General features: G+C 61.6%; 53 protein-coding genes (2 of these 53 running past the window's edge). 27 read left to right on the forward strand and 26 right to left on the reverse strand.

Annotated features, from left to right (window positions below; translation table 11 throughout):
* From QTJ18_RS01945 to QTJ18_RS01990, 10 genes are all read right to left on the reverse strand, one after another.
* Positions 1–254: the 5' portion of a transporter substrate-binding domain-containing protein gene (locus QTJ18_RS01945; RefSeq protein WP_252752302.1), read on the reverse strand. Its footprint begins 580 nt before the window's first position; 254 of the gene's 834 nt are visible here — the first part of the coding sequence; it begins with the start codon at positions 252–254; its stop codon lies off the left edge, out of view.
* 17 nt (positions 255–271) lie between these two features.
* Positions 272–1,063, reverse strand: a complete 792-nt coding sequence (locus tag QTJ18_RS01950) for a GntR family transcriptional regulator (protein WP_252752301.1) — start codon at positions 1,061–1,063, stop codon at positions 272–274.
* Positions 1,064–1,186: 123 nt separating this feature from the next.
* Entirely contained in the window at positions 1,187–2,452 is a 1,266-nt protein-coding gene (locus tag QTJ18_RS01955; RefSeq protein ID WP_252752300.1) for a glycerate kinase type-2 family protein, read from the reverse strand.
* A gap of 130 nt (positions 2,453–2,582) precedes the next feature.
* On the reverse strand, positions 2,583–3,665 hold the full coding sequence (locus QTJ18_RS01960) for an ABC transporter ATP-binding protein (protein WP_252752299.1): 1,083 nt from the start codon (positions 3,663–3,665) through the stop codon (positions 2,583–2,585).
* A 31-nt stretch (positions 3,666–3,696) separates the two neighbouring features.
* Positions 3,697–4,524, reverse strand: coding sequence for a carbohydrate ABC transporter permease (locus QTJ18_RS01965; protein ID WP_252752298.1), 828 nt, complete (start codon positions 4,522–4,524; stop codon positions 3,697–3,699).
* A 3-nt stretch (positions 4,525–4,527) separates the two neighbouring features.
* Complete coding sequence (locus tag QTJ18_RS01970; protein ID WP_252752297.1) at positions 4,528–5,388, reverse strand: carbohydrate ABC transporter permease; 861 nt, start codon at positions 5,386–5,388, stop codon at positions 4,528–4,530.
* Between the two features lie 65 nt (positions 5,389–5,453).
* Positions 5,454–6,704 carry an ABC transporter substrate-binding protein gene (locus QTJ18_RS01975; protein WP_252752296.1) on the reverse strand — a complete coding sequence of 417 codons (1,251 nt, stop codon included), beginning with the start codon at positions 6,702–6,704 and terminating at the stop codon, positions 5,454–5,456.
* Positions 6,705–6,742: 38 nt separating this feature from the next.
* The gene (locus QTJ18_RS01980) at positions 6,743–7,876 is read right to left on the reverse strand and encodes a mannonate dehydratase (protein ID WP_252752295.1); all 1,134 of its coding nucleotides are present in this window, start codon (positions 7,874–7,876) and stop codon (positions 6,743–6,745) included.
* Positions 7,877–8,076: 200 nt separating this feature from the next.
* Positions 8,077–9,273, reverse strand: a complete 1,197-nt coding sequence (locus QTJ18_RS01985; protein ID WP_252752294.1) for a mandelate racemase/muconate lactonizing enzyme family protein — start codon at positions 9,271–9,273, stop codon at positions 8,077–8,079.
* Positions 9,274–9,308: 35 nt separating this feature from the next.
* Positions 9,309–10,097: an IclR family transcriptional regulator gene (locus QTJ18_RS01990; RefSeq protein ID WP_252752293.1), complete on the reverse strand. Its 789-nt coding sequence runs from the start codon at positions 10,095–10,097 to the stop codon at positions 9,309–9,311.
* Between the two features lie 340 nt (positions 10,098–10,437).
* On the opposite strand from QTJ18_RS01990, the gene QTJ18_RS01995 reads away from it, so the two are divergent.
* On the forward strand, positions 10,438–11,178 hold the full coding sequence (locus tag QTJ18_RS01995) for a ribonuclease activity regulator RraA (RefSeq protein WP_252752292.1): 741 nt from the start codon (positions 10,438–10,440) through the stop codon (positions 11,176–11,178).
* Positions 11,151–12,074 carry an SMP-30/gluconolactonase/LRE family protein gene (locus QTJ18_RS02000; RefSeq protein ID WP_252752291.1) on the forward strand — a complete coding sequence of 308 codons (924 nt, stop codon included), beginning with the start codon at positions 11,151–11,153 and terminating at the stop codon, positions 12,072–12,074. Before QTJ18_RS01995 ends, QTJ18_RS02000 begins: the two co-directional genes overlap by 28 nt.
* Before the next feature lie 54 nt (positions 12,075–12,128).
* On the opposite strand, the gene QTJ18_RS02005 is transcribed toward QTJ18_RS02000, so the two are convergent.
* Positions 12,129–13,109, reverse strand: a complete 981-nt coding sequence (locus QTJ18_RS02005) for an aldo/keto reductase (RefSeq protein ID WP_149149147.1) — start codon at positions 13,107–13,109, stop codon at positions 12,129–12,131.
* A 13-nt stretch (positions 13,110–13,122) separates the two neighbouring features.
* Positions 13,123–13,539, reverse strand: a complete 417-nt coding sequence (gene gloA / locus QTJ18_RS02010; protein WP_252752290.1) for a lactoylglutathione lyase — start codon at positions 13,537–13,539, stop codon at positions 13,123–13,125.
* A gap of 139 nt (positions 13,540–13,678) precedes the next feature.
* On the opposite strand from gloA, the gene QTJ18_RS02015 reads away from it, so the two are divergent.
* The gene (locus tag QTJ18_RS02015) at positions 13,679–14,461 is read left to right on the forward strand and encodes an SDR family oxidoreductase (protein ID WP_252752289.1); all 783 of its coding nucleotides are present in this window, start codon (positions 13,679–13,681) and stop codon (positions 14,459–14,461) included.
* 23 nt (positions 14,462–14,484) lie between these two features.
* Here the strand turns inward: QTJ18_RS02015 and QTJ18_RS02020 are convergent, their stop codons facing one another.
* From QTJ18_RS02020 to QTJ18_RS02040, 5 genes are all read right to left on the reverse strand, one after another.
* On the reverse strand, positions 14,485–15,570 hold the full coding sequence (locus QTJ18_RS02020) for an ABC transporter ATP-binding protein (RefSeq protein WP_252752288.1): 1,086 nt from the start codon (positions 15,568–15,570) through the stop codon (positions 14,485–14,487).
* 6 nt (positions 15,571–15,576) lie between these two features.
* Complete coding sequence (locus tag QTJ18_RS02025) at positions 15,577–16,473, reverse strand: carbohydrate ABC transporter permease (RefSeq protein ID WP_252752287.1); 897 nt, start codon at positions 16,471–16,473, stop codon at positions 15,577–15,579.
* A gap of 4 nt (positions 16,474–16,477) precedes the next feature.
* Positions 16,478–17,359 carry a carbohydrate ABC transporter permease gene (locus QTJ18_RS02030; protein ID WP_252752286.1) on the reverse strand — a complete coding sequence of 294 codons (882 nt, stop codon included), beginning with the start codon at positions 17,357–17,359 and terminating at the stop codon, positions 16,478–16,480.
* Positions 17,360–17,481: 122 nt separating this feature from the next.
* The gene (locus QTJ18_RS02035) at positions 17,482–18,723 is read right to left on the reverse strand and encodes an ABC transporter substrate-binding protein (protein WP_252752285.1); all 1,242 of its coding nucleotides are present in this window, start codon (positions 18,721–18,723) and stop codon (positions 17,482–17,484) included.
* Positions 18,724–19,028: 305 nt separating this feature from the next.
* Positions 19,029–20,057: a LacI family DNA-binding transcriptional regulator gene (locus tag QTJ18_RS02040; protein ID WP_252752284.1), complete on the reverse strand. Its 1,029-nt coding sequence runs from the start codon at positions 20,055–20,057 to the stop codon at positions 19,029–19,031.
* Positions 20,058–20,232: 175 nt separating this feature from the next.
* Between QTJ18_RS02040 and QTJ18_RS02045 the strand changes: the two genes are divergently transcribed.
* The 19 genes from QTJ18_RS02045 (at position 20,233) to QTJ18_RS02135 (ending at position 40,703) form a co-directional block, all read left to right on the forward strand.
* Entirely contained in the window at positions 20,233–20,643 is a 411-nt protein-coding gene (locus QTJ18_RS02045; protein WP_252752283.1) for a Rieske (2Fe-2S) protein, read from the forward strand.
* Between the two features lie 34 nt (positions 20,644–20,677).
* A complete protein-coding gene (locus QTJ18_RS02050; RefSeq protein WP_252752282.1) occupies positions 20,678–21,742 on the forward strand; it encodes an amidohydrolase family protein in 1,065 nt (354 codons plus the stop codon).
* Positions 21,739–22,851: an amidohydrolase family protein gene (locus QTJ18_RS02055; RefSeq protein ID WP_252752281.1), complete on the forward strand. Its 1,113-nt coding sequence runs from the start codon at positions 21,739–21,741 to the stop codon at positions 22,849–22,851. Before QTJ18_RS02050 ends, QTJ18_RS02055 begins: the two co-directional genes overlap by 4 nt.
* Before the next feature lie 11 nt (positions 22,852–22,862).
* Entirely contained in the window at positions 22,863–23,858 is a 996-nt protein-coding gene (locus QTJ18_RS02060; RefSeq protein ID WP_252752280.1) for a dihydroxyacetone kinase subunit DhaK, read from the forward strand.
* Positions 23,858–24,466 (forward strand): dihydroxyacetone kinase subunit L, encoded by a 609-nt coding sequence (locus tag QTJ18_RS02065; protein WP_252752279.1) that lies wholly within the window; start codon positions 23,858–23,860, stop codon positions 24,464–24,466. Before QTJ18_RS02060 ends, QTJ18_RS02065 begins: the two co-directional genes overlap by 1 nt.
* A 17-nt stretch (positions 24,467–24,483) precedes the next feature.
* Complete coding sequence (locus QTJ18_RS02070) at positions 24,484–25,431, forward strand: carbohydrate ABC transporter permease (protein ID WP_162700768.1); 948 nt, start codon at positions 24,484–24,486, stop codon at positions 25,429–25,431.
* A complete protein-coding gene (locus QTJ18_RS02075; RefSeq protein ID WP_187772320.1) occupies positions 25,431–26,276 on the forward strand; it encodes a carbohydrate ABC transporter permease in 846 nt (281 codons plus the stop codon). The genes QTJ18_RS02070 and QTJ18_RS02075 overlap by 1 nt, the downstream gene beginning before the upstream one ends.
* A 22-nt stretch (positions 26,277–26,298) precedes the next feature.
* Positions 26,299–27,651, forward strand: coding sequence for an ABC transporter substrate-binding protein (locus tag QTJ18_RS02080; protein ID WP_252752278.1), 1,353 nt, complete (start codon positions 26,299–26,301; stop codon positions 27,649–27,651).
* 72 nt (positions 27,652–27,723) lie between these two features.
* The gene (locus QTJ18_RS02085) at positions 27,724–28,785 is read left to right on the forward strand and encodes an ABC transporter ATP-binding protein (RefSeq protein ID WP_489672079.1); all 1,062 of its coding nucleotides are present in this window, start codon (positions 27,724–27,726) and stop codon (positions 28,783–28,785) included.
* Between the two features lie 54 nt (positions 28,786–28,839).
* Positions 28,840–30,183, forward strand: coding sequence for a mandelate racemase/muconate lactonizing enzyme family protein (locus QTJ18_RS02090; RefSeq protein ID WP_252752276.1), 1,344 nt, complete (start codon positions 28,840–28,842; stop codon positions 30,181–30,183).
* Between the two features lie 161 nt (positions 30,184–30,344).
* Entirely contained in the window at positions 30,345–31,271 is a 927-nt protein-coding gene (locus QTJ18_RS02095; RefSeq protein WP_252752275.1) for an ArsR/SmtB family transcription factor, read from the forward strand.
* A gap of 172 nt (positions 31,272–31,443) precedes the next feature.
* Complete coding sequence (arfA, locus tag QTJ18_RS02100) at positions 31,444–32,955, forward strand: arabinosylfuranosidase ArfA (RefSeq protein ID WP_252752274.1); 1,512 nt, start codon at positions 31,444–31,446, stop codon at positions 32,953–32,955.
* Positions 32,956–33,097: 142 nt separating this feature from the next.
* Positions 33,098–34,150: a Gfo/Idh/MocA family protein gene (locus QTJ18_RS02105; RefSeq protein ID WP_252752273.1), complete on the forward strand. Its 1,053-nt coding sequence runs from the start codon at positions 33,098–33,100 to the stop codon at positions 34,148–34,150.
* On the forward strand, positions 34,143–35,159 hold the full coding sequence (locus QTJ18_RS02110) for a Gfo/Idh/MocA family protein (RefSeq protein WP_252752272.1): 1,017 nt from the start codon (positions 34,143–34,145) through the stop codon (positions 35,157–35,159). The genes QTJ18_RS02105 and QTJ18_RS02110 overlap by 8 nt, the downstream gene beginning before the upstream one ends.
* On the forward strand, positions 35,156–36,229 hold the full coding sequence (locus QTJ18_RS02115) for a Gfo/Idh/MocA family protein (protein ID WP_252752271.1): 1,074 nt from the start codon (positions 35,156–35,158) through the stop codon (positions 36,227–36,229). The genes QTJ18_RS02110 and QTJ18_RS02115 overlap by 4 nt, the downstream gene beginning before the upstream one ends.
* A 27-nt stretch (positions 36,230–36,256) precedes the next feature.
* On the forward strand, positions 36,257–37,522 hold the full coding sequence (locus QTJ18_RS02120; RefSeq protein ID WP_252752270.1) for an ABC transporter substrate-binding protein: 1,266 nt from the start codon (positions 36,257–36,259) through the stop codon (positions 37,520–37,522).
* Between the two features lie 63 nt (positions 37,523–37,585).
* Positions 37,586–38,566 (forward strand): carbohydrate ABC transporter permease, encoded by a 981-nt coding sequence (locus QTJ18_RS02125; protein ID WP_252752269.1) that lies wholly within the window; start codon positions 37,586–37,588, stop codon positions 38,564–38,566.
* Positions 38,559–39,602, forward strand: coding sequence for a carbohydrate ABC transporter permease (locus tag QTJ18_RS02130; RefSeq protein WP_252752268.1), 1,044 nt, complete (start codon positions 38,559–38,561; stop codon positions 39,600–39,602). Before QTJ18_RS02125 ends, QTJ18_RS02130 begins: the two co-directional genes overlap by 8 nt.
* A gap of 21 nt (positions 39,603–39,623) precedes the next feature.
* On the forward strand, positions 39,624–40,703 hold the full coding sequence (locus QTJ18_RS02135; RefSeq protein ID WP_252752267.1) for an ABC transporter ATP-binding protein: 1,080 nt from the start codon (positions 39,624–39,626) through the stop codon (positions 40,701–40,703).
* Between the two features lie 67 nt (positions 40,704–40,770).
* Here the strand turns inward: QTJ18_RS02135 and QTJ18_RS02140 are convergent, their stop codons facing one another.
* On the reverse strand, positions 40,771–41,757 hold the full coding sequence (locus QTJ18_RS02140; RefSeq protein WP_252752266.1) for an MBL fold metallo-hydrolase: 987 nt from the start codon (positions 41,755–41,757) through the stop codon (positions 40,771–40,773).
* Between the two features lie 316 nt (positions 41,758–42,073).
* On the opposite strand from QTJ18_RS02140, the gene QTJ18_RS02145 reads away from it, so the two are divergent.
* Both QTJ18_RS02145 and QTJ18_RS02150 read left to right on the forward strand, forming a co-directional pair.
* On the forward strand, positions 42,074–43,972 hold the full coding sequence (locus QTJ18_RS02145; protein ID WP_354669064.1) for a PAS domain S-box protein: 1,899 nt from the start codon (positions 42,074–42,076) through the stop codon (positions 43,970–43,972).
* Positions 43,965–44,585, forward strand: coding sequence for a response regulator transcription factor (locus QTJ18_RS02150; RefSeq protein WP_252752265.1), 621 nt, complete (start codon positions 43,965–43,967; stop codon positions 44,583–44,585). The genes QTJ18_RS02145 and QTJ18_RS02150 overlap by 8 nt, the downstream gene beginning before the upstream one ends.
* Here the strand turns inward: QTJ18_RS02150 and QTJ18_RS02155 are convergent.
* The 6 genes from QTJ18_RS02155 to QTJ18_RS02180 are packed head-to-tail and all read right to left on the reverse strand — an operon-like array spanning position 44,560 to position 51,654.
* The gene (locus QTJ18_RS02155; RefSeq protein ID WP_252752264.1) at positions 44,560–46,560 is read right to left on the reverse strand and encodes a 3-hydroxyacyl-CoA dehydrogenase NAD-binding domain-containing protein; all 2,001 of its coding nucleotides are present in this window, start codon (positions 46,558–46,560) and stop codon (positions 44,560–44,562) included. The two genes, QTJ18_RS02150 and QTJ18_RS02155, sit on opposite strands and share 26 nt — an antisense overlap.
* The gene (locus QTJ18_RS02160) at positions 46,557–47,813 is read right to left on the reverse strand and encodes a CaiB/BaiF CoA transferase family protein (RefSeq protein WP_252752263.1); all 1,257 of its coding nucleotides are present in this window, start codon (positions 47,811–47,813) and stop codon (positions 46,557–46,559) included. Before QTJ18_RS02160 ends, QTJ18_RS02155 begins: the two co-directional genes overlap by 4 nt.
* A gap of 20 nt (positions 47,814–47,833) precedes the next feature.
* The gene (locus QTJ18_RS02165; RefSeq protein WP_252752262.1) at positions 47,834–48,841 is read right to left on the reverse strand and encodes an ABC transporter ATP-binding protein; all 1,008 of its coding nucleotides are present in this window, start codon (positions 48,839–48,841) and stop codon (positions 47,834–47,836) included.
* Positions 48,838–49,824, reverse strand: coding sequence for an ABC transporter ATP-binding protein (locus tag QTJ18_RS02170; protein WP_252752261.1), 987 nt, complete (start codon positions 49,822–49,824; stop codon positions 48,838–48,840). Before QTJ18_RS02170 ends, QTJ18_RS02165 begins: the two co-directional genes overlap by 4 nt.
* A gap of 8 nt (positions 49,825–49,832) precedes the next feature.
* Positions 49,833–50,669: an ABC transporter permease gene (locus QTJ18_RS02175; RefSeq protein ID WP_252752260.1), complete on the reverse strand. Its 837-nt coding sequence runs from the start codon at positions 50,667–50,669 to the stop codon at positions 49,833–49,835.
* 4 nt (positions 50,670–50,673) lie between these two features.
* The gene (locus tag QTJ18_RS02180) at positions 50,674–51,654 is read right to left on the reverse strand and encodes an ABC transporter permease (RefSeq protein ID WP_252752431.1); all 981 of its coding nucleotides are present in this window, start codon (positions 51,652–51,654) and stop codon (positions 50,674–50,676) included.
* Positions 51,655–51,866: 212 nt separating this feature from the next.
* Here QTJ18_RS02180 and QTJ18_RS02185 point away from each other — a divergent pair, with 212 nt between their 5' ends.
* Both QTJ18_RS02185 and QTJ18_RS02190 read left to right on the forward strand, forming a co-directional pair.
* Positions 51,867–52,718 (forward strand): IclR family transcriptional regulator, encoded by an 852-nt coding sequence (locus tag QTJ18_RS02185; RefSeq protein WP_252752259.1) that lies wholly within the window; start codon positions 51,867–51,869, stop codon positions 52,716–52,718.
* Between the two features lie 25 nt (positions 52,719–52,743).
* Positions 52,744–54,093, forward strand: a complete 1,350-nt coding sequence (locus tag QTJ18_RS02190; RefSeq protein WP_252752258.1) for an acetoin dehydrogenase dihydrolipoyllysine-residue acetyltransferase subunit — start codon at positions 52,744–52,746, stop codon at positions 54,091–54,093.
* Positions 54,094–54,103: 10 nt separating this feature from the next.
* On the opposite strand, the gene QTJ18_RS02195 is transcribed toward QTJ18_RS02190, so the two are convergent.
* The gene (locus tag QTJ18_RS02195; RefSeq protein ID WP_252752257.1) at positions 54,104–55,390 is read right to left on the reverse strand and encodes a four-carbon acid sugar kinase family protein; all 1,287 of its coding nucleotides are present in this window, start codon (positions 55,388–55,390) and stop codon (positions 54,104–54,106) included.
* An 8-nt stretch (positions 55,391–55,398) separates the two neighbouring features.
* Positions 55,399–56,538 (reverse strand): acyl-CoA dehydrogenase family protein, encoded by a 1,140-nt coding sequence (locus QTJ18_RS02200; RefSeq protein ID WP_252752256.1) that lies wholly within the window; start codon positions 56,536–56,538, stop codon positions 55,399–55,401.
* 162 nt (positions 56,539–56,700) lie between these two features.
* Here QTJ18_RS02200 and QTJ18_RS02205 point away from each other — a divergent pair, with 162 nt between their 5' ends.
* Positions 56,701–57,671 carry the beginning of an alpha-ketoacid dehydrogenase subunit alpha/beta gene (locus QTJ18_RS02205; protein ID WP_252752255.1) on the forward strand. Its footprint extends 1,204 nt past the window's final position, so only the first 971 of its 2,175 coding nucleotides appear in the window; the start codon lies at positions 56,701–56,703; its stop codon lies beyond the right edge, outside the window.

Here is a 57,671-nt window from a genome sequence, read left to right on the forward strand (position 1 = left end):
GTCGTCTCGACCGGCACAAGCGTCGCGCCGAGGTTGGCGGCCAGTTTCTCGCCCATGGCAACGCCGACACCGGTCCATTTTTCCGTCATCGGATCTTTGAAGAACCAGGGCTCTGCCGATGTCACGCCAATGCGGAGCTGCTTGTCTTGCTTGATACGGTCAAGCGTCGAGGCGTCCTGGGAGAAACTTGGCGCCGCAAGGCTCAGGAGTGCCAAAGTGGTTGCGGCCATGATTGTTCTGCGTGTCGTTTTCACGTGTTCTTCCTCTGAGCTTAACCTGATCTCGGCCTTTGCGGCTCTTGTTGTTTGATTGTCTGCGGGTTCTGGTTCCGTGCGCTGGCGGCATTCGTCGCGCTCGCTATGTCTGAGACCTTGGCCGCGCCGTCCTGTAGCGACAGAAGAAAGTCTTCCGTCTGCTGTCCGCCGCGCGCCATATGCGAGCGAATCTCGCTGCGCATGGCGTCCAGGCTCTCTCCCAGCGCATTGTCGACATAGCTGTCGTGCCCGTCCCGCCGGGGGCCGCGAATGCCATGCGCCCGGTGGTGCGAGGCCCAGTAAAGTTGCAGGCGACCCCGAATGCTCTCCCACATCTTCTGCAGGATCTTGTGGCCGGATACTTCGTAGACAAAGCCATGCAGGCGCAGTTCGGCATCGATGGAGGCGATGTCATCGCCAAGATCAATACAGCGCGTCAGGTTCGCCTGACAGGAGAGGAGGCCTTCCCTGAAGGCGCCATCCCGCCTTTCCCAGACCTGTTCGAAGGCGAAAATTTCGAGATTTACCCGCATGGAATAGATCTCGCGGACGTCTTCGACGGAGAGATCCACGACATGGGTCCCCGTATAGGGGATTGTCACGAGCAGGCCTTCGTCAATGAGCTGGCGCATGGCCTCCCGCAGCGGACCGCGGCTGACGCCGAACTGCTCGGCAAGGCTCTGCTCCGTGACCTGCGTGCCCGGCAGGATCTCCCCCTGGAGAATGGCGCTCCTCAAGCCTTCTGCGATATGGGCGCGGAAGGTCGCTTTCGGGATCCGCAGGAAGCCGCCTTTCGCCTGAACGCTCACAATCCGCTCCTGTCCATCATCGATTGTCAACAATCAATCATGTGACCGGGTGGTCGTCAAGCGGTTTGCGCTAGGACCTTCCGGTCGGTCGAGCCACTGCGATTAAGAAAAGCGGGCGAGTGATCAGGATACGAAAATGGCCCGGAAGTCGTTCACATTGGTCAGGGTCGGGCCTGTCCGGACGAGGTCGTCCAGCCGATCGAAGAGACTGTAGCTGTCATGCGCTGCCAGATAGGCCTGTGGATCGAGGCCGAGATCTAAGGATCGCTGCAATGTGTCAGGTGTGATGAAGGCGCCGGCGGCATCCTCGGTGCCGTCAATCCCGTCTGTATCGCCCGAAAAGCCCCAGATTCCGTCATGGCCCTTCAGAGCTAAGGCAAGGCTGAGGAGAAATTCCGTATTGCGCCCGCCGCGACCGGCGCGGCGACCAAGCGTGACGGTGGTTTCGCCGCCTGACAGGAGAACGGCTGGACCATTGACGGGAAGGCCATGCTTTCGTGCGGAGCGGGCAATGCCGCTCATGACGATACCCATCTCGCGCGCTTCGCCCTCCAGTGCATCTCCGAGGATCAGCGTGTTCACCCCGGCGGCGCGGGCGATGCGGGCCGCCGCAGCCAGTGCCAGGGACGGCGCCGCGACGATCCGTACCTCGGTTAAGATGTCGTCCGGTTTCGGCGTTTCCTTGCCCTCGTCAAGCACGGCTTCGGCGGACTTCGGCAAGCGGATATGCCGCCGCGCGATGATCTGCCGAACCATTTCGATCGTCGAGTGATCGGCAACCGTCGGACCGGATGCGATATCGGAAGGGTCGTCGCCCGGTACGTCCGAGATGACGAGTGAGACGAGCCGGGCGGGCCGTGCGGCCAATGCAAGCTGACCGCCTTTGAGCCGCGACAAATGCTTGCGGACTGCATTCATGTCGCGGATGGTCGCGCCGCTCTTTAAAAGTTGTTCATTGATGTCCTGCTTCTCGGCGAGGGTCATCGCGCCGGCAGGAAGCACCATGAGAGAAGAGCCGCCCCCGGAGATCATCGCAATGACCAGATCATCTTCCGTCAAGCCCTGAACCGCCTGCAGAATGCGACGTCCTGCCTCAAGGCTCCTGTCATCCGGCACCGGGTGAGCCGCCTCAATGATCTCGATGCGGCCGGCCGCCACGCCATGTCCGTAGCGGGTGACTACAACGCCGGAGACATCGACATCGGGCCATGCGGTGTCCAGCGCCGCGGCCATGGCAGCAGAGGCTTTTCCCGCTCCGATCACCACGCATCTGCCGATCGGCTTTTCCGGCAGATTGCGCAGCACTGCCGCGGAGGGTGCCGAACTCTGGATTGCGGCATCGAACATCTGGCGCAAGAGGCGGCGGACGGTCTCATCATTCCAATGCATTGCGAATAGTCTCGTTGGGTCGTCAAAGCAGTGATCTGCGGCGTCTGGACCTGCCTTGGCTTTGCATCGACGCCCGGTCTTTTCGATCTGGCGACGGCGAAGTCTGGCAAAGGCAAGCCTCGGGCCAAGGTCAGACGGAAAGCCTTCGGCCGTTCTCGGTCGCTTCGAAGAACTGGACCTTGTCTTGTTGCGGGCGAAGCCAGATCGTCTCTCCGGGCCTCAGCCGAGACCTTTCCTTGACGACAACGGAGAGGCGTGTGCCGCAAGCCGAAGCGATGACAACGGTTTCCGGACCGGTTGCTTCGACAACCGAGACCGTCGCGGGAAAGGCCATGGCGCTGTCCTGGGGCACGATGGCCAGTTCTTCCGGCCGGATCGCCAGGACGACGTCGACATCCTTGGGGAGGTCAGGACGGAGAGGAAGCGGAATCCGCGTTCCGTCCGACGCGATGAAGGCCTGGCCTGCCGGCCGCTCCAACTGGCCCGCGACGAAGTTCATGGCCGGCGAGCCGATGAAGCCGGCAACGAAGCGGTTGGCCGGCCGGTCATAAAGATCGAGCGGGTGGCCCACCTGTTCGATATGGCCATCGCGCATGACGACGATCTTGTCGGCCATGGTCATCGCCTCGATCTGGTCGTGGGTCACATAGACCGTGGTCGCGCCGAGCCGCTGGTGCAGTTCCTTGATCTCCGCGCGCATCTGCACGCGCAGCTTGGCGTCAAGATTGGACAGAGGTTCGTCAAACAGGAATACTTGCGGATTGCGGACGATCGCCCGTCCCATGGCCACACGCTGGCGCTGGCCGCCGGATAGCTGTTTCGGCTTGCGATCCAGCAGCGGCTCGAGCCCGAGAATGGCGGCGGCATGTTCCACCGCGGTATCGATTTCGGCCTGCGGCTTTCCGGCAAGCTTCAGGGCGAAACTCATATTCTTGCGGACGGTCATATGCGGATAGAGGGCATAGGATTGGAACACCATGGCGATGTCGCGTTCCTTCGGCCGGACCGTATTGACCACCCGGCCGCCAATGCTGATCGTGCCGCCGGAAATTTCCTCAAGACCGGCGATCATCCGCAGCAAGGTGGATTTGCCGCAGCCGGACGGGCCGACGAGAACGACGAATTCTCCGTCCTCCACCGTCATGTCCAGTTCATGCAGCGCCCGATAGGACCCGTATCGCTTTACCAGCTTGTTCAATTCAACTTGAGCCAAAGGCCATTCCTCCCAGTATGATGAGCGTCCGTCAGCCCTTCGTTGCGCCGGACATGAGACCGCCGACGAACATGCGCTGCATCACCAGAAAGATGAGCGCGATGGGCACGGTCATGACGAAGGATGCCGCCATGACCGCACCCCAGTCGGTGTCGAATTCGGTCGAGAACTCCGCAAGGCCGATCGGCAGCGTCTTCATCTCCTTCTCGGTGGCGAAGGACAGCGCGAAGACGAATTCGTTCCAGGTGGCGACGAAGGAGTAGAGTGTGACGGCAATGATGCCGGGCGTGACGAGCGGCAGCGAGATGCGGAAAAGCACGCCGAGCTGGCTTGCACCATCGATGATCGCCGCGTCCTCCAATTCCTTCGGGATGCTGCGGAAATAGCCCGTCAGCATCCAGACGCTGAGCGGCAGCGTGAGAATGAGGTAGACAAGGATCAGGCCGAGATAGGTGTTGATCAGGCCCAGATAGTTGAGAACGATATAGAGCGGTACGATCACGGTGGCTGTCGGCAGAAGCTGTCCGATCAGGACGAAGGCCAAAGCTGCGGAACGGCCGCGAAAGTCGAACCGGGCAAAGCCGTAGGCTGCGAAGATCGCAAAAACCAGCGCCAGGAAGGTGGAGCCCACCGAGATGATCAGGCTGTTGACGAAATAACGGGGGATGTTCGATTCGAACAGGACATTGCGGAAGTTGTCGAGTGTCGGCGGCGATGGCAACCACTGCGGCGGTATGGTGTAGAGCTGCGACAGCGGTTTGAACGCCGAGACGGCCATCCAGAGAAAGGGGAAGACGGCGATCACGACCAGGATCAGGACGGGCAGGGCGATGAGAGCTGTACGGCGTCTGTCGCGCATGGGTCAGTCCTTTTCCTGCGCCGCGAAGACGCGCATGTAGAGTATGATGATGACGCAGATGAACAGGAAGTAGACGACCGACAGCGCGGCAGCGCGGTTGAACTCGAAATACTCGAAGGCCTGCACATAGATCTGGATGGGAAAGATCATCGACCGGTTGGCCGGCCCGCCGCCGGTGATGGAATAGATGATCGTGATGCCGTCCAGCGCCCAGATCGTGAGCAGCAAGGTGATGGAGACGAGCACCGGGCGCAGCTGCGGCAGCATGATGTGCCAGATCTCGTGCCAGAAGCTGGCGCCGTCGACCCGCACCGCTTCATAAAGCTCCTCGGGCACGGATTGCAGGCCCGCCAGCACCATGACCGCGACGAAGGGAAACATCTTCCAGGCATTGACTGCAATCAGCGCCGGCATGACGGTATTGGGATTGGTCAGCCAGCCGATCGGTTCTGCGATGATCCCGACCTGCATCAGCATGTAATTGATGATCCCGTAATCGGTGTGGAACATCCAGGCCCAGGTCATGGCGGCGACAATGCCCGGCACCACCCACGGGATCAGCATCAGCGAACGCACCAGCGAGCGGCCGGCAAAAGTCTGGTTCAGCAGGATCCCGGCCAGAATGCCGAGAAGCAGCTGGAAGACCACCGAGCCGATCACATAATAGGCCGTGTTGAAGAGGATCAGCCTTGTCGAGGGCGCGCTGATGGCAATGTTGAAGTTGCGCATGCCGGCAAAGGCACCATTGGCATCCGTGACGCTGAGCTGCGCTGTGGAGACCATCGGATAGACGATCAGCGCGGCCAACAGCAGCATGGTCGGCAGGATGAACCAGATGCCGGGATTGATGTTTCGCAGTGTCATGAGAATGTCCGATGTTATGCGCCCGGCCCCAGCGGCCGGGCGCGCCACTCACCGTCCCGGGAGGATCACTGCGTCAGCAGCAATTTGATTTCTTCGGCCGCCGCATCCATGGATTCCTGCACCGTGCCGCTCTGGAGCAGGGCTTCCTGCAGATGGTTGTAATAGACCTGGCCGATCTGGCCCCATTGTGGAATGGCCGGCTGCGGGCGGGCATGCTTCAGCATTTCCTTGTGCGCATCCATGATCGGGTCTGCAAAGCGCTTGTCGTTAAGGCCAGACATCGCGGCGGGAAAGGTCGTCGTGTAAGCGGCCTGGCGCTCTGGCTTGGCCATGAAGGCGGCAAGCTTGATCGCGGCCTCCTTGTTCGGCGCGGCAGCCGGAATGATGAAATTCCAGCCGCCCAGGATGGCTGCCGTCTCCTTGCCTTCCGGATGCGGCAGCGGGCCGACGCCGATCTCGATATCCGGCGCCGCGGCGCGGATGCGCTCGATATCGGATGTGGCGCCAGGAATCATCGCCACATTGCCTACCTGGAACAGCCGGCGCAGGGCGTTGGAATCGTTTTCCAGCGTCGAAGGTGGCGATACCTTGTGGGTGGTGAAGAGATCGACATAGAGCTTCACCCCTTCCACCGATGCCGGCGAGTTGATGATGACCTCCTTGTTGTCCGGCCCGAGAATGCCGCCGCCATTCATCCACATGAAGGGCAGCGAGCGGAACAGCGCATTGCCGGGCTGATCGGCGCCGCCGCCGGAGACACCATATCCGAATACCTGCTGGCCCTTGCTGTTCTTGCGGGTCAGGGTCTTCGCCATCTCGACGAATTCGGTCCAGGTCTTTGGCGGTGTCTCGGGATCGAGGCCGGCTTCCCTGAAGGCACCCTTGTTGTAGATCAAGGCATGCGCTTCCGCCTGGAAGGGCAGGCCGTAGAGCTGCCCCTGATAGGTCGCTGTATCGAGGCTCGCCGGCAATATGTCCTGGAAGTCCACGCCTGCCGCGGTAAGCTTGTCCTTCAGCGGTTCGAGCTTGCCGGTCTGTGCCAGCGGGATGTTTGCGCCGTTCTGCACATCGATGAGGTCGGGCGTGCTGCCGGATTGCAGCGCGACCAGAATCCGGCTTTGCAGACCGCCGGCGACATTGGCTTCGACGCGGATCGTGACGTCCGGATTCTCCTTCATGAACTCCGCGGCATAATCCTTGGCCTTCTGCTCATTCCAGTTCATCGTCCACCATACGAGGTCGGCGGCGGATGCAAGGCTTGCCTGTGACAGCAGCAGGGCAATCCCCGCCGCCAGTGTCTTCGTCATGCGTTTCATGGTCATTCTCCTCCCTAGAACCTGTTGAAGCCGAAAGCTCAGACCGTCTCCCCAACGGCAGCATTCGAATTGGACCGGGCACCCGCCGAGGGACCCAGAAGCTGTGCATGGTTGATAAGCGCCCGCATGTAGCCGATCGTGTAGGCCATGCCGGCATGCCAGGGCGCTTTGCTGTGGACCTCCGGGACATGGTCGGGAACCATGATCCCGTCGAACTTCTCCTCCCGCAGGATCCGGACGATTTCGGCCATATCCACATCGCCATTGTCGACGAAGGTCTCCTCGTAATGCGGGACCTTGCCGCGCACATTGCGGAAGTGCACATAGGCGATACGTCCGGCGCGGGCGAAGCGCCGCGTCGTGTCATAGACATTGCCGGTCGTCATTTCCTGCAGCGAACCGATGCAGAATTCCAGCGCATTGGACGGGCTGTCGATAATGGATGTGAGCCGGTCGTATTTCGAGGGCTGGTTGACGAGGCGCGCAGTGCCGCGCAGGGTCTCCATCGGCGGATCATCCGGATGCGCCGCCAGCCGTACGCCTGCCGCTTCGGCGACCGGTACGAGCTCCTTCAGGAACCACTCGAGCCGCTGCCATAGTTCCGCTTCCGAAACCGTGATCGGTGCAGCGCCTTCGACGCCGGGCCGAAAGCGCATGTTCCACACCATGCCGTCGGGGATCGGCGCCTGCGCGTCGAAGCAGCTGGCATCGAAGACGGAGGTCACGGCGCCGCCGCGGCCGACCGGCAGGCGTCGCCAGCCCCAGACGCCGGCAAGCGAGAAATTGTAGCCGATCACCTTGATGCCGGCGCGGCCGGCATCCTCGACAAGCCGCTTCAGCGCGTCCATCTGGGCGGTCTTGCGCGGACCGTCGAGCAGGATATCCGACCAGAAGTTCGGCGCAAAATTCTCCATGGCTGCGACGTGCAGGCCATAGTCGCCCAGCATGTCGACAACGCTCTTCATATAGTCGTAGGTCCAGAGCGTTTCGTCCGTGCAATCGCCGAGGATCGGCCCCGGCTGGCCGCCGGTCAGATAGGGCTGCGGGTCTTCGGCCGGCCGGTAGCGGCCGAGATGGATGACGACATCCTCGATCCCGAGCTGCTGCGCAAACATGGCATTGTCGCGGTTCAGGCGTTCGCCCGACAGCGTCATTCCGACCCGGATGGGCATGCACTCCTCCTTTGCATCCCGTCGCAATCAGTTCAAATATGAACGTCATGTGTTCGTATTAGAATGAGCTGTGCCAGGGTCGCTGTCAAGCAACATATGCGGGAAAAAAGGGCCGTCGCCTTTCGGAGCGCAAGGACAGGCGGGTTCGCGCCGCGCCCGATAGGCGAAACGTTGATTTTGACGTCCAGCACGGGCTGAAATCAGTCGAAGAAGCCGCGATCGTCTTCCGCGAGATAGTCGATCGCCTTGTCGACGATGAAATCCACGCCCATGCCGGGCCGGTCCCAGACGTCGACAAAGCCATCCTTGACGATGGGGTTGGGCAGGCCCTCGACGATGTCGTACCACCAGTCCGGCTCGCCGATGGGAATCTCGAAGGCGATGTAGTTCTGGGGCAGGGTGGCGGAGACCTGAACCAGCGCCGCCAGCCCGAGAAGACCATTCGCCGTGCCGTGAGGCGCAAACAGCAGACCGTGGATTTCGGCGTATTCCGCAACCCGTTTCAATTCGGCAATCCCACCCACATCGCAGGGGTCGGGACCGAGAATATTGACGGCGCGCGTTTCGATGAGCTCGCGGAAATTCTGGCGCAGATAGATCTGCTCCCCGGTATGGATCGGCGTCGTCGTGCTCATGGTCAGATCGCGATAGGCCGGCGCACCCACATAAGGGGTTTGATCGCCGGTCAGAATATCCTCGATCCACATGAGGTTGAGCGGCTCCATTGCCTTGGCGAATTTTTTCGCGTCCGGCAAAGTCCAGCCCGGTCCGCAGTCGAGCGCCAGGCCCACCGTGTCACCTGTCACCTCCTTCATCGCCTCGACACAGGCGACAACATGGTTGAACCCCTTTTCCGTCAGATAACCGGTGTCCCGCAATCCTGGCATGGGCTTGGTCGTCACTTCGCCATAATGGAAATCCGGGATCTGACGCGCCATCGGGCTGTGGAAGGCGATCGGCTGCTTGATGATGGTGAAGCCCTCCGGCCGGTCCATCATCTTCCTGCAGTCGGCAGCGTAATCATCCGGCCGCCAGCCGGTCATCGGGAAGCGAACGCCGCCGTTATAGACACGCACTTTGTCGCGCACCTTGCCGCCCAGCAATTTGTAGACCGGCACACCGGCCGCCTTTCCGGCAAGGTCCCAGCAGGCCATTTCGATCGCGCTGATGGCGCTGCCCCAGGGTTTGAACGCGCCGCGGTGGCGGATGCGTAGCATGACGCGCTCCACATCCGTCGGATCCATTCCCAGGATCATCTCGCGCAGCAGCAGGATGTGATCCTTCGCATAGGGTTTCCAGAACTCCACCTGGCCGTAGCCGGAAAGCCCCTCATCCGTCACAAGGCGCACGACAGGGTGGCGCCCCAGAAGCGCACATTTCACATCGATGATCTTCAATTCTTCCTCCCGCGGCCGCCGATGCGGCGGCTCGATCAAATATCCGGAATGCGACTGGAGATGTCGGCGGCGGAATCGATCACCATGTCGCGCAGCCGGTCGCGCTCCTCATTTTCCTTGTCCGCCGCCAGATAAGGAATGCTCAGCGCTGCGATCACGCGGCCGGAAGGCGCGGTGACAGGGGCTGCCACGGCCCAGACGCTGCCGCCATGCTCGCCGCGGTCGCTTGCCCAGCCCTGCTTGCGAATGCGGTTGAGTTCGCTCGAAAGCTTTGCCGCATCGGTAATGGTGCGAGGCGTGTATTTGGCCAGCGGTGCCGCAAGGACCCGGTTGACCGCATCCGGATCCATATGCGCCAGCAGCATTTTGCTGGCGGCGCCGGCATGAAGCGGAAAGGCCTGACCGACGGCGGGGTTGAGCGCATATTGTCCCTGTCCCGCAAAGCTTGCCACCACCACCACCGCCTGATTGTCGAGGACGGACAGTTTGTTGGCCTCGCCGGTCGCTTCGGCAAGCTTCTTCATCGTCGGCTGCGCCACCGCCACCAGGTCGAAGGTCGCTTCCGACCGCACCTTGGAAGCAAGGCTGAGCAGGCGCGGTCCAAGGACATAGGTGCCGTCAAGACGACGCTGCACGACGTTATGCGCATGCAGCGTGTTGAGGATCCGGTAGACCGTACTGCGCGGCATGGACAGCTGTTCCGACAGGCCGCGGATCGTCTCGCCCGCCGGCTGAAGCTCCAGCGAAGACAGGATCTCCATCATCCGCTCCAGAACCGGAACGCCGTTCTTGTCCTTGTCGTCTTGGTTGGTCTCGTCGCTCATCCAGTATCCGTGCCCATCAGTCAGTTACGAATGAAGTAAATTCTCATTTGGAGCAATAACCGATTTTTCCCGGCTCGGCATCATTCCCTCATTGACACCGGCTTTGTCAACATTCATTCTGAAATGAACAGTAGCAGTTTAAATGTGAACGAGTCGGGCTGATGGGAGTCGGCCGCAGGGGAGGATCGCAGTGAATTGGCCGGGGTGCGCCATGCTCGCCCGTGCCTGGCGCAAATGGCGCGAAGTCGGTGGTAGACCGCCAGCGACGAAAGAAATTTCAAAGACTTGAACCTTTTGACGCCGCTCCTCCAGGGTGCGGCACAATGAAAGCAGGACACTCATGATCCAGACACAGGACATCAAACGCCCGCCGCGCGAATGGGTGGAGGCGATCAAGAAGATCGGCGCCGCCACCTCTTCAAGCCAGCTCAGCAAGATGGGCATCCGCAATACCCATATCTGCGGCCCTGTTTCCAAGCGGGAAGGGGCGGTGATGTGTGGTCCGGCGCTGACCCTCCAATTCGTCCCCAAGCGCGAAGATCTGCAGGATGCGGACGAATATGCGCAGCCGGAGAAGCAGCTTCACCGGCACGTGCTCTATCACACGCAGCCGGGTGACGTGGTCGTGGTGGATGCCCGCGGCGACATGAAGAGCGGTATTTTCGGCGAGATGATGCTGACCTATTTCCAGGGCAAAGGCGGCGCCGGCGTGGTGATCGATGGCTGCCTGCGCGATTATCCGAACGCCAAACATCTCGATCTCGGAATGTGGATCCGCGGATTGACCCCGAATTTCCACACGCAGACGGACCTGATGCCCTGGGGCGTCAACGTGCCCATCTCGTGCGGCGGCGTGTTCGTCATGCCGGGGGATATCATCGTTGCCGATGATGACGGCGCAGTGGTGGTGCCGGTGTCGCATGCCGAGGAGCTGATCAAGCGGGCCTCCACCCATCATGAGTGGGAGGAATTCTCCAAGGAAAAGCTTCTCGCCGGCGGCGAGCTCAAGCGCTATTATCCTCTTCATGACGAAGCACGGCCGGAATACGAGGAGTGGCTGCGCAACAAGGCAACCACCTGATGGAGGCCGCGACGCTCAGCGAGGCCGCGTTCCGGCTGGTCTGCGACAGCCGCTCCCAACTGGGCGAAAGCCCAGTCTGGAGCGCGGCGGAGCAGGTGCTCTATTTCGTCGATATTCGCGGACCGTCGATCAATCGCTTCGACCCTGCCAAGGGCGAGCTGCGCCGGTTCATGCAGTCGGAGGAGATCGGCTGCATCGGCCTGGTCAGGGGCGGCGGTTTCATCGCCGGCCTTCGCTCGGGGATCTGGCGGCTGGATGAAGAAGGCAAGCCGCTGGCCAAGCTTGCCGACAATCCCGAGGACACGGGGACGAGCCGCTTCAATGACGGCCGCGTAGGGCCGGATGGCCGCTTCTATGCCGGCACGGTGGATGAGAGCCGCCAGGGCAAATCAGCCCTCTACCGCTATGACGCAAAGGGGTTGACGAGGCTGATCGATGGCTTGATGTGCTCGAACGGACTGGCTTTCTCGCCGGATGGCGCAACCATGTATCACGTGGATTCGCCCGTCTCGACGGTCACTGCACGGTCCTTCGACCGCATGTCGGGGACTGTGGGCCCTGAACGGGTGCTGATCGATATCCCCAATGATCCGGCTGCCCGCCCGGACGGCGCATGTGTCGATTCCGAAGGCTGCTACTGGCTGGCGATCTTCGGTGCATCGGTGGTGCGCCGCTTCCTGCCCGATGGAACACAGATCGGCGAATATCCGGTGCCGGTGAGGTGCCCGACCATGCTCGCCTTTGGCGGTCCTGACCTGCGAACGCTCTACGTCACCACGGCCGGCAGCCGTCGTCCGCCGGAAGAAATGGCGCAGTTTCCAGAATCCGGCAGCCTTTTCGCCATGAACGCGCCCGTCGCGGGCCTGCCGGAGCCGCTGTTCGACGAGAATCTCTGAGAAAACCTGCTTATGATGGAAGGCGCCGGCCACGCGAGTGGCCGGCGCCATTTTTTATTCGAAGCCCATGATCTTGTGGGGCACGTAGTGCTCCGTCAGTTCCTGGATGTCTTCCGGCGTCAGTTTGATCGTCACGGCTTCCGCCGCGTCGACGATCTGGCTTTCGCGGCTCACGCCGACAATCGGTGCGGCGACGGCCGGGTTCGACAGGAGCCAGGCAATGGCGATGCGGGCACGCGGAACGCCGTGACGCTTGGCGACATTGGCAACCGCCTGGATGACCTTGCCATCGGCCTCTTCGGTATCGCCATAGAGGACAGGGCGGAGAATGTCGGTGCCCTTGCGCAGCGATTCATGATCCTCCTCGCGGGCAAGCAGGCCGCGGGCAAGCGGGCTCCATGGAATGAGGCCAACCCCTTCGGCCGCGCAGAGCGGCACCATTTCGCGCTCTTCCTCGCGATTGAGCAGGTTGTAGTGGTTCTGCATCGAGATGAAGCGCGCCCAGTTCTTGCGATCCGACAGATACAGCGACTTGGCGAATTTCCAGGCATGCATGGAAGAGGCGCCGATATAGCGGACTTTGCCGATCTTGATCAGGTCTGTCAGCGCCTCCAGCGTTTCCTCGATGGGCGTGATGGGGTCCCAGCGATGGATCTGATAGAGGTCGACATAATCGGTGCCGAGGCGGCGCAGGCTGTGGTCGATCTCCTGCATGATCGCCTTGCGGGAGAGACCCTTGGCATTGGGACCCTCGCGGAGCGGCGAGTTGATCTTCGTGGCGAGGACGATCTCGTCTCGCTTGGCGAAGTCCTTCAGCGCCCGGCCGACGATCTCCTCGCTGGAGCCGTTGGAATAGATATTCGCCGTGTCGAAGAAATTGACGCCGAGTTCGATCGCTTTCTTGATCAGCGGGCGGCTGTCTTCCTCGACCAGCGTCCATTTCGGATTGCCCCGATCGGGTTCGCCGAAGGTCATGCAGCCGAGGCAGATGCGGGAGACTTCAAGTCCCGATTTTCCCAGTCGTGTATATTCCATGATGGATCCCTCCTCAGTTGCTTTCCTGGATAAGCTCGATGCGATAGCCATCGGGATCGTCCACGAAGGCTATGACGGTCGTGCCGAATTTGACCGGACCGGGTTCGCGCACGATGGTGACGCCTTCTGCCCGCATCGTCTCGCAAGCGGCGTAGATATCGGGCACGCCAACGGCCAGGTGACCGAAGCCATTGCCCCTCTCATAGGTCTCGACGCCATAATTATAGGTCAGCTCGATCATCGGATCGGTCTTTTCGCTGCCATAGCCAATGAAGACATTGGTGTATTTGCCCTCCGGCACGTCGATTGTGCGGATGACCTCCATGCCGAAATGTTTCGTGTAGAAATCGATTGATCGCTGAAGATCCCCCACCCGGATCATGGTGTGCATGAAGCGGGGCGGCCTTGCGGCGGTGGTTGCAGTGGTCATGACATTTCTCCTCATGTCGTTGGAAGGGTCGTGAAAACAGAAACTTATTAAGCCCGCGACAAAAATTGTTTTGTCCCGCCAATCAAAATTGCGGTAGAAAATAACAGCGATTTTCTCGCATTTTCAGGGAGGATGACTGATGGATTTGACGGGCAAGACGGCGCTGGTGACGGGCGCTGGCTCGGGAATCGGCAAGGCTGCGGCACTGATGCTGGGAAAGCGTGGCGCCAGGGTTGCCGTGCTGAGCCGGACCGAGAGCGAGATCGTCAAGACGAAGGAAGAGATTGAAGAAGCGGGCGGCGAAGCGCTGGCGCTGACGGGGGATGTCAGCCACGAGGAAGCGATGAAGGACGCCGTCGAGCGGATCGCCTCCGCCTGGGGCAGGCTGGACATTGTCGTTGCCAATGCCGGCATCAATGGCGTCTGGGCGCCGATTGACGACCTTCAGCCGCAGGAATGGGACAAGACGATCGCCATCAACCTGCGCGGAACCTATCTCACGCTTCATTATGCGGTTCCCCACCTCAAGGCTGCGGGGGGCGGGTCGATCGTGGTCGTGTCCTCGATCAACGGGACCCGCACCTTCACGACGGCGGGCGCCACGGCCTATGCGGCGACCAAGGCTGCGCAGCTTGCAATGGTCCAGCAATTGGCGCTTGAGCTCGGCAAGTCTAAAATCCGCATCAACGCCGTCTGCCCCGGCCTGATCGAGACCAACATTCCCGACAGCACCATCAAGCGCAACCAGGATGCCGCTCGCATTCCGGTGATATGGCCGGAGGGTGACATTCCGATCACCGGCGGCAAGGCCGGTACCAGCGAGGACGTGGCGGAGATCATCGCTTTCCTGGCCTCGGACCATGCCCGCCACATTACCGGCTCGCCCGTGTGGATCGATGGTGGGCAAAGCCTCCTGCGATAGCCGCATCTTGGCGGCGGAGCGGGTCAAAGCCGCTCCCCCGCAGCATCGAAAAGCGAAACCTGCGCCGGATTTATATAGATCGGCATTGCCGTTCCGAGGTCCGGCGTGTGGTCGGATGTGGTTCGCAGCGAAAACGTCTCTCCCCCCAAGGTGCCCCAGAGCAGCGTATCGGGTCCCATAGGCTCATCGATGGTGAAGGTCGGTTCCAGGCTTTCCGTGTGCTGCGGCGAAGGCTGAAGCTGAGCCTGTTCCGGCCGGATGCCGAGTGTCGCAACCTGGCCGTCCGACACCGGATGCGTGAATTCATAGCCGTTGAGGCCGATCTCGCCGCCGCCATCCAGTCTGAAGGCCAGCGCCGCATCGCGACGGACAATCCGGCCGGAGAGGAAATTCATCTGCGGCGAGCCGACAAAACTCGCCACGAAACGATTGACGGGCCTCTGATAGATTTCCTTGGGGCTGGCCAATTGGCGGATGACGCCCTTGTGCATGACGGCGATGCGGTCCGCCAGCGTCAGTGCCTCGACCTGATCATGCGTCACAAAGATCATGGTGGAGCCGAGCGCCTTGTGCAGGCGTTTAATTTCGACGCGCAATTCGGTCCGCAGCTTGGCATCGAGATTGGAAAGCGGTTCGTCGAAGAGCAGAACGCTGGCATTGCGAACCAAAGCCCGGCCAATGGCGACGCGCTGACGCTGTCCGCCGGACAATTGCGCCGGCTGGCGCTTCATCAGCGGCTCGATCTGCAGGATGCGGGCTGCATCGGCCACGCGCCGGGCGATCTCGGCCTTGGGCATGCCGGACATTTTCAGGCCGAAGGAGAGATTGCCCTCGACGGTCAGTCGCGGATAAAGCGCGTAGGACTGGAAGACCATGCCTATCCCGCGCTCGCTGGGCTCTGCCCAGGTGACGTTCCGGCCGCCGATGAAGACCTGTCCCTCGGTCAGGTCCAGCAGGCCGGCAATGGCGTTGAGAAGGGTGGATTTGCCGCAGCCCGAAGGCCCGAGCAGCACGATGAATTCTCCCTCCGCCACATCAAGATTGAGGGTTTCAAGCACGTTGACTGCGCCAAAGGAGATTTTCAAGTTTCGCAGGGAAACGCTGGACATGATGACTTACCCTTTGACCGCGCCGGCGGCGATGCCGCGCACGAACCAGCGGCCTGAAATGAAATAGATGATGAGGGGGACGGCAGCGGTCATGATCGTCGCCGCCATGTTGACGTTATAAGCGATCTCGCCCTCCGTTGGTGCCACGAGATTGGTCAGCTGCACGGTCATCGGACGGTTTGCGAGACCGCCAAAGGTCAGGCCCATGATGAAATCGTTCCAGATGCCGGTGACCTGCAGGATGACGGCGACGACCAGCATCGGAATGGACATTGGCAGCATGAGGCGGAAGAAGATCGAAAAGAACTTTCCGCCATCGACGCGCGCCGCCTTGAACAGATCGATCGGTATCCCTGCGTAATAGTTTCGGAAGAGCAGCGTCATCACCGGCAGGCCGAAGATCACATGGGTCAGCACCAGGGCGTAGATCGTGCTGAACAGGCCGGTCGCCGAATAGATGCGCACCAGCGGATAGATGAAGACCTGATACGGCAGGAAGGCGCCGAGGAGCAGTGCGGCAAACAACAGATTGGCGCCGCGGGCCCGCCAGAAGGAAAGGGCATAGCCGGTGATCGCGCCGATCAGGATCGATGCGATGACGGAGGGGATCAGGATCTTCACCGAGATCCAGAAACCGGGACTGATGCCGCGGCAATCAAGGCCGGTGCAGGCGCTTGACCAGGCCCGGATCCAGGGCTCGAATGTCACGGCCGAGGGCAGCGCAAAGAGGCCGCCTTCCCGGATTTCCGCCATCGGCTTCACCGAGGTTACGAGCATGACGTAAAGCGGCAGAAGGAAGAAGAGGGCCGATATCAGCAGGAAGGCATAGATCCCGATGCGGGCTGGACCGATGCGTCTGGGGGCAGGTCCGCTTGGACCCTCGCTTGTGTGGTGCGTGGTCATCGGCTCATCCCTTCGGCGTCTGGCGGCGGAAATATTCCGTATAGAGCCAGGGCGTCAGCACGCAGAGAACCGTGACGAGAAGCGTGGTCGCGGCTGCGGTGGCAAGGCCGATATTCTGGCGCTGGAAGAGGTAATCCATGACGAATTTCGCCGGGACGTCGGAGGAGAAGCCGGGGCCGCCGCCGGTCAGCACCAGCACCAGGTCGTAGAGTTTGACAACGCCGAGCGACAGGAGGACCGTCGCACTGATGAAGCTCGGCCGCAGGACCGGAATGACGATGTGCAGGTAGAAGCGCCAGGGTTTGATCCCGTCGATGCGGGACGCCTTCCAGAGATCCGGATCGATGCCGCGCAGACCCGCCAGCATGATGGCCATGACCAGCCCCGCGGCATGCCAGACGCCGGCGAGCACGACACAATAGATCGCGGTGTCCTGTCCAACGATCCAATCGAAGCGGAAGCTCTCGAAGCCCCAGCCCCGAACAGTCTTTTCAATTCCGAGCGTCGGGTTGAGGATCCACTGCCAGACAAGGCCGGTGACGATGAAGCTCATCGCATAGGGATAGAGAATGACGGTGCGCAGCACGCCTTCTGCCCGGACCCGCTGATCGATGGCAACCGCGAGCAGAAAGCCCAGCACGAGCGAGATGCCGATCATCAGAACGCCGAAGATCACCATGTTCTGGATGGATGTGAGCCAGCGATCCGTGGCGAACAGGCGGATATACTGGTTTACCCCGGCAAAGCGGGCGGCCGGGAGCATGCGAGAATCCGTGAACGAAATGCCGACCGTCCAGATCATCGTGCCGAGATAGGCGAAGACAACAATCAGGATGGCGGGCATCAGGCCGACATAGACGCTCCAGCGGATAGGTCGCTGCTTCATGGTGGTTCCGTGCTCTGCTTTGGGGGCCGGGCGGTGAGAGGCGGTGAGAGGCATCTGCCAAACGCCTTGGAGGCGGGTGCCAAACGGGGTTATGAGGCGGCAGAGACTGCCGCCTCGCCAGGTCAATCCTGGAATTGCTCAAGCACGGCGGCGTATTTCTGCGCAAACTCTTCCGGGGTTTGCGAGGGGGTCGCCCAATACTGCACGACGACATCGGCCAGTGAGTTCAGCATGTCCGCACCGGCCAGCCAGTCCGGGCCTGCCAATTGTTTGCTCGGATCTTTCAGAACCTCAAGTCCGATCTTGGAGCAGGCGTCGAGGCCGGATGTGTCGACATCGTTGCGGACAGGCATGGAGCCCTTCAAATTGTTGAAGTTCACCTGAACGTCCTTGTCGAGCATGATCTTCGCCATCAGCGCCTGCGACTGAGACGCTGCTTCCGAGCTCGCTTTCGGCATGATGAAGACATTCGAGTCCATCAGGAAATTCTGCTCGCCAAGGCCCAGCACACAGCCGTAATCCTTGCCGGCGACCCAGCCTGCTGCGGAAAATTCACCCTTTTCCCAGTCGCCCATGATGTGCATGGCGGCCTTGCCGGTGATCACCATGGAGGCCGCCTCGTTGAAGGAGCGGTTGGGCGTGCCGGGATCGGTATAGCTGCGGATCTTGGCATAGACTTCCGCAACGCGCTTGAATTCCGGCGTCTCGGTGGCCTCCGGATTCTTGTCGCGGAAGATCGAGAGGTAGAGTTCGCGTCCACCAGCCCCCGCCAGCACGCCGTTGAAGAGTTGGTGTTGCTGCCAGGGTTGAGCACCGAAGGCCAGGGCAATTACGCCGCCTGCCTTGAATGTGTCGGCTGCCGCGAAGAACTCTTCCCAGGTCTTCGGCTCCTGAACCTTGAACTTCTCGAACAGTGCCCTGTTGTACCACAGCCAGTTTGGCGTCTGGAGATTGACTGGCACCGCATAGATGTGGCCGTCGCGGCTGACTGCCTCCAGCACATCGGCAGGCAGCACCTGTTTCCAATTCTCCGCGCTGCCGACATCGTCCAGATTGCGCAGCAGGCCGGCATCGGCCAATTCGCCGAACTGCTTGCCGGCATTCATCATCATCACCGTCGGCGGGTTTCCGCCGACAATGCGGTTGATACCCGTCGGCTTTGCGACATCGCCATTGACAATGGCATTGTCCACCCATTGGCCGCCTGCGGCATTGAAGGCGTCGGCAAACACTTTGACAGCCTTCGACTGCGCTTCCGTGGTCCACCAATGCAGGACCTCGGTCTTCTCGGCAGCCATGGCCGGCTGGATCAGCGCAAGCATCAGGCCGGTAGCGCTCAATAGGCTGCGGTACTTCTTCGACATTGTGATCTCCTCCCGAAATCATACGGCCGGGGTTCCTCCTCCCCGTCCATCCCCAGCTTAGGTTTGCCCTAATCCATTCGTCAACCTGAAACGCAAAAAATTGCGGTTGAAGGCAAACAACATTAGGTTGCCGAGTGTTGGAACGGGCGCTTCCGGCAAAGCTGTGTATGCAATTCAAATATGAACCGCATCAGTTCCTATTTAAGATTCCATCGCGCAGCGGCAATGTCAAGGCGCAAGGTGGCGCCTGGTGAGGAGAATGCGAGCCGTCAAGAGCACGGCGATCCGGCCTGCGCCTTGTGCCCCTATTTCGCCGGAGGGCGGACGCGGGACAGCCAGCTCGATGCACTGCAGGGCCCGGTCGATTCGCGCTCGATGATTTCTGATACGAGCGCAAGGCGCACAGGCGGCCGGCCTCTTGCCTCGACGCTGACGGTCCGATCATAGATGCAGCGGACCATGGCCGCGCCCATCTCCACCTGGGGCGTGCGTACTGTCGTCAGCCTGGGCGCGACGTGCATGGCGGATGCGAAATCGTTGAATCCGACCACGGAAATATCCTCCGGGATGCGGATACCCAGGCGCAGCAACTCGGAAACCACCGCAATGGCAATGCCGTCATGGGCGCAGAAGAGCGCCGTCGGCTCATGATCCTTGCCGATATAGTCGAGAAAGGCGCTCCTGAATCCTTCGTTCTCTTCGAAGACGATGTCATCCACCACGCTGTCCGGCATTGTGGCGGCGCCGTCGCGAAAGCCGCGGAAACGCTCGACGCGCCCCATCGGCGTGGCGCTGCCATGCACGAAGGCCATGCGGCGATGGCCGAGCTTCAGCAGCATCTGGGCCACGCCGAAACCGGACTCCCAATCTGCGCCGACGACCTGATCTATGTGCTCCATGGGCGCGGCATAACTTGCGCAAACCACGGGCAGCCCGGTTTTCGATGCGAGGGCGGACCATTCGGATGGGCGTGGAACGGCGAGAATGATGCCGACGACCGATGGATCGAGCTGCGTGGTGTCGTTGAGATGCCGTGCCTGCCTCGGCAGAATGGAGAGACCGAGCCGCTCCCCCTCCTGTTCGGCGCCGTGCATGATGTTCAGCCATAATTCGCTGCTGACCGGATCGATCTCCTGGCGCATGAAGAGAATATTTCCGGCCGGCGGAGCGATTTCCTGTCCGAGCCGGTAACCCATGGCATGGGCGGCGCGGATAACCCGGCTGCGGGTCGCCTCTCCCACGCCAGGCTTCCCCGACAGGGCGCGCGAGACGGAAAACTTGGACAGGCCGAGGCTGTCGGCAAGATCTTGAATTGTTATGCGTTTCGACGCCATTTGCACCCACCTTCTGCCCTGCATCGTTGTGACGCAGGAGCACGTTCTCGTCAAGTGTTGCGGCAATTTACAAAACAATGTTGCGCTTGTTTGTTTTCGATGTTAGCTTCCACCCTAACAAACGGGAGGAGCCGGATGACGAGGGAGGAGACCTCATGTCGTCCGGGATAGTCACTTGGCAAAACATGTCGTGGCCGCTTTGGCGGAGATCCCTCCGGGATCGCAAAAGCTCGTGCATGTCGAAGGTCGCGCCATAGCGGTCTTCAACGTGAACGGGGAACTCTTCGGAATTTCCGATGCCTGTCCGCACCAGGGCGGAAGCCTGGCTTCAGGAGCGACAGTCGGAATGACGACATCCGGCGAGCCGGGGACTTTCTGTCATTCCCGGCCGGGAGAATTCGTCCGCTGCCCTTGGCACAGCTGGGAATTCGACCTGCGAACCGGTCAATCATGGTGCGATCCGCGGCGGTTCCGCACCAGGCCCTACGAATTGAGCGTCGAGCCCGGATCGTCCGTGCCCGGGCCATACAAGGCAGAGACCTTCGGCGTCACCGTCGAAGACCGATACATCGTCGTCGAGCTCTAGGCTCGCGACGCAAGCCGGAAGGAGGAGGTCCGTCTTGTCAGCTTCACATGCGATCGATTGCGATATCCATCCAGGCGTCCCGAGTATAAAGGCGCTCCTGCCCTATATGAGCGATTATTGGCGCGAAGCCTTCGTGGCACGCGGCCAGGACAATTTCCAGCCGGCCAGCTATCTGCCGAATTCACCGCTCGCCTGCCGTCCGGACTGGCGCGACGGCGACACGATTGCCGGCAGCAATTTCGATCTCTTGCAGAAGCATGCGCTCGATGGTTTCGGTTCGAGCCTGGCCATCTGCAATGTCCTCTATGGCGGCTCCTTCTCGATTAGTGAAACCATGGGGCAGGCGATCTGCTCCGCCGTCAATGACTGGGTGAAGGCGCAATGGCTGGATCGTGATCCGCGGCTGAGAGCCTCCATCGTCGTGCCGACGCAGAATCCGGCGCTCGCGGTCGAGGAGATCGAGCGGCTGGCGGATGATCACCGCTTCGTGCAGGTCCTGATGCCGGTCGGGCTCGACACCATGCTTGGCAAGCAGCATTACTGGCCGATCTTCGAAGCGGCAGCGCGCCACGATCTGCCGATCGGCCTGCATGCCGGCAGCCTGTACCGCTATGCGCCGACCACAAATGGCTGGCCGAGCCATTACCTGCAGGATTATGTCAGCAACACCCACGCCTTCGAGAGCCAGTTGCTGAGCCTCATTGCACAGGGCGTCTTCCTCAAATTCCCGAGGCTGAAGATCGTGCTGATCGAAAGCGGCGTAACCTGGCTGCCGGGCTTTCTGTGGCGGGCGCGCAAGACCTGGCGCGCCGTCCGTCCCGAAGTGCCGTGGGTCAACGAATCCCCGATCGATATTGTGCGCCGCCATGTCAGGTTGACGGCGCAGCCGATAGACGGACCGTCCGATCCCGCAATCCTGGAGCGCGTGCTGAACCAGATCGGCTCGGAAGACATGCTGCTGTTTGCGTCCGACTATCCGCATTGGCAGTTCGACGGCGATCAGGTTATCGCCGCCGGCGTGCCGGAGCGCCTTCGGACCAGGATGATGCACGACAATCCGCTCGCCACCTATCCACGTTTGCGGGAGACGTTGCAATGAGCGCCGCTGTTCAGGCTCCAGACGGTGCGGTTCAGGCCGCGCCGGCGTTCGAATTCATCGATTGCGACATCCATCCGGCGTTGAAGCACAAGAAGGCGCTGCATCCTTACCTGGAGCAGCGCTGGCGCGACCATCTCGACAGCTATGGCGCTCTGGCACATTGCGTTTATGCCGGACGCGGCGGCCCTTATCCCCGCTTCACGCCGGAGACCGCAAGGCGGGATGCATGGCCACCGACTGGCCATCCGCCCGGCTCCGATCTCGATTTCATGCAGGAGCAGCATCTCGACGCCCATGGCGTCAAGTTCGGCATCCTGCAGCCGATCGTCGGCGCCAACAATGCCCGCAACACCGATCTTTCGGCCGCCCTGTGCACCGCGACCAATGACTGGCAGATCGACGAGTTCACCTCGAAGGACAAGCGGCTCAAGGCATCGATCCATATCTGTGCGGAAGATGCCGAACTGGCGGTGAAGGAGATCGAGCGCCGTGCGGGAGATCGCAGCTTCGCGCAGATCCAGCTCGGCTCGCGCTCGGTGGAGCCGATCGGCCGCAAACGCTACTGGCCGATCTTTGAAGCTGCCGAGCGCAACAATATCCCGATCGGTTTTCATGTCGGCGGTCCTTCTCCCTATGCGCCGTCACCCAGCGGCTGGCCGGATTACTATATCGAGGATCATCATGTTCTTACCCACAGCGCACATGCGCAGGTGGCGAGCATGATCCTCGAAGGCGTCTTCGAAATCTTCCCCAAGGTGCGGGTGGTGATGATCGAGGCGGGCTTTGCCTGGGTTCCCTCGCTCGGCTGGCGAATGGACAATCACTGGCGGAAGCTGCGCAGCGAGACACCGCTCTGCAAGAGTCCGCCGTCGGACTATCTGAAGCGGAATGTGTGGTTCACCACCCAGCCCGCCGAAGAGCCGGAGCAGCGGGACGATTTGCGGCTTCTCTTCGACCTCATCGGCTTCGACCGGATGATGTTCGCCACCGACTATCCGCACTGGGACTACGACGATCCTCAACGGGCCATCGTGATGCCGATGAGCGAGGCGGAGCGGCGCATGCTCTTCCACGACAACGCAATGAATTTCTACGCCAATCTCGATTGAAAGACGATGCCATGAAGAAGCTGATGAACGATCCCGCTCATTATGTCGACGAGGCGCTGGACGGCTTGACCCTAGCCCACCCGTCGCTGATGCGCGATGGATCGGCCGGTCGCGTGATCCGCCGTGCCGAGGCTGCACGGAAGGGAAAGGTCGGCATTGCTTCGGGTGGCGGCTCAGGCCATCTGCCGCTTTTCTGCGGCTATGTCGGCCAGGGACTGCTCGATACCTGCTCGATCGGCAATGTCTTCGAGGGACCGAATGTCGACAGCTGCATGGAGGCAATCCGTCTTGCCGATGGCGGCCAGGGCGTTCTGCGCCTCTATGGCAATTACGGCGGCGACCGCATGAATTTCGACATGGCCGGCGAGATGCTGGAGGATGAGGGCATTCGCTGCACGACCGTTCTCGGCACCGATGACATCGCCAGCGGCGGACCGGACGAGATCGAGCGTCGGCGCGGCGTGGCCGGCCTGATCTATGCCTATAAATGCGCCGGCGCGGCGGCCGAGGCCGGTGCCGATCTCGAAGAGGTGACGCGCCTGGCGGCGAAGGCCGTGGCGATGACGCGCACGATCGGGGTGGGACTGGCCGCCTGCCGCCTGCCATCCGCCGACAGACCGAGTTTCGAGCTTGGCGAAAACGAAATCGAGATGGGGATCGGCATTCACGGCGAACCGGGCATCTGGCGCGACACGCTTCGCCCGTCGGATGCGGTGGCGGACGAGATGGTCGAGAGACTGCTGGCAGATCTTCCACCCTCCGGCGCGGAGGTTTCGGTCCTCGTGAATGGCCTAGGCGCAACGCCGCTTGAAGAATTGTTCATCCTCTACCGCCGCGTGCATAAGAAACTTGCCGAAGCAGGGCTTCGCGTCGTCATGCCGCTCATCGGCAATTACGTCACGTCGATGGAGATGCAGGGTGCCTCCGTCAGCCTGTTTCATCTGGATGAAGAGCTGAAGCACCTTCTGCTTGCGCCGGCCGAATGCCCGTTCTGGAGGGTTGGCTGATGGAGCTGACCGTTGCGCAGATGGCCGAAGGCGTGCGGCGGGCCAATCATGCCATGGTCGATTTGGAGCAGGCACTCAACGCCGCCGACGCCAAGCTTGGCGATGGCGATACGGGGTCGATGCTGGTGCGCGTCATTGGGGGAATGGCAGCGGCCGCGCCGGAGACGGCGACCTCTGTGAGCGAGGCCTTTGGCAAGCTGGCCCGCGCCGGCATGTCGGCGACCGGCTCCAGCCTCGGCACCCTGTTTGCCGGTGCAATGCTGCTGCTTGCAAAGCAGACGAAGGACCGGCCGGTGGATTGGGCCGATCTGTCGGCTTTGGTCGGTGCGGCCCGCGACGGCATGATGGCGCGCGGCGGTGCCAAGCTCGGCGACAAGACAGTGCTGGACATGATGGATGCCCTGGCTGCAGCGCTCGAGGGAAAAACGGATGCGGCGCAAGCCGGAAAGGCAGGCATCGAAGCGGCCGAGCGCACGCTCGAAGCCTATCGTGACCGGCCGTGCAAAATGGGGAGGGCCAAGTTCTTCTCCGAGAAAAGCGTGGGGCTCGACGATCCCGGAATGCTCGCCTTTGCGGGCCTCGTGCGGGCGCTTGCCACGGCAAAGTGAGAATGGAGGAGAAGACAATGGCGGTTCAGCAATTGGAACCCGCAGGACCCTATGCCGCCACGGCGGACGAGGATGTCCTGTTCGACCGGCGCAATGCATGGATCAAGTTTCAGGACCGGATCTTCGTCCCGCTGACGATCGTGCCGACAGTCGTTGCGAGCCTGCTCGTCTTCGGCATTCCGCTGGCATTCTCGCTGCTGTTGAGTTTCCAGGGCTGGAAGATCGATAGCGGCCTGTTTGCGGGGCAGTTCGTCGGTTTTGCCAATTACCAGGACCTGTTCACGGATCCCTTGTTCCGGTCGAGCCTGATGCTCACCATCGGCTATACGATCTCGACGGTCCTGCTTGAACTCCTGTTCGGACTGTCTGTCGCGCTTCTGCTCAACAGCCGCGTCCCGTTCGTCCGGGTCTTCCGCACGGCGCTGATCATCCCCATGATGATCACCCCGATCGTCGCTGCCCTGACATGGAAGCTGCTACTGGATCCAAGCTATGGCCTGATCAACGCGATCCTCGGCACCAATACCGTTTGGCTCGGAGATCCGGATCTTGCCCTGATTGCCGTCGGAATCGTGAATGTCTGGCAGAACACGCCATTCGTCGCCATCCTGCTTCTGGCCGGCCTTCAATCGCTGCCAAGCGAGCCGGTGGAGGCTGCCGCGGTCGATGGCGCCAGCCCCTGGCAAACCTTCCGCCATGTCACGCTGCCTCTGTTGATGCCCTACATCGTCGTGGCCGTTCTGCTCCGGACCATCTTCGAGTTCCGCTCGTTCGAGAACATCTGGGTCATGACCGGCGGTGGTCCGGCCAATTCCACCAAGCTTCTGTCGGTCTATACGTTCGAGGCCTCGTTCCTGTCCTTCGACCTTACGCTCGCTGCGGCCTCATCATGGGTCATGCTGTTCATCGTATTGATCTTTTGCGTCTGCTTCATCTTCGCCACCAAGCGAAAGGAGATCCAGTAATGGCCGGTTTCGCCCGCGGCAAGCGCCGCAAGCTCATCGGGAATGTCCTGACCTATGTCGGTCTGGTGACGCTGTTCCTCGTCTTCGTCTTCCCGCTCCTGTGGATCGTCGGCATCTCGCTGAAGACACGAGAGCAGATCTTCACCAATCCGCCGGTCTTCTTCTGGGTGCCGACCTTCGAAAATTACGTGCAGGTGCTGACGCAGTCGGATTTCCTCGCCTCGTTCGGCAATTCCTTGATGGTGACCACAGCCTCGGTCACCCTGTCGCTGCTGATCGGCATCCCCGCATCCTACACTTTCGCGCGGTTCCGCTTTCCGGGCCAGAGCGTGGCGATGATCACGCTGCTCATCATGCGCATGCTGCCGCCGGTGGCGATCCTGCTGCCGCTCTTCGTGCTCTTCAAGGCGGCGGGCCTGTCCAACACGCTGGCATCCGTCATCATCGCCTATACCACTTTCAGCCTGCCGCTGATCGTCTGGGTCATGAAGGACTATTTCGCCAATCTGCCGAAGGAACTGGAGGAGGCGGCCTATATCGACGGCGCGTCCCGTATGCTGGCCTTTCGCAAGATCGTGCTGCCTCTGGCGCGACCGGGCATCGTGACCGCCGCCATCCTGTCGCTGCTGCTCGCGTGGAACGACTTCATTTTCGCAGCCATCCTGACCAACAACGCGACGCGCACCTCGCCGGTGCTGCTCGCAAGCTATGCCGGAGGTGAGACCGGCACCAACTGGGGCGCGATTACGGCCTCCGGCGTGCTTGTCGTCATCCCCGTCATCATCTTCTCGATGATCGTCCAGAAGCACCTCGTGCAGGGACTGTCTTCGGGAACCGTGAAGTAAAGATCAAAGGAGGAGGAAAACCATGACTATCGACAAAAACGGAAAAACCCAAGGCGGGCTTTCGATCAACCGCCGCACCATGCTGATCGGATCGGCCGCCACGGTGGCCGGCGCCGGGCTGATGAGCTCGACGCTGTTTGCGCCGGCGCTTGCCCAGAGCAAGCCTGCCAAGCTGACCGTCCTCGGCGACAGCGCGCCGTGGAAGGGAACGATCATCGAGGATGCCATTCCCGCCTTCCGCAAGGAAACAGGCATCGATGTCGAATACATCCAGTTGCCCAATGAGCCCCTGATCACCCGCGCCCGCGCCGAATTGACCAGCGGCAGCACCACGAGCTTCGACGTCATGCAGATGGGCGCGTCGATGATCGGATGGATGCATCCCTACATGGCCGATGTGAACGAGCTGATGCAGAAGGCCGGCGGCAAATATGCGGCCGATTTCGGCATGGACGAGTTCTCGCAGGCCTCGCTCGACCTCGCCAGCATTGACGGCGTCCAGCGTGGCGTACCGTATCGCAGCACGACCTATATTCTCCACTACCAGCCCGAACTGCTCGAGGCGGCCGGCATTAAGGCACCGCCGACGACATTTGCGGAATATCTGGATGCGGCGAAGAAGCTCACGGAGGCCGGGAAGCCGAACCGGTTCGGCGTCGGCTACTGCGCCCGCCAGGGTGGCGCCATCGTCGACCATTTCGGCCCCTACCTGCTCTCGGCCGGCGGCGGCTTCTATGACAGCAAGACCAAGGACATCTGGATCAACAATGAGAAATCGGTTGCCGGTCTGGATTTCTACGCGAGCCTGCTCAACAAGCACGGCGTCGTGCCGCAGGATGCGCTGACCTGGGAATGGGACGAGATCATCGCCAACGGCCAGAACGACCGCTATGCGATGGCAATCACGCTGAATGCCTCGGCGACGCCCATCAACAGGTCCGACAAGTCGAAGACCAAGGGCAAATGGAGCTGGGCCATGGTTCCCGGTGCCGAAAGTGCCGCCGACAGCCGCTCGTCGCTGGGTGGATGGAGCTTTGCCGTGCCGGCCAAGGGTCCCAATACCGGTTGGGCCTTCGAATTCGTCCAGTTCATCACCAGCCGTGAATGGGCCAAGCGCTCGATGGAAAAAGGCAATGCCTCGGCCCGCCTGTCCGTCCTGACGGATCCCGAAGTCATCTCGACCTATGGCTTCACGGAGGTCATGGCGCAGCAGCTCAAGACCGCCGTCGCCAATCCTCGTGACGCCTATTGGGGCGCGGTCGAGGCACAGCTTCGCGCGGGTCTCTCCAAGACGCTGCTCGGACAGGCCTCGCCGAAGGATGCCATGGATGAAGTCGCCTCCGGCTGGGAACGCACCATGCGTCGGGCCGGCTGAGGAGAACATGCCGGGCGGTTTACCGCCCGGCAGATCCCATAGGAAAAGGAGAAAGTCATGGCTTCGGTTCAGATGACTGGTGTCAGAAAAAGTTTTGGCGCGGTAGACGTCATTCACAGCCTTGATCTGAAGATCGAGGACGGAGCATTCGTCGCACTCGTTGGCCCCTCCGGCTGCGGCAAGTCGACTTTGCTTCGGATGATTGCGGGGCTGGAAGAGACAACGGGTGGCGAAATTTCGATCGGCAACCGCGTCGTCAACGAACTGACGCCGCGCGAGCGCAACATCGCCATGGTGTTCCAGAATTACGCTCTTTATCCGCACATGACGGTGGCGGAGAATATGGGCTTCAACCTGAAGCTCGCGAAGAAGTCGCAAGCCGAGATCGAGACGCGGGTTGCCGAGGCAGCGCGCATGCTGGGGCTGACGCCGCTTCTCGACCGCCGGCCTTCGCAGCTGTCGGGCGGCCAGCGGCAGCGCGTGGCGATGGGCCGCGCGGTGGTGCGAAACCCGCAGGTTTTTCTTTTCGACGAGCCGTTGTCCAACCTCGATGCCAAGCTGCGCGTGCAGATGCGCACCGAGATCAAGGCGCTGCACCAGAAGGTCCGCACGACCTCCGTCTACGTCACCCATGACCAGATCGAGGCGATGACGCTGGCCGATCATATCGTCGTCATGCATGGCGGCCGCATCGAGCAGCAGGGGCATCCGATGGAGCTCTACCGCAAGCCGGCCAATCTCTTCGTTGCCGGTTTCATCGGGACGCCGGCGATGAACTTCGTCGAAGCCGTTGGTGGCAGCGACGACCGCGGGCCGCTGGCAAGGCTCTCCGGCGGCGAGGCCATCCGTGTGGATGGCGTACGTCTGGAAGAGGGCAGGCCGGTGACCCTTGGCTTCCGCCCCGAGCATCTGACAGCGCGCGGCAGCGGCACGCGGCTGACCGGTCCCGCCCGCTTCGTCGAGCCCACCGGCGCGCTGACGCATGTGACCTTCGACGTCGGGGGGCGCGATATCGTCGCCGTCGTCGATGGGGAGAACCAGGTCACGGCCGGTGAGGCGTTCGAGGCGACGGTGCCCGCGGATCTCGTCCATGTGTTCGACCGGCAGTCCGGCGCGCGTCTGAACGCGCTCTGATCCTATCCGCAGGCCGGTTCCCAAGGCCGGCCATGACAACTCAGGAGAATGACATTGAACAAGCCCGTCAATCCGGCGAGTGCGATCGAGGCGGTCGAGAACGCCGTCCGCACCCATTCGCGGCCGTCTGAAATCCGCATCACCGATATGCGCATCGCCGTTGTCACCGGCATCTGCTATTATCCCATCATCCGGATCGACACCAACCAGGGCATATACGGCCTTGGGGAGGTGAGAGACGGAGGACATCCGGAAAGCGCCCTGAGGCTGAAGAGCTTCCTGCTGGGCCAGAACCCGTGCAATGTCGACATGATCTTCAACGCCTTGAAGCTCTATGGCGGCGACGGCCGCGAGGGCGGCGGCATTTCCGGCATCGAGATCGCGCTCTGGGACCTCGTCGGCAAGATTTATGGTGTCCCCTGCCATCAGTTCTTCGGCGGCAAATATCGCGACAGCGTGCGCATCTATGGCGATACGCCCGCGCCGGAACATCTGACGCCGGAAGCCTACGCCAAGGCGGTGCGCGCCCGTGCCGACATGGGCCTTACCTTCATCAAGTTCGACCTGCCGCCGAAGCTGTTTGAAACCACCGAAGGGGCGCTTGTCGGGTCGGCAACCCGGCATGAATACGATCTCGGGCGCAGCACCCGGGCGGCCGGATCGGGTCGCGGCGCGAAGATCTCCGAAAAGGGCATCGAAACCGCCGTTGAAATCGTTCGCGCGGTGCGCGCGGAGGTTGGCCCGGACATCTCGCTCTGCGTCGACCATTTCGGCGAGGGCTATATCACCGCCGACGAGGCGATCCGGATCGGCAAGGCGCTCGAGCCGTTCAACCTCGCCTGGATCGAGGATCCGGTGATCTGGCATGACATCAAGGGGCACAAGAAGGTTGCGGATGCCTTGCTCACACCGGTTGCCGGCGGTGAGGATCTCTATCTCGTGGATGGTTTCCGCGAGGCGATCGAGACGCAAGCCTTTGATGTCCTGCATCCGGACCTGCTGACCTCGGGCGGCATGCTGGAAACCAAGCGCATCGCAGATTACGGAGCGGCTCATGGCCTGGCGACTGCGCTGCATTCCTGCTGCTCGCCCATCGGCTTCATGGCCAATGTCCATTGCGGTGCGGCCATCAACAGCCTGATGGCAGTCGAGCATCACGGCCTCGACGTGCCGTTCTGGGAAGACCTCGTCACCGGTCTTGCGCCCAATTATCTCGACAATGGCTATGTGGCGGTTCCCGACCTGCCGGGTCTCGGGCTGGATCTTAATCTGGAGGCGATCACCGCCAATCTGCGCGATCCCGACAGCCTCTTCCTCCCGACGGAAGAATGGAACAAGCGCAAGGCCGGCTTCGAGCGGGTCGAACCGCCGCGCTATCAAACGCAGCTCATTCGGTAACGGAATTACCTGCAACGACAGGTCCCGCGCCGCAGGCGCGGACCCCTCGTGCGAGGCGAGACTTGCGCGGGACCTCCCAGAGGCGGGGAGGTTAACGACGAAAGCCTTGCAAACATCAGGAAAGGCAATACAAATCAAAAAATCGGTAATGCAAGAGAGTCATGACGAAAAACTTCCTCATCGTCGACCCCGAGGTTGATCAGGCGGTTCTCAAGGGGATCGCATCGCCGGTGCGCGTCGCCATGCTCAAATTGCTGCATGAGCGCGGACCGATGAACGTCAACGACATTGCAGCCGAGCTCAAGCAGCCGCAATCGACGGTGTCGACTCATATCCAGCTTCTCGAAGAGGCGGGACTGATCGACAGCGAGACGCAGAAGGCGCGCAAGGGCAATCAGAAGATCTGCCGCGCAAGGGTGGACGAGATTGTCATCGTCTTCAAGAATGAGGTCCGTGACGCCCGCAAGGACCTGATCGAGGTATCGATGCCGGTGGGCCTCTATACGGGTTTCGACGTGACCGCCCCCTGCGGGCTCTGTTCGCCGGAGGGTATTATCGGCCTCCTGGACGTGCCCAACTCGCTGCTCGATCCGGACCGGATGAAAGCGGGCTTGATATGGTTCACCCGCGGCTATGTCGAATATCAATTCCCCAACAATGCCAAACTGTCGAACACCGCAATCGAATCTCTGGAGGTTGCCGTCGAGCTGAGTTCGGAAGTTCCCGGCACCAGCGCCGACTGGCCCTCCGACATCACGCTGACGATCAACGGCCGCAAGGTCGGCGTCTGGACCTCGCCGGGCGATTTCGGCGACAAGCGCGGCGTCTATACGCCTGACTGGTGGAAGCTCAAGGGATCGCAATACGGCAAGCTGAAGAACTGGCGCGTCGGGCCGGACGGATCGTTTGTCGATGGCGTGCAGATTTCCAGCGTCACCCTGGCCGATCTTGATCTTGCCAGCCATCACTCGATCCGTGTGCGCATCGGCATCGAGGACGATGCCAGCCATCCCGGCGGCATCAATATCTTCGGCAAGGGTTTTGGCAATTACGACCAGAACATCGTCCTGCGGTTGAAGACCGTTTAATATCCAAAAATCTGATGTAAAAATTTGCCAGCCGGGAACAAGAGCTTGTCGTTCCTAGCCAGGCTGCAACGGTTCTTCACCGTGGTCCTTTCTTGACGCGTTCTCCTTCTGCGGATTTAATACCCGTAATAACGATATATATCATTAAACATGATATTAGATGGAGAGATGCATGCAGGCGTTCGTCGTGGCAAATCCGCTTTTTTCGATCGCGGAGATCGACCCCAGGCTCTACGGGTCCTTCATCGAGCATCTGGGCCGTGCCGTTTACACGGGTATCTACGAGCCCGGCCATGACACCGCCGATGAAAATGGCATGCGCAGGGACGTGATCGATCTCGTCAAGGAGCTCGATGTTCCGATCGTGCGCTATCCGGGCGGCAACTTCGTTTCGGCCTATAATTGGGAAGACGGCGTGGGGCCGAAAGAAAGCCGTCCTGTTCGCCTCGATCTCGCCTGGCATACTTCCGAGAGCAACGAGGTCGGCCTGCATGAATTTGCCGACTGGTGCGCCTCGGTACAGACGGAGATGATGCTGGCGGTGAATCTCGGCTCGCGCGGCCTCGAAGAAGCGCGCAACCTGCTGGAATATGCCAATCACCCGGGCGGCTCCGAGTGGAGCGACAGGCGGATTGCCAATGGCCGCGAAGCGCCCTTCAACGTCAAGCTCTGGTGCCTCGGCAACGAGATGGACGGGCATTGGCAGATCGGCCACAAGACAGCCGATGAATATGGCCGGCTCGCCCATGAGACCGCCAAGGCAATGCGCACCTTCGATCCATCGCTGGAACTGGTGGTCTGCGGCTCCTCGAATGCCCGAATGCCGACCTATCCGGAATGGGAGGCCGTGGTTCTCGACCATACCTATAACGAGATCGACTACATCTCCCTCCATATGTATTTCGAAAACCAGGCCGGCAATACGCCAAACTATCTAGCGATGAACCGCAAGCTCGACGACTACATCATGGCCGTTGCCGGCGTTATCGATTACATCAAGGCCAAGAAGCGGTCGTCGAAGCAGGTTTACATCTCCTTCGACGAATGGAATGTCTGGTATCACTCCAAGCAGCAGGACAAGAAGATCCTGCAGGGCGCCGATGGCTGGCCGTTTGCTCCCCCGCTTCTGGAAGACGTCTACACGTTCGAGGATGTGCTGCAGGTCGGACTGATCCTCAACACCTTCATCCGCCGCTCACATGTCGTGCGGATCGCTTGCCTGGCCCAGCTCGTCAACGTGATCGCGCCCATCATGACCGCGCCGAACGGTGCGGCCTGGCGGCAGACGATCTACTACCCCTTCTTCTTCGCCTCGCGCTTTGGCCGCGGCAGGGCGCTGGACCTCAGGGTGCAGAGCCCGACCTATCACAGCGATGTCGCCGGTGAGGTCTCCTGCCTGGATGTGTCGGCCGTGCATGATGAAGAGGGCGGCCATGTCACCTTCTTCGTCATCAATCGATCCGACACGGCAATCGAGGCCGCCTTCGACCTCGCAGCCTTCGGTCAGCACCTCAGCATTGCCGAGCAGCAGATCATCACGCATGACGATCTGAAGGCAGTCAATACCGAAGAGGACAGGATGAATGTCGTACCGACCAAGGCGGATACGGCATCCCTTGCGGACGGCCGGCTGTCGGAGACCATCGCCCCCTATTCCTATCAAATGATCCGGATCAAGACCTGAGCCGGAGCGAAGGTCTCGTCATGGGAGGAGGCGCTCTATCCGCATATGACGGTGCGTGACAATCTTGGTTTCGGCCTGAAGAACATCGGCGTCGAGCGATGATACGGTATGCAACGACTGAAACGGGAAGAGGGAAAGCGTCATGCAAAAGGTCAAAACCTGCGTGATTGTCGGAGCTGGAATGGTCGCGAAAACCCATGTGCTGGCCTGCGCAGCGAGCCCGGACAAGATCGCACTGAGGGGCATTGTCGATGGGGGTTCGGGGCGGGCCAAGACATTGGCCTCGGAGGCCTCGGCCATGATGGGCCATGCGGTGCGCGCCTATGCTTCGCTCGACGCGGCGGCCAAAGACCCGTCCATCGATTTCGCCATCGTGGCCACACCTCCCGATGCGCGCCTCGACGTCGTCGAAACGCTCGCCAGGGCCGGTAAGCATATCCTCCTGGAAAAGCCAGTGGCGCGCAGCACGCAGGACGCCATGAAAGTGATCGACATCTGCCGCGAGGCTGAGACAGTGCTGGGCGTGATCTTTCAGCACCGTATGCGAGAGGCATCGCAGACGGCACGCGCATTCGTCCAAAGCGGATCGCTCGGGGCTCTCGGCCTTTGCGAAATATCCGTCCCATGGTGGCGTCCGCAGGCCTATTATGATGAGCCGGGGCGGGGCAGCTATGCGCGAGATGGCGGCGGCGTTCTGATATCCCAGGCCATCCATACGATCGATATGGCTCTGCATCTGGCCGGGCCGGTTTCAACCGTCCGGGCCATGGCCACCACCACACGCTTTCATCGCATGGAAGCAGAGGATTATGTTGTCGCGGGCCTGCGCTTCCTCAATGGGGCGCCAGGCTCGCTGATCGCCTCCACGGCCAGCTTTCCCGGTATGCCCGAAAGCCTTTCGCTGCATTTCGAACAGGCCAGCCTGCGGCTCGCATCCGGTTTCCTTCCGGTCGACTGGCGGGACGGACGCCGGGAGATCTTCGGCAGGGCGGCATCCGGGACGGGAGGCAGTGCGGATCCCATGGCCTTCACCCATGAATGGCACCAGGGTGTCATCGAGAATTTCGTGGATGCCGTCACCTCAGGCGCGCCGCCACTCGTCACCGGCGAAGCGGCCCTTTCGTCCCATCGTTTGATCGATGCCATCATCGCCTCGGCGGATAGCGGCAAGGAAGTGGAATTGCAGCATGACTAAAGCGGTTACCTTCGTCGCACTCGGCATAGAGCACAGGCATATCTTCGGCATGGCGCAGAACATGCTGAACGCCGGCGCACAGTTCGCCGGCTGGTGGACCGACGGCGAACCGGATGTGGTGGAAGGCTTTGCGAGGCGTTTCCCTGACGTGCCGCGCATGCCTTCCAAGGATGACCTCCTGGCCGACGCCACTGTCGATCTTGTATTGATCGCCGATATACCATCGCGCCGCGCGGACCTGGCGATCGCCGCAATGCAGGCCGGAAAAGATGTCATGGTGGACAAGCCCGGCTGCACCACGTTCGATCAGCTTCAGCGGCTGCGCAAGACCGTTTCGGCAACCGGCCGCATCTGGACGATCGATTTCTCCGAGCGGTTCGAAGTGCCGAGCGTGACCAAAGCGGCGGAACTCGTGGCAGAGGGCGCCATCGGCCGCGTGGTCCAGACAATCGGTCTCGGGCCTCATCGGCTGAACCGTCCCAGCCGGCCGACCTGGTTCTTCGATCGGCAAGCCTATGGCGGGATCCTGACCGATATTGCCAGCCATCAGATCGATCAATTCCTCTTCTTCACCGGCTCGACTGAGGCGGAGGTGGTCTCTGCCACGGTTGCGAATTACGCAAACCCGAACGATCCGGGCCTGCAGGATTTCGGCGAGGTGGTTTTGCGCGGCGACAAGGGCCACGGCTATATCAGGGTCGACTGGTACACGCCGGCGGCGCTGCCGACCTGGGGCGATGGCCGGCTGACCATTCTCGGTACCGAGGGTTACATCGAGCTGCGCAAATATGTCGATGTGGGCAATTCGCCAGGCACAGACCGCCTGATCCTCGTCAATGGCGATCGCTGCGACTATATCGATGCCTCCAAGGCCGGCCTTCCCTATTTCGATCGCTTGTGCGCCGATATTCGCAATCGCAGCGAAACGGCCATGTCCCAGGACCATGTCTTCAGAGTGTGCGAGCTCGCGCTTCAGGCGCAGGCCCGGGCGGAAGGAGAGAGGGCGTGATCGGCGTCGCAATTATCGGAGCCGGCATTGGTGGCCAGCATCTGAAAGGTTATCGGGCGCTGCCCAGGCGCTTCACGGTCAAGGCGGTCTGCGATCTCGATCTCGAGCGTGCGCGCGCCGTGGCAGGCGATGATCCTTCAATCCGCCTGACGGCCGATCTCGACGAGGTCCTGGCGGACCGGAGCATTCACCTCATCGATATCTGCCTGCCGCCGCATCTGCATTTTCCCGTCACGCTCAAGGCCCATGCGGCCGGCAAAGATGTGATTTGCGAGAAGCCGATTGCCCGGTCGCTCGACGAAGCCAATGCGCTTCTCCGATCCGTCCGGGAAACCGGCCGCAAGCTCTTTCCGGTCTTTCAATACCGTTTCGGCCCTGGCATGCGAAAGCTGCGCGCGCTGATGGAGTGTGGCCTGGCCGGCAAGGCCTTCGTTGCCAGTGCCGATGTGCACTGGAATAGGGGCGCCGACTATTACGACATTCCCTGGCGCGGCACCTGGAAGGGCGAATGCGGCGGCGCCCTTCTCGGCCATGCCATCCACGCCCATGATCTTCTCTGCCACATTCTTGGCCCGGTCGAAGACGTCTTCGCCATGGCTGATACGCGGGTCAATGCCATCGAGACGGAGGATTGCGCCGCGCTCAGCCTGCGCATGGCAAGTGGCGCGCTGGCCACGAGCTCCGTCACGCTCGGCTCGGCCGAAGACATGTCGCGCCTGCGTTTCTGCTTCGAAGGCTTCACGGCCGAAAGCGACAGGCTGCCTTACCACCCGGCTGAGGGGAATTGGCGCTTCATCGCCCGCGCCCCGACGACACAGGCGCAGATCGATGAGGTTCTTTCGCAGGTCAGCGAGGAGGAGAATAGTTTCACCGGCTTCCTCGGCGCCATTGCCGACGCCATGGAAGGACAGGGCGGCAGGGAAGTCACCATGAATGATGGTCTTCAATCCATAAAGCTCGTGACTGCCATTTATCGGTCCATCCGCGAGGCGAGGCCGATCCGGCTTTCCAATGTTGCAGAGGACGGCTGGAGCAAAGGCTGGAGCCCCGAGATATTTTCAACGGCATAAATTTAAGGTCCGGAGGGAGGACGATCAATGATCCGCAAATTCAGCATGGCCCTGGCCGTGATGCTTGGCGCATGCGCTTTGACCGGCGCTGCAAAGGCCCAGGAAGTTCGCCTGATGTGCTCCTTCGACCTGGAGACATGTGATGTCATGCGGTCGCTTCTCAAGAAGTATGAAGACAAGCATCCGGACGTTCATATCATTGCCGATGGCGTCCCCTACGCAGCTGTCATGGAGAGTCTGCCGGCGCAATTGGATAGCGGCAATGGGCCTGACATGGCGGTGATCACGGATCTCGGCTCGATGAACCGTTTTTACCTCGATCTGACCCCTTATGTGGATGCCAAATACTGGCAGGATAATTTCGGACCCTATCTGACATGGTATCGCAATGGCCCGGCAGACAAGGGCATATACGGTCTTCAGATGATCCTGACCGTCACCGGGCCGATCATCAATCGGACCCTGTTCGACCAGGCCAATGTCGCCCTGCCCGGCAGGGATGCCACAATGGATGATTGGGCTGCGGCGGCAAGGAAAGTCGCGGCGGCGACAGGCGCACTCTACCCCATGGCCCTGGATCGGTCGGGGCACCGCTTTGCCGGTCCGGCGATTTCCCACGGCGCGAAGATCTTCGCCGAGAGCAAGCCGATTCTGGTGGATGAGGGCTTCTCCACCTTTGCCAGGAAGTTTGTCGAGTGGAACCAGGACGGGACAATGGCGCGCCAGGTCTGGGGCGGCAAAGGTGGCAACGCGTTTCAGGATGCGATCCCTGAATTTGTCAATGGCCAGCTCGTCTACTACTTTTCCGGAAGCTGGCAGACGACCGTGTTCGAACACCAGATCGGCAGCAATTTCGACTGGGAAGTGGTTCCGCCTCCTTGCGGCCCCGCGACCTGCACCGGCATGCCCGGTGGCTCTGGCCTGGTCGGTTTCAAGCACACGAAACACCCGGAAACGGTGGCGAGCATCATCAATTTCCTGGCTCAGGACGACAATTACGCGGAATTCATCGACCGCACGCGCAATGTTCCGGCCCATGCAGGCGTTGCCGCCAAGGGTGTAGACTATAAGGGCAGCGACCCTCAGGTTCAAAAGGCACTGAAGGTCTGGACGGAGGAGGCGCGGTCGCTGAGCCCGATTGCCTATGCCTATCAGGGCTACAAGAACAATCGTTCGATGTTCAACATCACGGTCCAGCGGATCACCCAGGCCATTGTCGGCGAACTCACCATCGATGAAGCTCTGGCGCGGGCGAAGAGCGATCTCGACGCCGCGTTGAAGCAGGCGAAGTAGAACCGCAATCACTTTGTCGGCGTGGTCACTCCGCGCTGACGTCCCACGGGAGGGGGACCCATCATGGATCGAATTGTGGCGCCCATCATCCGCGCCGTCATGGGCATTGTCGACGTGCCGTTTGCCCTGGCGCAAAGGGTCCTCGGGCAGCGGCGCATCGCCTGGCTATTCCTGGCGCCCAATCTCTTTTTCTTCGGCGTCTTCGCCTTTCTGCCGATCGGATTGAACTTCGCCTATGCCCTGACCGGCGGAGATCAGATGTTCCTTGCGGGGCGTCCATATGTGGGCGTCGACAACTTCTCCGTGCTGCTTTCCTGCCGCAGCTATTTCGACCCCAATTCCTGCGAATACGACCTGTTCTGGCGCTCCGTCTGGAATACGCTCGTCTTCGTCATGCTGCAGGTCGGTTTCATGGTGGCGATCTCGCTTCTGACCGCCATCATCCTCAACCGCGATCTCGTGGCCCGCGGCTTCTTCCGGGCGGTCTTCTTCTTCCCGGTCCTGCTGTCGCCCGTCGTGGTCGCCCTCATCTGGAAATGGATCCTGCAGCGTCACGGCGTTCTGAATGCCGTGTTCGTGGCGCTCGGCATCGCCCCCGTCGACTGGCTGCTCAGCGCAAACCTGGCCTTCGGCTGGTCTATCTTCATTTCGGTCTGGGCGCATATGGGCTTCTACACCCTCATCCTGCTTGCCGGCTTGCAGGCAATTCCCCGTGATGTCTATGAGGCGGCACAGCTCGACAGGGCCAGCCGCTTTCGGATCTTCCGGCGCATCACCCTGCCCCTGCTCGCGCCGACCCTTCTCGTCGTTCTCGTCCTGTCGCTCATCAAGGGCGTGCAGACCTTTGACGAGATCTTCGCCTTCACCGGTGGCGGACCAGGCTCCGCAACGACCTTCATCGTCCAGTCCATCTATCATATCGGCTTTGCCGGAACGCCCCGCAATCACGGGCTTGCCGCCGCCGCCTCGCTGATCCTTGCACTGGTTCTCGTCGTCCTGACGACGCTTCAGTTCTGGGCAAACAAAGGACATCGTCATGAGTAGGATCATCGGTTTCCTCACGAGGACGCGCGGCCGCAAGGGCAGGCTGCATTGGACAGACTGGTTGTGCTATGCCTATCTCGGCCTCGCCGTTCTGATGATGTTCGGACCGGTCATCTGGCTCGTCCTCTCCTCCTTCAAGACATCGGCCGATCTCGAGCGTTTTCCCCCACGCCTTTTGCCCTATGCGCAGGATGTGGTGACAGTGGCCGGCCAGGCCGCGCCGCTTCCCGCCTACCGGGACGCAGAGGGCCGGGTGCTCGGGCTTGTCAGGCGCATCGGTCTGGTCGGGCAGTTGATCGATCCTGAAAAGCCGGCGGAGATCGTCAAGCTGCCAATGGCGGAGCTGCGCCCGCTGGAACGCCTGCAGTTTGCGGTCAGCAATTACTCCGGCGCGTTTAGCAGCTTCAACCTGCCGCTCTATTTCGGAAATTCGCTCGTCATCACAGTCACCTCCACGCTCATCATCCTGCTCGTCAATTCCATGGCGGCCTTTGCCTTGTCGAAATACCGCTTCAGGGGCAGGGATGCCGTGCTGGGCCTGATCATCGCGACCCTGATGATTCCGCATGCGGTCATCCTTGTGCCGCTCTTCCTCATCACCAGCAAATTGGGCCTCGTCGACAGCCTGTGGGGCGTCATCATTCCCGGGTCGGCCACGGCAACGGGCGTGTTCCTGCTGCGCCAGTACATGCTGACAATACCCGACGAGATCCTCGATGCGGCGCGCATGGACAAGGCCAGCGAATGGAAGATCTACTGGCGCATCATTCTGCCTCTTTCGGCGCCGGCGCTTGCCGTGCTTGCCATCCTTGCGGTCATGTGGCGCTGGAACGACTTTCTCTGGCCCCTGATCGTCCTGACACATCATGAGGATTTCACGCTTCAGCTGGCTCTCTACTCCTTCCAGGGAGAAATGAAGACCGAATGGGGCAAGCTTCTGGCCACGACGGTCTTCATCCTGACCCCGATGGCTGTCGTCTTCATGTTTCTGCAGAAATACATCGCGACCGGTATCGCATCGACAGGCGGCAAGTAGCGCACGGAAAGGGACAGAGCTATGGCAAGCGTACAGCTTCAACAGGTCGAAAAGAAATACGGCGCCTTCGAGGTCATCAAAGGGATCGATCTCACCATAGAGCACGGCGAATTCTGCGTCTTCGTCGGCCCCTCAGGCTGCGGCAAATCAACCTTGTTGCGCATGATATCCGGGCTTGAGGACATGAACGGCGGCGAGATCGTGATTGGCGGAGACGTGGTCACTACGGTTCCCGCCGCCGACCGAGGTCTGGCCATGGTATTCCAGTCCTACGCGCTCTATCCGCACATGACGGTGCGCGGCAACCTCGCTTTTGGCCTGGAAAACATCGGCATGCCGAGGAAGGAGATCGAAGCCAAGATCGAGCAGGTGGCCCGGATGCTGCAGATCGACCAGCTTCTGGAGCGGCGGCCCAAGGATCTGTCGGGCGGCCAGCGTCAGCGCGTGGCCATCGGCCGGGCCGTCGTGCGCGAGCCGCGGGTTTTCCTCTTCGATGAACCCTTGTCCAATCTCGATGCCGAACTTCGGGTCGATATGCGCGGGGAAATTTCGAGCCTGCACCGGCGGCTCGGCAATACGATGATCTATGTAACCCATGATCAGGTCGAAGCCATGACCATGGCCGACAAGATCGCTGTCCTGCGTGCCGGCAAGCTTGAGCAGTTCGGCGTGCCGCTCGATCTCTACAACCGGCCCGCCAACCTTTTCGTCGCCGGCTTCATCGGTTCACCGAAGATGAACTTCCTCGCCGGGGAGGTGGCGATGGACGGACCATGCCGACTGCAGCTTGCATCCGGCCAGACGATCCCGCTCCCGCCGTCCGGCTTCGCCTATGGCCAGGGGCAGAAGGTCACGCTCGGCATCCGGCCGAACCACCTGCAATGCTGTGAGGATGGGGAACTCACCATGGAGGTGCGCACAGCAGAACAGCTCGGCGCAGAATCCTTCATCTATGGCAAGCTGGCCGGGGTGCACCCGATCACCCTCCAGATGCCGGGCCAGACCTCGATCACCGCCGGGCAGATCATCCGCCTGAAGATCCCCACAGAGGCCATCCACCTCTTCGATAGCCTCAACGGTGTCACGCTCCGGCAGGACTGACGGCTTGGGGCCAGTGCCCGATGACCGCGGCGAGGAAGGCAGATGGCGGGACAGTAAGGGGCAGACGCTAGTCTTGCAACGCCCAGTCTGCCACCTGCCAGCGCATCTCCCCACGGTCGGCGACGACGCGACCAAGGCCTGGGAAAGGCATATGGGTGGCAGCGATCAGCGCGCCTTCCGAAGCAGCGCGCGGAAAGAACCGGTCGCGCATGGCTTTGGCGGCCGCAGGGTCCTGTTCGAACAGGAATGTCACATCCGTTGCGCCGGGATGGACGACCGGAAAGATCATGTCTGACACCATGATCAGGCTTTGCCCGCCATCCTCGACGCGCACGCCGATATGACCCGGCGTGTGACCGGTCAGGTCTACAATGGTCACGCCACGCATGATCTCGCGCTCTCCGTCGATTGCCTGAAGCCGTGGGTAGAGCCGCACTACATCCTCGGCCATCTTGAAGCTGGTCTGCAGGTAGTCGGGCGCCCCGTTGCGTTTGCCGGCATCGGTCCAATGCTTCACGTCACGACGATCGATATAGAGCTCGGCTTTGGGGTAGATGGTCTTGCCGCCCAGGATGAGACCGCCCATGTGGTCCTGATGCATATGCGTCACGATAACCACATCGATCTGATCCGGCGTGAGACCGAGCGAGGCTAGGGCCTGGGGCAGTTTTCCGGTCTCCCCGATCGACCCCGCAGCACCGGCATCGATGAGGATGCGGCGCTCCCCGTCCTCGATGAGATATTGGTTGAAAACGAAACGGACACCGCTCTTTCGCGCTGTGAATTGTGCGGTGGCCGCCTTTTCGACAGCGGCGGGGCTGCGTCCAGGAAAGTAGTTATAGGGCATGTCGGCATGACCATCCGTCAGCGCGGTCACCGTGAAGCGGCCGATATGGATCTGCGCAAGCGGCGTTACACCGGCGGAAGCCTTGGCGGCCTCTTGCGCCGCCGCCGCTGCGGTCGCGTTTCCTGTGAGGGTGGTTCCGGACAGGGCGGTTCCGAGAAGGCCGAGCGGCAGGATGCCGGCAAAGGCGCGACGGGATAGGTGAGGCATGGGAGCTTCCTCCGGTTGGTCGATGATGGTGGTGGCTTCAGGGGGTATCGGGATCTGCCCCAAGGGGCGGAATCGCAAGACAGACATGCAGTGCCGGTCTGGCGCGTCTCCAATCCATTGAAGCGCTCGACCATTGGCGACATCACCATTGGTAGGGTGCTTCCCTCCCACGCTCAATTCAGATCTTCGTCCCGCAGACCTAGACGAAGGAACTGCGGGATTAGACGAGCGTCTATCAATCTCGGCTAACATAGTGCTGCAAAACGGCGTAGTTTTTCCGGATGCGGAAACGCCCGAAAGGCCATGGTGAAGCAAAGTGCAAGAGCAGAGCTATTCCGACAACATCATCAATCTCATTCCGGCCATGGCCTGGTCCACCACGTCTGATGGAATGCTCGATTACGCCAATCATCAGTTTCTCGACTATATCGGAATGCCGCTCGCCGATATCGCAAGAGAGAATTTCTACCGTCTCTTCCACCCGGATGATGTGGATCGCCTGGCATCGGAATGGTCTCACATCATGGCATCCAGGACAGCGCGGGAGGTCGATGGGAGGATCAGGCGTGCCGATGGCACCTATCGCTGGTGCACGCTGCGGCAGAAGCCGCAGCTGGATACGATCGGAAATGTCCTCCGATGGTACGGGATCGTCCTCGACATCGAGGATCGCAAGCAAGCGGAAAACGCTCTGAATGAGGCCAAATCCGCCCTTGCCGCCAGCGAGCAGAATCTGAGGCTCATCATTGATTCGCTGCCCGTCCTCGTCTGGTCGGCGCGGCCTGATGGCAGCGCTGATTTCGTCAATCAGAGTTGGCTGGATTATGCCGGTCTGCCAGCGGACCGGATCCTCGGCTGGGGCTTTCTCGATCTTTATCATCCCGATGATATTCCCGAGATGGTCGAAATCTGGAAACGCGATCTCGAGCATTCCGATTCAACGCAGCTGAAGGGTCGCATTCGTGGCAGCGATGGAACATATCGCTGGTTCTATTTCGCCGGTCGCAAGCTGACCGATGCCAAGGGAGTCGTCCGCTGGTTCGGCTGCAACATCGATATCGAAAACCTGCAGCGTGCCGAGAACCGGCTTCGGGAGAGCGAGGCAGAACTGCGGGCAAGCGAGCAGGAACTGAACCTCATCATCAACACCATTCCCGCAATGGCATGGTCCTGTACTGCCGATGGTCGGCTGCAATACTGGAACAAGAACCTCATCGACTTCGTCGGCCTCGAGATCGAGGATCTCGAAGGCTTCGGCTTCTTCCGCGTGTTTCATCCCGATGATGTGGACCGAATGCGCGTGAGCTGGGAAACGATCGTCACTACGCGGCAGCCAAGCCCCGTCGACGCCCGCATCCGGCGGTTTGACGGCGAATACAGGTGGTTCAATCTCCAGCAAAGCCCGCTTCTTGACGCGCAGGGCAATGTGGTCCGGTGGTACGGCGTGGTCTTCGATATCGAGGATCGCAAGCGTGTAGAGGAATCCTTGCGACAAAGTCAGAGCCAGCTTGCGCAGGTGACAAGGCTCACGACGATCGGCGAGCTTGCCGTCTCCATCGCGCATGAGATCAACCAGCCTCTGATGGCAGTCGTCACCAATGCCGGAACCTGCTTGCGATGGCTCCAGGACGGCAATGTCGACATTGAGCAGGCACGCCTTGCAGCGGAGCGGGTTGTCCGGGATGGCCACCGCGCCGGCGATATTGTGTCCAGCATCCGGGCGATGGCGCAGCGATCGCCGGTGCAAATGGAACGGACCGATTTCAAGACGATGCTCCGCGACGTGCTCTATCTTCTGCAAGGAGAAATGCAGACGCGCGCGGTACAGATCGTGACGGATCTGCCGGAGGCAGCAGTCAATGTCCTTGGCGATCGAACGCAGCTGCAGCAGGTTCTTCTCAACCTGATCATGAACAGCGCAGAATCCATTCCGCACGGCGTGGAAGGCAGCATCACGATCAATTGCGCAGAGATCTCGCAAGAAGAGATTGAGGTCATCGTGTCGGATACTGGTCAGGGGCTCCATGCCGAACAGCTCGATCGGCTGTTTGAGCCCTTCTACACCACGAAACCGGACGGCATCGGAATGGGCCTGTCGATCTGCCGCTCCATTATTGAAGCACATGGAGGGCGCATCGGCGCTGCGGCCAATCATCCCCGCGGCAGTTCCTTCCACTTCACGCTCTCGATTTTCAAGGATCTGGCCGGTGATTGATGACAGGAAGAACCGGCGGCCCACTGTGATTGTCATCGATGACGATCAAAGCGTCCGCGAAGCGCTCAAAGGCCTGTTTCAATCCGTCGGCCTGAGCGTCGAGACCCATGGCTCCGTCAAGGAGTTCATCGCAGCCGACGATCCCGACAAAGCGGGCTGTATCGTGCTGGACATCCGGCTTCCCGGTCAGAGCGGGCTGGAATTTCAGGAGGCGCTGGCGCGCAGCAATAGTCCCCGTTCCGTCGTCTTGATCAGCGCCCATGTGGACGTGCCCATGGCGGTGCGGGCCATGAAGGCCGGCGCCATCGACGTGCTGAGCAAGCCGGTTCGGGAGCAGGATCTGCTGGAAGCCGTAAACCGCGCGATTGCCAGCGATGCCGCGCGCCGGGACGAGCGGAGGGTCAATGCGGTCACGCGGGCGAGATACGCGACGCTGACCGAACGGGAGCGGCAGATCATGGCGCTGGTGATTGCGGGAAAGCTCAACAAGCAGATTGCAGCAGAGCTTCAGCTTGCCGAGCCGACGGTCAAGCTGCACAGGGGTCACATGATGCGAAAGATGAAGGCAAGTTCGGTGGCCCATCTGGTCAAGCTGTCGGATGGCTTGCCTTAGCCTCGACAGGAGACATTGCTCCGTCGGCCTGCGAAACCTGCGCTCTTGCCGTCAGAAACATGGGTCCTCCGCGAAAACGCGGGAAACCGTAGCCATGCACTTCCACCAGATCGATATCGGCGGGAAACGCAGCGATACCCTCGTCGAGGATTGCTTTGCCTTCCTCGGCCAGGGCCGCGATCAGCCGATCGACGATTGCTTCCGCCGAAATCTCGAGCGCGCCATGCACCAGCGGCGCGATGATCCGTCTGGCCTCGGCCGATGGCCGCGGCATCCGCTCGCCGGGCGCGTAGTCATACCAGCCAGCGCCCGTCTTCTGTCCCTTGCGGCCCGCCTGCACCAGAAGATCGCCCGGCGTTTCCGGCACAGTCTCCCCCCTGGCGCGGGCTGCCTGCCGGTGGAGATAGGAAATGTCGAGCCCTGCCATATCCTGCATTTCGAAAGGACCCATGGCGTAACCGAAATCGCGCATGGCCGCGTCGATCGCCTGCGGCTCAACGCCATCGAGGATCATCGCTTCGGCTTCTGCACGGTAGCGTCGCAGGATGCGATTGCCGATGAAGCCGTCGCAAATGCCGGAGCGCACCGGAACCTTGCCGAGCCTGCGGGCAAGATCGAACGCGGTTGCAAGGACCTCCCGACTCGTTTCGGCGATCGGCACGATCTCCAGAAGCCTCATCACCTGGGCCGGGCTGAAGAAATGAAGTCCGAGAAAACGGTGAGGAAAGGAAAGACCCTCTGCGATCAGCCCTGGGTCAATATAGGATGTATTGGTTGCCAGAATCGCGTCCGCTCGGCAATGGCTGCAAAGGTCGGCAAACACCGCGCGCTTCACGGCAAGGTCTTCGAACACGGCCTCGATCACCAGATCGCAGTGCGAAAGGAAGGCGTAATCGGTGGCACCCGTGACGCCGGCCAGCCTGGTCTCGGCAATGGAGAGTGGCTGCCCGGCTTTCTTGGCCGCCGTTTGGACGATTGTTCGCAGAGCATTCAGGCCGCGAGCAAGGCTTTCCTGATCCCTCTCGATCAGAACCACCGGCAGGCCCGCATTGCAAAGCGCCGCGGCAATGCCGACACCCATGGTTCCGCCACCGACAATGCCGGCTGAGGCAAGAGGCCGTGTCTCGACGGAGCGCAGGTCCGGCGGGCGCGGCGCGGCGCGTTCCGCGAAAAACAGGTAGCGCAGCGCAGCAGCCTCCTCGCCCGCCCTCAGCTTCAGAAACGTCTCTCGCTCATGCCGCAACCCTTCGGCAAAGCCGTGCTCGATCCCGTGGCGCAACACACCCAACGCCGTGGCGGGCGCCGAAGCACCCCGGGCCCTTCGCTCGATCCGGGCTTGCGCCTCCTCCCAGACCTCCTGCGCGGGCGGCGCTACGCTTCGCCTGCAAGCAGGCTCCGGCAGAGGGCGCTCTCCGGTCTGCACGGCGAGATCGATGGCGGCATCCAGAAGCGGCCCATCGGCCAGATGATCTGCAAGACCGACAGCCACGGCCGTCTTTGCGTCGAGGGTCAGGTTCTCACACACCATCTTCACGGCGGTTTCGGCACCGATCAGCCTTGGCAGGCGCTGGGTGCCGCCAGAGCCGGGGATAATGCCCAGCTTGACTTCGGGCAGGGCAAGCGCCGCATGCGGGCCGACGACCCGGATATGGCAGCCGAGCGCCAGTTCCAGGCCGCCGCCAAGCGCTGCCCCGTGAATGGCGGCAAGCCACGGCTTTGCGGCCTGTTCTATGCGGGCGACGACGGCGGGGAGCGATGGTTCGGTCACGGCTTTGTCGAATTCGGTAATGTCCGCGCCGCCGACGAAGTGCGTGCCGGCGCCGGTCAGCACGACGGCTTTGACGCCGTCGTCTGCGTCAAGCGCCTCGGCAAGGGCGATCAGGCGCTCCCGAACCCTATTGTTGATGGCGTTGACCGGTGGATTGTCGATCGTGACGATGGCAATGTCGCCGCGCCTTTCCAGGTGAACGGTCATCGTGCATCTCCCACCCTCTCAAGGGCCGGAAGCTCGGGGAAATCATGGCAGCCGACGGCGCCTGCAGCGGCAAGGTGGTTGATCTCCTGCTCGGCAAGGCCCAGAACGGTTTTCAGCACAGTCCTCGTATCTTCCCCGAGAAGCGGAGGCGCCTTTGCCTTCCTGTCCCGCTGGGCGGCAAGGCCATGCGCGGCGCGGATGAGCGAAATCGGACCCAGTTCGGGATGATCGAGCGTCTCGATCACGCCGCGCTCCACCACGCTCGGGCTTTGCAAAGCCTCGGACACGGTCTTGACCCTGCCTGCCGGAACGCTGGCGGCATGGCAGGCTTGGATCCAGTCTTTGCAGGTCCGGGTCAGCAGAATGCCCTCCAGAACCGGCAGCAATTCGTCGCGGTGAAGCGCCCGCTTATGGGAGGTGACGAAACGGGGATCGTGACCGAGCTCCGGCCTTAGGATGACCTTCTCGCAGAAATCCTGGAACATGCGGTCATTGCCGACTGCGAGCGCGAAAACGCCGTCAGCCGCATCGAAGACCTGATAGGGCACGACGGTTGGATGCGCATTGCCGTAGCGAATGGGTTCGACGCCGGCATTCAGATAGCCGGTTCCGACATTGATCAGCATGTTCAGCGTGGAATCCAGAAGAGCGACATCGATGAACTGGCCACGGCCCGTATCGCGCCGCTGGTAGAGAGCGGCAAGAACGGATTGTGTTGCCACCATGCCAGCCACAACATCGGTGAAGGCCACACCAAGTCGGTTCGGATGCCCATCCCGCTCGCCGGTAATGGACATCAGGCCGCTCTCGGCCTGCATGATGAAATCATAGCCGGGCCTGTCCCGCTCGGGGCCGATCTGGCCGTAGCCGGAGATCGAGCAGTAGACCACTTCGGGATTGGTCTTGCATATGTCCTCGTAGCCGATGCCGAGCCGGTCCACGGTTCCGGCACGGAAATTTTCGACGATCACATCGGCTTTGGCCGCCAGGTCGAGCGCGATCTGCCGCCCCTCCTTGGTCTTGAGGTCCAGCGCTATGCTGTGCTTGCCCCGGTTGGCGCAGAGATAATAGGTGCTGACGCCCTTATAGCTGGGAACAGACCAGGCGCGGGTATCGTCCCCGCCCTTCACATGCTCGACCTTCCAGACTTCCGCTCCCAGGTCGGCGAGGTTCATCGTTGTCCAGGGTCCGGCCAGGACCCGCGTGAGATCCAGCACGCGGATGCCGGTCAAGGGTAATGTCTTCTCTGTCATGTCGTCCTCCCGGCTCCGCGTCACGCGCGGACCGACAAACCTGTTGTCATCGCAGCTGGAAAATGACAGGCCACCGCATGTCCTTCGCCGTGTTCGGCAAGCGCGGGGGCCTGTTCTGCGCATATGGGCTGGGCAATCGGGCAACGGGTTCTGAACCGGCAGCCGGATGGCGGATTGATCGGGCTCGGCAGATCCCCCTTCAGCACGATGCGCGATCGGGAGCGCTCCAAGCGGGGATTGGCAAGAGGTACGGCAGACATCAGCGCCTGGGTATAGGGATGCATCGGCATGCCGTAGAGTTGGCGCTTGGGCGCGATCTCGACGATCTGCCCGAGATACATGACGGCAACCCGGTGGGAGATATGTTGCACCACCGAGAGATCATGCGCGATGAACAGATAGGCCGTTCCCATCTCGCGCTGGATATCCTTCAAGAGGTTCAGGACACCTGCCTGAACAGAGACGTCCAGCGCCGAGACGGGTTCGTCCAGAACCAGCAGTTCAGGCTTCAGGGCAAGCGCCCGTGCAATCACCACGCGCTGTCGCTGGCCGCCCGAGAGCTCGTGCGGATAACGCTGCGCATGCTCGGGGTTGAGGCGCACGAGATCCAGCATTTCGGCAACCCGTGCCTTGCGGGCCGCCGTGTCGAGATCGCTGATCCGCAAGGGCTCCGCGATATTATCTCCAACCCGCATGCGCGGATGCAGCGAGGCATAGGGATCCTGGAAGACCAGCTGGATCTTGCGCCGCAACTGGCGCATCTCCGCAGCATTGACCTTGTTGATGTCATTGCCGCGAAACAGGGTTTCGCCGCTGCTCGGCTCGATCAAGCGCAGGATGCATCGGCCAAGGGTCGACTTTCCGCAGCCAGATTCGCCTACAAGTCCCAGCGTTTCCCCGGCCTCGACGTCGAAGGAAACGCCGGCCACGGCATTCACTTCGGCAATGATGCGCTCGATCAGCAGGCCACCTTTGACGGCAAAACGCTTGTTGAGGTTGCGAACGGACAGGATCGGTTGCTCGCTCATGCCGCATGTCCTTCCGGGATGGTGGCGAAATGGCAGGAGACGCTATGGCTTGCTCCGCCGCGAGGCAGCGGGGATAGGGCGCGGCATACGGCCTGCGCCTGCGGACAGCGCGGGTGGAAGGCGCAGCCGGCCGGCAATTTGCCGAGCGGCGGCGGCGAGCCTTCGATGGAGAAAAGCCGCTCCTTCTCCTCTGTCATGTCCGGAATCGAGGCGATAAGGCCGCGCGTATAGGGATGATCCGGACGATCGAAAAGATCATCCACGCCAGCCTGCTCGACGATTTCACCGGCATAGACCACGGCGACGCGGTCCGCATGGCCGGCCAGGACGCCGAGATCGTGCGTAATGAGGATCAGGCCGAGGTTCAGCCGCTTGCGCAGGTCGGTCAGCACATCCATGATCTGGGCCTGAACCGTGACGTCAAGCGCGGTGGTCGGCTCATCCGCAATCAACAGGTCGGGATCATTGGCCACTGCCATGGCAATCATCACGCGTTGCCGCATGCCGCCGGAAAATTCGTGTGGAAACTGGTGGATGCGCCGGTCCGGCTGGGGAATGGAGACGAGCGCCAGCAATTCGGCGGCACGATCCATGGCGGCCTTCTTCGACAGGCCCTTGTTGTGCAGGAGCACGGTCTCGGCAATCTGGGCGCCCACGGTCATCACCGGATTGAGCGAGGAGAGAGGGTCCTGGAAGATCATGGAGATGCGCGATCCGCGCAGCTTGCGCAATTCGCCGAGCGGCATGCCGACAAGCTCGCGGCCCTTGTATTTCGCAGAGCCGGTCACCCGGGCGGATTTTGCCTGGAGCCCCAGTGCGGACAACATGCCGACCGATTTGCCGGAACCGGATTCGCCGACGATACCGAGCACTTCCCCATGGTCGACATGCAGGTTGATGCCACGGACAGCCTCGAAATCCTGGCCGTTGCGGTGGAAGGCGACACGAAGATCGCTGACGGAGAAAAGTGGCTCTGGTCGCATGGAGGGCCTCACTTCGATTTCGGGTCGAAATAGTCGTGCAGGCCATCACCAATGAAGTTGAAGCCGAGCACGACGGTCAGGATGGCAAGGCCCGGCCCCAGGGCGACCCACCAGGAATAGAACTGGCTTGCACCATCGGAAATCATCGATCCCCATTCCGGCGTCGGCGGTGTCGCGCCAAGGCCGATGAAGCTGAGCGAGGCCGCCAGCAGGATGACCTGGCCGAGATCCATGGTGGCGCTGATGAGGACAGGCGTCCAACAGAGCGGGACGATGTGCTTCAGGAGAACACGCGGCCGGCTGGCTCCGGCGGCGATTGCCGCCTCCACATGTTCACGCTCGCGGATTTCCAGAACCTGCGCCCGCATCAGGCGGGCATAGACGGGCCACCAGACGATGACCATGGCAATCGTGGCGTTTTCCAGCCCCGGTCCAAGCGATGCGGCCACTGCCATGGCCAGCAACATGGGCGGGAAGGACAGGGTGACATCCACCAGCCGCATGATGGCCGACCCGACAAGCCCGCCGACGAAGCCGGAGATCGCGCCGAGCGTGGCCCCGATCGCAACCGCAATGACGACGACCGTCACGGCTATCGGTAAAGAATGTCGCGCACCATGCAAAGTGCGGGTCAGGACGTCGCGGCCCAGCGCATCGGTGCCCAGCCAATGGGCCCAGCTTGGCGCCTGAAGCCGTCGGCCCACCATGTCGAGAGGGTCGTAGGGTGCCATCAGAGGAGCGAGAAACGTAACGCAGAACCAGAATAGCACGATGATGCAGCCGATCATCAGCGGGATGGAGAGGTAGCGGGCAGAGCGAAATGCGGTCAGTGTGGAGGCAATCATTGGCTTATCCCAACCGGACGCGCGGATTGGCGACGACATAGGCAACGTCCGTTATGAGGTTGGTGAGCAGGAATACCACCCCGCCGACGATGGTGACGCCGATAATGGCCGGAAAGTCGAGGCCGCGTGCCGCATCCACCGCATAGGAGCCCATGCCCGGCCAGGAGAATATGGTTTCGGTCAGGACCGCGCCGGTCAGCAGATAGGCGAAGGAATAGCCGATGACGGTCAGCGTCGGCACCAGCGTATTGCGCAAGGCGTGGCGGACGACCACCCGCAGCTCGCCGGCTCCCTTCGAGCGCGCCGTCAGGATGAAATCGCGATCCAGGACCTCGATCATGTTGGCGCGCACGAGGCGCGAAATGGTGCCGGCCACCGCCCAGCCCAAGACGAAGGCGGGCAGCAGCAGGTGCCAGAGGGCATCGACAAACCGCCGTACATCGCCGGCAAGCAGAGTATCGATCAGCATGAAGCCGGTGACGCGGGGCGGCAAGGCCGCTCTCGCATCCAGCCGGCCCGGCCCCGGCAGAACGCCTAGCTTCACGGAGAAGACGTAGAGCAGTGCCAAGCCAAGCCAGAAGACAGGCACCGAGGACCCGAACAAGGCAAAGAAGCGTGAGAGATGATCGATCGGGCTATTGCGGTAATAGGCGGCGGTAACGCCGAGCAGCAGGCCGATCGTACAGCCGACGATCATGGCCGCGATGACCAGTTCCATGGTGGCCGGCAGACGGTAGAGCACGTCCTGCGCCACCGGACGGCGGGTGATGAAGGATGTCCCCATGTCGCCGGTGGCAAGGTTGCCGACATAGATCAGGTATCGCTCCGGCAGGCTGCGGTCGAGACCCCATTGCGCCTTGGCCGCGGCAACCGCGACAGGATCATTCATCTGCCGGTCTGACAGGATGGCCGATAGCGGATCGCCCTTCGTCACCGTTGTCAGCAGAAAGGCCAGCGTGACTATTCCCAAGAGCAGGAATGGCATGGCGATCAGGCGGTGCAGAATATAACGTGTCACGCGGGGCGCTCCTTCGTGCCGGATATCCCGTCAAGCGCCGCTTCGGCTGAGGGGAATGATGTCATTATTGACAATGGACGAGGCAGACGTCAACATAAATGAAATTATATTCCATTTGTGCCCTGTCATTGCAGCGGAACCGAAGATCGCGTTTTTCCACGGAGGTGAGAGGAAACTGAATGCGCAAACGAAGCAAACCGCTGGATGGCGAAGTGGCGGAAGCCAGCAATCCGGCCGCTTCTCTTACCCGCGGCCTCGAAATCCTGCGGGCCTTCACGGCGGATGATCCGACGCTCGGCAATCAGGATCTGATCGAGCGGACAGGTTTGCCCAAGGCGACGATTTCGCGCCTGACGGCGACGCTGGTGAGCCTCGGCTATCTGCATTATGACCAGATGCTCGGCCGCTACAGCATCGGCCCGGCGACGGTCTCGCTCGGCTATTCGGCCTTGAGTTCCAATCCCGTCATCCACATGGCGCGGCCCCTGATGCAGCAATTGGCCGACAAGACCGGCGCCGCTGTCGCACTTGGGACCCGAGATGGTCTCGAAATGGTGTATCTCGCCAATTGCCGGTCCATGTCGCCGGTCACGCTGCGGCTGAACATCGGCTCGCGCGTGCCCATCTGCCGCACGGCCATGGGGCTCGCTTATCTGGCGGAAATGAAGCCGCAGATCCGGGAGTCCGTTGTCGAGGAACTCCTTCGGCCCGAAAAGGACAAGGCCGCGCTGAGCGCGCTTATCGAGAAATCGATCGCCGATTATCGGCGGCAGGGTTTCGTCAGCGTCTATGGCACCTGGCATAGCTACATCAATGCGGTTGGCGTCGCTTTTCGCCCCACCGACGGCTCGCCGCTCGTTGCGCTGACCTGCGGCGGTATCGTCGACGTCATGCCGGAGGCATTGTGCCAGGAAACGGTCGGGCCGGATCTGGTCGAACTGGCCCGCAGGCTTCGTGCCAATCTGGCCGGCGAGGGCGAGCCTGCACCACCGCTGCCTTATTCTCCCTCGTGGAACACCTCTGCCGAATAGGTTTCAGAACCGCAAAGGACCCGTCATGCCCGTGAACGTGATTTTCCCGAAAGTCAGTCTCGAAATGGCCACGGGCCGCATTTCCCGCTGGCTGGTGCAGGAGGGTGACAATGTGCGGGACGGACAATTGCTGTTCGAGATCGACAATGACAAGGCCGCCGTCGAAGTGGAATCACCGGGCGCGGGTGTGATTCGCAATCTGGTGGCGGAGGGCGAAGAGGTGGATGTCGGCGCAGCAGTCGCCGGAATCTTTGCTACGCATGAAGCCGAAGCTCCGATCATGGCAGAGGGGGCGGCGGCGCAGAGGGCGGAAAAGGTGCTGACGGAGAGGAGTGTGGCCGAAGATGTGCCGGTGCAACCACCTCCCATGCGGGCCGGTGCACGTCGTAACAGGTTGAACGCAACGCCGCTTGCGCGGCGCCTGGCGCGGGAGGGTGAGATCCCGCTGGATGGTCTGGCGGGAACGGGCCCTGGCGGGCGCATCCAGAAGAAGGATGTTCTGGCCGGGCTAGCCAGACAGTCGCCTCTTGTCCCTGCTCCCGCTGCTCCGCACTATGTTTCGGCAGCCTATGATCGGCCGCAAAGGCAGGTCATGCAGGCTCCGGCTCCGCATGCCAGCCTGTATTCCACCTGGCTGCGGAGAGGCACCGGCATGCCCGTCGTCATGCTGCATGGTTTCAGTTCCGATCTCAACACCTGGCGTGGCTTGCTTGCCGCAGGCCGGACAGGCTTCCCGGCCCTGGGGCTCGATCTGGCCGGCCACGGGCAATCGCCGCGCCGTCTCCCTGAAGATCTCGACGATCTGGCCGAATGGGTGGAGGCAACGGTTCAGGATCAGGTCGAGGGTCCGGTCCTGATCTGCGGTCACTCCTTCGGCGGTGCGCTCGCAGTTCGGCTTGCCCGCCGCGCAAGGCTGGATGTTCGTGGTCTGTGCCTGTTCGCGCCTGCCGGCCTCGGGCCGGAAATAAACGCGGATTTCACGCATGGGATCCTCCGCGCCAGGACGGCGGACAGTCTTCGTCCCTGGCTGGAGCTTCTGGTGCATGATCCGGCAAGCATTTCCGATATGGTCGTGAAGGCGGTTGTGGCGCAGCGGCAGGATGAGGAACTGACAGCCGCCATGAGCGGTTTCGCCAACCGCTTCTTTGCCGATGGCACGCAGATCTTCTCCGTGCGACGGGATCTGGCCGCTCTCCCCATGCTTCCGGTCCGCATGATCTTCGGGCGGCAAGATCGGATTCTGCCGTTCCGCTCGACCGGCGGCCTGCCGGATCATGTGGCGCTCAACGCCTTCGATACGTGCGGTCACATGCCGCATCTCGAAAAGCCGGAACTGGCGCTTCGCATTCTCGGCGAGCTTTACCGGAGCCTGTGATGGTGGCGGCTCAGGCCTGGCCGGAGGCGGTGCAGATCTCCTGCGCCTCGCCGGTCTTGCCTGGCGCGATCGCCTGGAGAAGAATGTCGTCCGTGCCGAGTTTTCCGGGTTTCAGGCAAAGCCCGACGGGGTCGGGTCCATCGCTGACACAGAAGCTGAGCCCGGCCGGGCCGCCCGAAACGATACGCACGCTGCCGATGCCGAGCGCGGTGACCACTGCGCCGGAGGTCTCTCCGCCTGACACGACAAAGCGGCGAATGCCCTTGTGATGCAAGGCCCTGGCCACATCACCCAGCAGTTCTTCGGCGCGGCGCGCGGCTCCCAGAGCGCCCAAACGGTCCTGAACCTTTTCCACTGCATCCGCATCCGCGGCGGTGGAGATGGCAAAGGGGCGGGTGCCGACATGCTCCTCTGCCCAGCGCAAAATGGTCTCGATCGGCGGCACTGCCAGCAAATCGAGCCGCAGCACCGGGTGATGTGCCGCAAAGGCGTCCACCTGGCGCATGGCGACCGGACCGGTGCTGCCCACCAGAACGGCCTGGGCAGCCGCGGCCGGAGGTTTAGCCCGGGCGAGTGCGGTATCACCCGCCGCCTCGGCGAGGTTCTGGGCGTAGCGGATGATCAGCGGATCGCTTGCCACCACGACGCAGGGCCGGTCCGCCGCCAGCCTGGCCGCCATTTCGACATCCGCATCATCGGTCATGTCGAAGAAGACATGGCCTGCGCCATCCCGTGCGTGGCGGATCAGTGCCGCCTCTGCCGCCGCGCGTCCCTTTACAAGCGTTGCGTGGTCGACAAGCCCTATCGGGCGTGGCGTTTGCTGCGAGAGAAACCGCACGAGATCGGGGTCCGGCATAGGCGTCAGAGGATCATGGCGCTTGATGGATTCCGTCACCAGCCGGCCACGATAGAAGAGATAGCCCTGATGAACGGTGGTGCCGAATTGCGGAAACCCGGCGCTCATCAAGGCCGGGCGCAAGGACAGGCGATCGGAAAGATAATCGGCGGCCGGGCCGATATTGCCCTCGGAGGTGGAATCGAAGGTGGCGCAGGCCTTGTAGGCCAGCCGCTCGAAACCGGTTTCGATGAACCGATCCGTCACCCTGGCAAGTTCCTGCAAAGCATCCTGAACGGGAACCGTGCGCGTGCGAAGGCCTGCCACCACCACGCGACCGTCCGGCATCGCGGCCGCCGGATCGAAGAGAACGGGGCAGGCGATCCCGGCCTCCTCGATATAGCGCGCCACCATCAGCGCGCCGGTGAAATCATCTGCGAGAATCCCGAGAATGCGCTTCATGATAAGCCTCAGCCGTTCATCATTTCGCGGGCAATAATGATCTGCTGGATCTGCGAGGTGCCCTCATAGAGCCGGAAGAGGCGCACATCGCGGTAGAAATGCTCGACGGCGTAGTCCTGCATGTAGCCGGCACCGCCGTGGATCTGCACGGCACGATCCGCCACACGGCCGACCATTTCCGAGCAGAACAGTTTGGCGCTGGCGGCCTGCTGGATGATGCGGTCGCCCCTGTCGAAACGCCGCGCCGCTTCCATGACCATTGAGCGGCCCGCGAAGGTTTCCGTTGCGCTGTCGGCCAGCATGGCCTGCACCAGTTGGTGCTCGCCGATCGGCTTGCCGAACTGCACCCGGTCGCGCGCAAAGGCAACGGACTCGTCGCACAGCCGCTGGGCCGCCCCGGCGCAGACTGCTGCGATGTGGAGGCGCCCACGATTTAGAACCTTCATGGCCGTCTTGAAGCCCTGACCCTCGATGCCGCCAATCACCGCATCGGCGGGCACCCGGCAATTGTCGAAGATGACATCGCATGTGCGCGTGCCGCGCTGGCCCATCTTCTTGTCGATTGCGCCAAGGCTCAATCCTGGTGATGTCGCAGGCACCAGAAAGGCGGTGACGCCGGCCGGGCCCTCCCCACCGGTGCGGGCCATGACGGTGAAAACATCGGCCACTGGCGCATTGGTGATGTAGCGCTTCGTGCCGTTCAGAATATAGCCGTCGCCGTCCAGAGCGGCAGTGGTTCGCACCGAAGCGGCATCCGAACCGACGTCCGGCTCAGTCAGTGCGAAGGACCCGATCACGTCGCCCCTTGCCATCTTCGGCAACCAGTAGGCCTTCTGGGCAGGCGTGCCATCCACGATGATACCCTGTGAGCCTATGCCGTTGTTGGTGCCGATGACGGAGCGGAAGGCAGGCGAGGCATAGCCTAGCTCCAGCGCGACGGTCACTTCCTCCTCCATCGTCAGGCCCAGTCCGCCGAACTCTTCCGGAATAGACATGCCGAACAGGCCAAGGGCGCGCATCTCATCGATGATCTCTGGCGGGATAGCATTCTCATCTTCCACGCGTGCCTCAGCCGGCAGCAGCCGTTCGCGCACGAAACGCCTGACGGTGTCTGTCAGCGCATCCAGCAGGTCGGGGTCTCTGATCATGCGAACGGGCCTTTCTGGCGTGTCTGCAAATTTTCTGTTGCATCGGACGGGATGCACGGCTTAGTGTGCGTTTAACAGAAATCGGAATTTATTTCCATAAACAAAAATCGGGACCTGGAACGTAAGGCCCGTCATTCCGATGATCAGCCCTGGGAGGAAACCATGGTCCGCCAGATCCCGCTCTCGCCGTCCGCCCAGTGGATACGCCTGGAGTTGGAGGACGCCGACTGGGCGACGGAGGCTGCGCAGGATCTCGTTCACTGGTACGGGCAGATGCTGCTGATCCGGCGGTTTGAGGAAAAGCTGCTGGATCTGGAGAAGGCCGGCCTCATTCACGGGCCTGCCCATGCCAGTATCGGCCAGGAGGCCGGCGCTGTAGGCGCCATGTCCGCTCTCGGCGCAGGCGACAAGATCAATGGCACGCATCGTGCGCATCATCAGGTCTTGTTGAAGCTCCTCAACCCGCAGGTGCCGCAGGATTTCGATATCCGTTCAGATGCATTCACCTCCGGCATGGACGAGGCGATCTACCGTTTCATGGCCGAAATCATGGGCCTTGCGCCCGGCTATTGCGGCGGTCGCGGCGGCTCCATGCATATGCGCTTTGCAGAGGCGGGTGTGGTGGGAACGTCTGCCATTGTCGGAGGCAATCCGCCGCATGCCGTCGGTTACGCGCTGGCCGACAAGATGCTTGGCCGCTCCGCCATTTCGGTGGCGTTCTTCGGGGATGGTGCGGCTCAGAATGGCGCCAGCTATGAGGCGATGAACATTGCCGCCGCTCAGAGCCTGCCGGTGATCTTCTTCATCGAGAACAATCTCTACGGCGTCTCGACCCGGATTTCCGAGGTCACTCGCGAAACCAGGCTTTCCTCCCGCGGCGCCATGCTTGGCATCGCGGCCATCGAAGTCGACGGCATGGATGTGGTTGCCGTTCATCAGGCGATGAAGACGGCGCGCGACATCATCGAAAAGACTGGCGGCCCCGTTGTCATCGAAGCACGATGCTACCGGCATCTGCATCAGTCCGGCAGCCGCAGCGGCAGCGATTTCGGCTATCGCAGCAAGGAAGAAGAGGCCGAATGGCGTAGCCGCGATCCGCTTGCCTTGGCTCGCGCCCGGCTGACGGCGCTGGG

Origin of the sequence: Rhizobium sp. SSA_523 (assembly GCF_030435705.1) — a bacterium.
In the GTDB taxonomy this organism is placed as follows: domain Bacteria; phylum Pseudomonadota; class Alphaproteobacteria; order Rhizobiales; family Rhizobiaceae; genus Neorhizobium.

Excerpts from the sequence above, each read along its gene's own strand:
- QTJ18_RS01995 (WP_252752292.1), top strand. The coding sequence starts at position 10,438 with ATGATCCAGACACAGGACATCAAACGCCCGCCGCGCGAATGGGTGGAG.
- QTJ18_RS02125 (WP_252752269.1), top strand. The coding sequence starts at position 37,586 with ATGGATCGAATTGTGGCGCCCATCATCCGCGCCGTCATGGGCATTGTC.
- QTJ18_RS02175 (WP_252752260.1), bottom strand. The coding sequence starts at position 50,669 with ATGATTGCCTCCACACTGACCGCATTTCGCTCTGCCCGCTACCTCTCC.
- QTJ18_RS02075 (WP_187772320.1), top strand. The coding sequence starts at position 25,431 with ATGGCCGGTTTCGCCCGCGGCAAGCGCCGCAAGCTCATCGGGAATGTC.
- QTJ18_RS02020 (WP_252752288.1), bottom strand. The coding sequence starts at position 15,570 with ATGTCCAGCGTTTCCCTGCGAAACTTGAAAATCTCCTTTGGCGCAGTC.
- QTJ18_RS02030 (WP_252752286.1), bottom strand. The coding sequence starts at position 17,359 with ATGAAGCAGCGACCTATCCGCTGGAGCGTCTATGTCGGCCTGATGCCC.
- QTJ18_RS02165 (WP_252752262.1), bottom strand. The coding sequence starts at position 48,841 with ATGAGCGAGCAACCGATCCTGTCCGTTCGCAACCTCAACAAGCGTTTT.
- QTJ18_RS02155 (WP_252752264.1), bottom strand. The coding sequence starts at position 46,560 with ATGACCGTTCACCTGGAAAGGCGCGGCGACATTGCCATCGTCACGATC.
- QTJ18_RS02080 (WP_252752278.1), top strand. The coding sequence starts at position 26,299 with ATGACTATCGACAAAAACGGAAAAACCCAAGGCGGGCTTTCGATCAAC.
- QTJ18_RS02105 (WP_252752273.1), top strand. The coding sequence starts at position 33,098 with ATGCAAAAGGTCAAAACCTGCGTGATTGTCGGAGCTGGAATGGTCGCG.
- QTJ18_RS02195 (WP_252752257.1), bottom strand. The coding sequence starts at position 55,390 with ATGAAGCGCATTCTCGGGATTCTCGCAGATGATTTCACCGGCGCGCTG.
- QTJ18_RS02130 (WP_252752268.1), top strand. The coding sequence starts at position 38,559 with ATGAGTAGGATCATCGGTTTCCTCACGAGGACGCGCGGCCGCAAGGGC.
- QTJ18_RS01955 (WP_252752300.1), bottom strand. The coding sequence starts at position 2,452 with ATGCATTGGAATGATGAGACCGTCCGCCGCCTCTTGCGCCAGATGTTC.
- QTJ18_RS02065 (WP_252752279.1), top strand. The coding sequence starts at position 23,858 with ATGGAGCTGACCGTTGCGCAGATGGCCGAAGGCGTGCGGCGGGCCAAT.
- QTJ18_RS01990 (WP_252752293.1), bottom strand. The coding sequence starts at position 10,097 with ATGAGCGACGAGACCAACCAAGACGACAAGGACAAGAACGGCGTTCCG.
- QTJ18_RS02200 (WP_252752256.1), bottom strand. The coding sequence starts at position 56,538 with ATGATCAGAGACCCCGACCTGCTGGATGCGCTGACAGACACCGTCAGG.
- QTJ18_RS02120 (WP_252752270.1), top strand. The coding sequence starts at position 36,257 with ATGATCCGCAAATTCAGCATGGCCCTGGCCGTGATGCTTGGCGCATGC.
- QTJ18_RS02035 (WP_252752285.1), bottom strand. The coding sequence starts at position 18,723 with ATGTCGAAGAAGTACCGCAGCCTATTGAGCGCTACCGGCCTGATGCTT.
- QTJ18_RS02140 (WP_252752266.1), bottom strand. The coding sequence starts at position 41,757 with ATGCCTCACCTATCCCGTCGCGCCTTTGCCGGCATCCTGCCGCTCGGC.
- arfA (WP_252752274.1), top strand. The coding sequence starts at position 31,444 with ATGCAGGCGTTCGTCGTGGCAAATCCGCTTTTTTCGATCGCGGAGATC.
- QTJ18_RS02040 (WP_252752284.1), bottom strand. The coding sequence starts at position 20,057 with ATGGCGTCGAAACGCATAACAATTCAAGATCTTGCCGACAGCCTCGGC.
- QTJ18_RS02180 (WP_252752431.1), bottom strand. The coding sequence starts at position 51,654 with ATGCCATTCCTGCTCTTGGGAATAGTCACGCTGGCCTTTCTGCTGACA.
- QTJ18_RS02095 (WP_252752275.1), top strand. The coding sequence starts at position 30,345 with ATGACGAAAAACTTCCTCATCGTCGACCCCGAGGTTGATCAGGCGGTT.
- QTJ18_RS01965 (WP_252752298.1), bottom strand. The coding sequence starts at position 4,524 with ATGCGCGACAGACGCCGTACAGCTCTCATCGCCCTGCCCGTCCTGATC.
- QTJ18_RS02160 (WP_252752263.1), bottom strand. The coding sequence starts at position 47,813 with ATGACAGAGAAGACATTACCCTTGACCGGCATCCGCGTGCTGGATCTC.
- QTJ18_RS02190 (WP_252752258.1), top strand. The coding sequence starts at position 52,744 with ATGCCCGTGAACGTGATTTTCCCGAAAGTCAGTCTCGAAATGGCCACG.
- QTJ18_RS02135 (WP_252752267.1), top strand. The coding sequence starts at position 39,624 with ATGGCAAGCGTACAGCTTCAACAGGTCGAAAAGAAATACGGCGCCTTC.
- gloA (WP_252752290.1), bottom strand. The coding sequence starts at position 13,539 with ATGACCACTGCAACCACCGCCGCAAGGCCGCCCCGCTTCATGCACACC.
- QTJ18_RS02055 (WP_252752281.1), top strand. The coding sequence starts at position 21,739 with ATGAGCGCCGCTGTTCAGGCTCCAGACGGTGCGGTTCAGGCCGCGCCG.
- QTJ18_RS02015 (WP_252752289.1), top strand. The coding sequence starts at position 13,679 with ATGGATTTGACGGGCAAGACGGCGCTGGTGACGGGCGCTGGCTCGGGA.
- QTJ18_RS02060 (WP_252752280.1), top strand. The coding sequence starts at position 22,863 with ATGAAGAAGCTGATGAACGATCCCGCTCATTATGTCGACGAGGCGCTG.
- QTJ18_RS02185 (WP_252752259.1), top strand. The coding sequence starts at position 51,867 with ATGCGCAAACGAAGCAAACCGCTGGATGGCGAAGTGGCGGAAGCCAGC.
- QTJ18_RS01980 (WP_252752295.1), bottom strand. The coding sequence starts at position 7,876 with ATGCCCATCCGGGTCGGAATGACGCTGTCGGGCGAACGCCTGAACCGC.
- QTJ18_RS02170 (WP_252752261.1), bottom strand. The coding sequence starts at position 49,824 with ATGCGACCAGAGCCACTTTTCTCCGTCAGCGATCTTCGTGTCGCCTTC.
- QTJ18_RS02110 (WP_252752272.1), top strand. The coding sequence starts at position 34,143 with ATGACTAAAGCGGTTACCTTCGTCGCACTCGGCATAGAGCACAGGCAT.
- QTJ18_RS02005 (WP_149149147.1), bottom strand. The coding sequence starts at position 13,109 with ATGGAATATACACGACTGGGAAAATCGGGACTTGAAGTCTCCCGCATC.
- QTJ18_RS01975 (WP_252752296.1), bottom strand. The coding sequence starts at position 6,704 with ATGAAACGCATGACGAAGACACTGGCGGCGGGGATTGCCCTGCTGCTG.
- QTJ18_RS02025 (WP_252752287.1), bottom strand. The coding sequence starts at position 16,473 with ATGACCACGCACCACACAAGCGAGGGTCCAAGCGGACCTGCCCCCAGA.
- QTJ18_RS02085 (WP_489672079.1), top strand. The coding sequence starts at position 27,724 with ATGACTGGTGTCAGAAAAAGTTTTGGCGCGGTAGACGTCATTCACAGC.
- QTJ18_RS01970 (WP_252752297.1), bottom strand. The coding sequence starts at position 5,388 with ATGACACTGCGAAACATCAATCCCGGCATCTGGTTCATCCTGCCGACC.
- QTJ18_RS02070 (WP_162700768.1), top strand. The coding sequence starts at position 24,484 with ATGGCGGTTCAGCAATTGGAACCCGCAGGACCCTATGCCGCCACGGCG.